The following is a 55,734-nucleotide window of genomic DNA, read 5'->3' on the forward strand; positions in this document are numbered from 1 at the left end:
TTGTCGCCCGCCGCGTCGGTGAACGGGGTTATAGTGACCTCACCCACGCCCTGTCTACAGGAATTTTGCAGTCACATGACGATTTTTACCGAACCTCAGGAGCCCCTATATATGCTCGCGCACACGCGTGGATAAGGCCCCAGACCCACTTTTTTGCCCTTCCATGACAGCCCTCCCCGAACAGCCTCCCCCACCACCCAGCCCCACACATCGGCTACTCCCCACAAGGCCCCAACAAACCCCTTGACCTCCCATCGCCGCTCGCGTACATCACCGCCCTCACACGGCCTCGTCCCCTTCGTCTAGAGGCCTAGGACACCGCCCTCTCACGGCGGTAACAGGGGTTCGAATCCCCTAGGGGACGCCATACTTCCGGCGCTTTAGCTGAACTTTGCGGGACAGTTACGGGACAGTTCACCTCGCGGAACACTGCGAGGACACCTCCCGCCATGGCCACCATCACCCCCAGAGAGAATCGCGAAGGCCAGGTCATCGGCCACCAGGCCAAGGTCCGTCGCGTCGGCCACAAGCCCGTCTCCAAGACCTTCGAGAAGAAGAAGGACGCCGAACGCTGGGCCAAGTCCGTCGAGACCGACATGGACCGCCGGGTCTTCCTCGACCACAGCCAAGCCGACAGCACCACCCTGGGCGCCCTCCTCCGCCGCTATCGCGAAGAGGTCACGCCGGCTAAGCGGGGTGCCGTGCAGGAGGCCGGCCACCTCATCGTCGTCGAGGATGACGAAATCTGTCTGCGACGGCTCAGCGCCCTTTCGCCCCAGGATATCGCTAGCTACCGCGATCGTATGCTGGCCTGCGACTACGCGCCCGCCACCGTGGTGCGGCGGATCAACCTGATCGCCACGGCCATCGCCCATGGCCGGCGGGAATGGGGCATGCACCTCCCATCCAATCCCGCCGAAGCGAAGCTGACCGCCCGCCCCAAGGGTGCTGACCGCAAGCGCGAACGCCGCCTGCAGCCCGCCAGGGTCGAGGTGACGCATCAGCGCGATCCGGATACCGGTGCCGAGGCTGAACTAAGCCACCACGTCCCCGCCGAAGAGGAACGCCTGATGGCGGGCCTGGTGGCCTGCAAACACGGGGTTTGGCTTGCCCCCATGGCCCGGCTGGCTTTGGAGAAGGCGGCACGCCAGGGTGAAATCTGCTCCCTGAATTGGAGCGATATCGATTTGGCCAAGCGCACCATGACCATCCGCGGCCTGTCAGGAGATGGCTCAAAGAATGGCGAGGTCAGGAAGGTCCCCCTCTACCGTCGCGATCGAGGCACTGCCGTCCTTCCCCACCTACTCGAAGCGCGACGGGCCCATGGTGGATGGGGACCAGACGTTGCTGAAGGTCACCTTCGGACGGGTGGTCGATCGTATCGGCATCCTGGACCTCACCTTTCATGACCTCAGGCACGAGGCGACGAGCCGCCTGGCAAAGGTACGGGAACCCGCTGGAACTGATGCGCGTCACTGGTCACAAAACGCTGTCGATGCTGGCCAGATACTACCACGCAGACGCCGAGGAACTTGCGCAACGCCTGGCTTAAGGCAGACGCGCATGGCGCCGCCGTGCCGCCTGGGAGGCAGTGAACCTGCGTTCGACAGCCGTGAACGGCTGTTCATGGGCTGCGAATCACCGTTCATCACCAGATTCGGAACCATTGGCGCACGCTGGTCCCGACATACCGGCCGTAGCCGGAAACGATATCCATCGGTCCGCCCCCCTCCCTCTCGCAAAGGTCCGCGATATTGCCCCCTCGCTTCGAAAGGGGCGGGCCATCCTATAATCGGCGCGATCAAGTGATCCCGCTGATTTCAATAGAATCAAACGGATACCGCACCGTCCGGCGTCCAATTTGCACGCCGAATAATACGTGACGAATGGTCCGGCGATCGCCGCCAGGAAAGCGTGCCAGCCAACAGCGCGCCCGCCTGGGACAGGGGACGTGCAGATCCTGTGCGACGAGGGGGAGGAGCCCGACAACAATGAACACCGCCCCGACGACAATCATCGTCGTCGGGGCCATCAGCCACAGAGCCTTGCTCAGCGCCTACGGGGCGGTGGCCGGCGGGGGTTACGCGTTCGCCCCACCATCAACGGTGAAGCCCGTGCCGTTCACCGAACGGGCTTCATCACTGGCGATGAAGGCGTAAAGCGCGGCGACATCCTCGGGCTTGCCATATTCCTTGATCGCCATCCGCTGGCGCTGGGCTTCGGCATGCGGGCCATCGGCGGGGTTCATGTCGGTGTTGGTCGACCCCGGATGCACGAGGTTGACGGTGATCCCACGCGGCCCCAGGTCACGCGCTGCGCCTTTGGTCCAGGCGATCAGCGCGGCCTTGCTGGCGGAATAGAGCGCCTTGCCGGCGTCGGGCACGCGGTCCGCGAGGTTGCTGCCGGTCGAGATGATGCGGCCGCCCTCGGACATGTACGGCAGGGCCGCCTGGGTCGCGAGGATCACGCCCCGGACGTTCACCGCCAGCATGGCGTCGATCTGTTCGAGCGTGACTTCCTCGACGGTGCCGTAGCTGATGATGCCGGCATTGTTGACGAGGATGTCCAGGCCGCCGAGTTCGGAGGCGGCGTGATCCACGGCCTGTTTGATCGACGCGGGCTCCGCCGCCTTCATTTGAACCGCGAAGGCGCGGCCGCCCGCCGCTTCGATCTCCCGCGCGATGGCGTTGGCGGCATCGGCCGACCGCTCGTACCCAATCGCGACTGCGGCCCCCTCGGCGGCGAAGCGGCGGGCGATGGCGGCGCCGATCCCACGGCTGGCACCCGTGATGAAAGCGCGTTTTCCTTGAAGGGATGACATTGGCGATCTCCATTGAATCCCGGGGGCGGGCCGCGCCTTCGGCGGCCCATGGACACCGGTTGGGTTTTGTGGGGGCGGTTTGCTGGAACGGTGCCGTCTTGTTGGGCGCCACTTATTTGGCGTAGGTCGCGACGATCTGGCCGACCAGCTTGGCCCAGGGCATATCCAGGGCGTCGTACACGGCGGCCGATTCCGGCGCGGCATTGTCTTTCAGAATCTCGACCATGAAGGTCGCGTAGTCGGAGAGGATCACGCCGGCCTGCTGCAGGCGGAACAGGTTCACGTCGTGCTTGGTGCGGTTGAAGGTGCCCGACGCGTCGACGGCGATGTAGGCGTCATAGCCCTTGGCCACGGCCGTCATCGCCGGGAAGCCCGCGCAGACCTCCAGCGAAATGCCCGCGAAGATCAGCTTCTTGCGGCCGGTCGCCTCGATTGCGGCGGCCACGCGGGGATCGTCATAGGCGTTCACCGTGGAGCGGTCGATGATCTCGATGCCGTCCAGCGCCTCCACAAGCTCGGGGAAAGTCGGGCCCCACAGGGTATCGCGCGCGGTGCTGGTGGCGACGATGGGCAGGCTGAGCGCCTTGGCCGCGCGGGCGAGCGCCACGACGTTGTGCTTAAGCTCGCCCGTCTCATAGTCACGCACGCCGGTCATCAGATTGACCTGGTGATCGACGAGGATCACGGCGGCATTGTCCTTGGTCAGCGGCTCATAGATACGGTTCGTCATTTCCACTCTCCAGCCAATGATTGGGTCCGACTCACGATCATCGTTCGTGATGGCTGGAAGGTAGGGGGTGGACGATCGGCCCAGAAGACGTCTAAATCGCAACTTAACGTCCATAGCAATGGACGATGGGGGTGGTGATGCTGGACCTGAACGACTTCTTCTACTTCGTCCAAATCGTTGATCGGGGCGGCTTCACGGCGGCCGGTCGGACGCTGCGCGTTCCGAAATCGACGCTGAGCCACCGCATTCAGCAGCTTGAGAACGAGCTGGGCGTGCGCCTGCTCAATCGCACATCGCGGCGCTTCGGCATGACCGATTCCGGCGAGGACTTTTATCGCCACGCCGTCGCCATGCTGCGGGAGGCGGAATTGGCCGAGACCACGATCCGTGGGCGCCTGACGGAGCCAAGGGGCACGGTCCGGTGCACGGCGGGCACGGCGACGATGCAGTTCGCGCTTGCGGACATCATCGCCGACTTCTTGGTCCAGCACCCGAAAGTCAATGTCGTCGCGCATGCCGCCGATCGCACCGTCGACATCGTGGGCGAGAATTACGACTTGGCCGTCCGGGCGCACTCCGACCCGTTGCCGGACTCCAACCTGGTTCAGCGGACCCTCGCGCCCGCGCCCTGGTTCCTGTTCGCGGGTTCCGACTATGTGAAGAAACACGGCGCGCCGAAGACTCCGCAGGATCTGCAGGAGCATCCCTCGCTGTTCATGATGCGGACGGGCGTGGAGCCTGTGTGGCGGCTGCGTCACGCACGCCAAAAGCGCGACGAGATCGTGGTGCCCCTTACCCCGCGCCTGCTCGGGGATGACATGGTTGGACTGAAGCAGGCCGCGATCAAGGGCTTGGGCGTGGTCGCGCTTCCCGGCTACATCTGCCGGGCGGAGGTCCATTCGGGCGCCATGGAGCGCATCCTGCCGGATTGGCTTGCCGGCGATTCCACGCTGACCGCGCTCATCCCATACCGTCAGGGTCTGCTACCCTCCGTACGGGCGTTTCTTGACCATCTGTCGGCGGAATTTCCCAAGCGCGTGCTCATGTAGGGCTGGCGGGTTGGATAAGGGCGACCTCTGTCCCCGCGCCCGCCATTACGCCTAGGTCCAGCGTTCAACCATTTGGACGTTAAGTTCCAAACTTGGCGACTTCCCGGCCGGTCTGCCCCATTCATAATCGCGGCATCAGACAGGTTGTTGGAGTGACCGCCATGGATGGCATCGCAAACATCGAAAAGACCGGGGGAACCGCCCAGCGGCTTGGACAAATCGTCTTGGGCGTCCCGCACAATATTGGCTCGGGCTTTTCGGCCCGGCACTTCTCTGAGGAAATGTTCGCCGGGGCGATGGATCCGCTGCTGATGGTGGATCACTTCGTCATGACGGCGCCGACCTTCGAGCCGCACCTTCACGCCGGAATTTCGGCGGTGACCGCCATGTTCGAGGACAGCGAAGGCGTGTTCCTCAACCGGGACACCCTGGGACACAATATCGAGTTGAAGGCCGGCGATCTTTACTGGCTGACGGCCGCGAGCGGTGCGGCCCACGAGGAAAAGCCCGCGAAAAATTCGCGCGTCCATGCCTTGCAGGTTTTCGTGAACCTGCCCGAGCGTCTTAAGAAATGCCCGGCCCGTTCACTGCGGGTGGACGCCGGCGACGTGCCCACGATCGAAGGCGGCGGTCACCGCGTCCGCGTCGTTCTGGGCGCGAGCGGCGGCGTCAAGGGCGAGACCGGGACGCCCGAGGAGATGACGATGCTCGACGGCTTCCTCGCCGCCGAGGGCCGGTTCAGCCACGCGCTGCCGGAAGGGCGGCAGGCATGGATTTACGCCGTGTCGGGCACGGTGACGGTCGCCACCGACGCGGAGGAGCGGGTCCTGCCGGCCGGCACGGCCACAACGGTCGAGGCGGGCTTGGCCATCGAGGTGGCCATGACGGCCAAGGCTCCCGCCCACTTCGTGCTGATGGCCGGCAAGCCGATCCACGAGACGTTCGTGAAGCACGGGCCGCTGGTCATGTCGACGGCCGACGATGTCCGCCGCACGCTCGCCGATTTCGCGCGAGGCAAGTTCGGCCGCGTTCCCACCTGATCCCATCCATCCATCCATCCATCCTGATCCACGCGCGGTGACGTTCCCCCGCGCGACGGCCTCCCCACGCCCGGAGTGATCGCGCATGACGACCCCATCCATAGGAGATCGAGAGATGACCGACCCCAGAACGGCCGACCGGCCCACCGAGACGAACGTGCCCTGGATATCGGCGGCGGAGCGCGGACGCGAAGCGGCGCTTCTGGCTCACTTCGCCCACTTCTGGGGCACCGCCACCGGCGCGCCGCGCGCGATCTACGACACCTTCATCGCGGCCAGCCCCTGGGCGGCCGGCGCCACTGTCGAGGAAGTCACCACCGCCGAGGTGCATGGCTGGTGGGTGCGCCCAGAGAGCGCCCGCGCCGGCGGGCAGGCGATCCTGTTCATCCACGGCGGCGGCTATGTCATGGGCACGGCCCAGGCCTATCGCGGCTTCGTCAGCCAGATCGTCAGCCGGAGCGGCATCCCCGCCCTGGCGATCGATTATCCCCTCGCGCCGGAGGCGACCCTGCCGGCCGCGCCGGACGCCGCCTTGGCCGCCTACGAATACCTGATCGGCCAAGGCTATTCCCGGATCGCGATCGTGGGGGACTCCGCCGGGGGCGGCCTGTCCTTGGTCACCATGGCGCAACTCGCCAAGCGGTCGGACATCGCCAAGCCGATCGCGGGGGTGGTCTTCTCGCCCTGGGCCGATCTCGCCTTCACCGGCGGGTCGATGACGGATCCAGGAGTGGTCGACCCGCTGATCGGCTACGACTACCTGCGGGACTGCGCGGACAAATATCTCGGCGCTTACGCCGCCACGGACCCGCTCGCCTCGCCGTTGCACGGCGACCTGGCCGGCCTGCCGCCGCTGTTGATCCAGGTCGGCACCGCCGAGCGTCTTCTCGACGACTCCCGCCAATTCGCGGCCAAGGCCGCCGCCGCCGGCGTCCCGGTTGAGCTCGAGGTCTGGGAGGGGATGCATCACGTCTTCCAGCTCGATGTCGCCCATCTCGAAAGCAGCCGCGACGCGCTTGACCGCGCCAGCCGCTTCCTCGTCCGCGCCTTCACCCCCTGAGCGACCCGCCGCCCGATGGCCGGTCGAGATCTGATGGAGAGATCCCATGGCAACCCAGCTTTCATCGGACACCCACCATGATGTCGTGATCGTTGGCGGCGGCTCGGCCGGCGCCGTCCTCGCGCGTCGCCTGAGCGCGGATGGAAGCCGCCGCGTGCTGCTTCTGGAGGCCGGCGCCGCTTATGCGCCCTCGGCCTATCCCGACGTGATCGCCAATGCGAACCGGGTCGGCGGCGACGCCGCGCACGGCTGGGGCTACCACACGCAGGATGGCGCCACGCTCGGGCATAACGTGAACGCGATCCGTGGGAAAGTGCTGGGCGGCAGTTCGGGCGTGAACGCCGCTGTCGCGATGCGCGGCCGCCGATCCGATTTCGCGCGCTGGACGGCGATGGGCGTCGAGGGATGGACCTGGGACGATGTCTTCCCGATCTTCAAGGCGCTGGAGAACACGCCGACGGGTGATGACGCCTGGCACGGGCGAACCGGGCCGTTTCCGATCCGGCAGCGGACCATGGAGGAGATCACGCCGTCCATGCGCGCCTTCGTGCTGGCGTCGGAGGCGGTCGGCCTCGCGCGCGTCCAGGACTTCAACGGCGCCCAGCAGAACGGGGTCTCACCCTATCCGCTGAACGTCGTCGGCGAGCATCGCGTCAACACCGGCATGGCCTATCTCACCGACGAGGTTCGCGCGCGGCCGAACCTCACCATCCGGGGCGGGGCGGAGATCGACACGGTCTTGTTCGACGGCAAGCGCGCCGTTGGCGTCCGCCTGGTCGGCGGTGAGGAGGTCCGTGCCGGACAGGTGATCCTTTCGGCCGGCACCTATGGCAGTCCCGCCATCCTGATGCGCTCCGGGATCGGCCCCGCCGGTCATCTTCGGGAACTGGGCATCCCGGTGCTGGTCGACGCACCGGTGGGTGAGCGGCTGAAGGAGCATCCTTTCTATTACAATGTCTATGCGCTGAAGCCGGAGGTCTCCTCCATGACGCCCGTCGCCGGCGCGATCATCTGGACCAACTCGTCCGAAGCGGGGCCGGACGAACTCGACCTGCATGTCTCGGGTACGCACATCTTCGATCCCGCGCTGAGCCCGACAGGCGGCGCAATCGTGCTGGCCTGCGCTGTGACGCTGCCCAAGTCGAACGGCTCCATCCGGCTCGCCAGCCGTGACCCGAGGGCGATGCCGCTCATCCGCTTCAATTTCTTCGATGACCCCAGCGATCTCAGGCGCATGAAGGAGGCCGTCCGGCTGTCGCGCAAGATCGGGCGCACCGCTCCTTTCAGCGACACGATCGGGTTCGAGATGGCGCCAGGGGACGATGTCCAGGACGACCTCGCCCTGGAGCGGGCGATCATCGCGCAGATCGACGGCTATTCGCACCCGACGTCGACGGTGCCGATGGGGCCTGAAGGCGATCCGGCGGCCGTGGTCGACAGCCAGGGCAGGGTGCGCGGGGTGGAGGGCCTGCATGTCGTCGACGCGTCGATCATGCCCGACATCGTATCGGCACCGACCAACGTCACCACGATCATGATGGCTGAGGCCATCAGCCGGAAGCTGCTGTCGTGATCGCCGGGGAAGGCGACCTCCGGGACAAGGGCGTCGAATGGGTACTGCGGCTTGTTGCCGGCGCCCTGCTGCCCTCGCTCGCGCCCGAGCCCCTTATTATCGGGTCGATGATGCTGTTCCACGCGGTCACAGAGCGGATAGGCCCCTGGCGCGATGCCGAGCTGCCCGCAATACTGACGCGTCACGCTGACCGGGACAGTCGACCTCGCGGAAAAACGCGAGGCCCCCGCCCGCTATGATCACCCTCACCCCCCGAGAGAATCGCGAAGGCCAAGTCCTAGGCTACCAGGCCAAGGTCCGTCGCGTCGGCCACAAGCCCGTCTCCAAGACCTTCGAGAAGAAGAAGGACGCCGAGCGCTGGGCATCAAGGTCGAGGTGTGCTGCCGCCACCCCCGACAACCTCCCCGCCGTTGGCTATAGGCATCCGCAACGCTGGGGTCGCGGGCCAGCGCCAGATTGGCGCCCCCTATTTCCGGTTCTTTTTGACGATGGCCGCCGTGGTCGTCTCGACGTTGCGAGGCTTGGGCGTCGGCATCTGCTGGATGCGGCGGACGTTGCGGCCGTGGCCCTTGGCCTCCGTCACCAAGGCGCCATCCCGCATGACGAAGCGACCGCGAACCAAGGTGTGCACCGGCGCCCCTTTGGCCGCGTGGCCGTGGAAGGGCGTGCTCGAGCCCTTGGACTTCAGCTTGGCTGAATCCACCTGGGTTTCCCGCTCCATGTCGATGATCACCAAGTCGGCATCCGATCCCGGCAGCAGGGCGCCCTTGCGCGGATAGAGGCCAAAGGCCTTGGCCGGGGCGAGCGAGGTCATGCGCACATAGTCGGTCAGCGACAGGCGGCCGGCGCCCACTTGCGTCAGCATCAGCGGCATCTGCGTCTGCACGCCGGTGAAACCACAATCCGTCGTCCAGATGTCGTCGCGGTGCTTTTCCTCGTGCGAGTGCGGGGCGTGGTCGGTGGCAATCATGTCGATGGTGCCGTCCTGCACCGCGCGCCACAGCTGGTCCTGATGCGTCTTCTCGCGCACCGGCGGGTTCACGCGGATCAGCGACTTCTTTTCGGTGTAGGCGCGCTCATCCAGCAGCAGGTAATGCGGGCAGGTCTCCGCCGTGATGTCCACGCCACGCGCCTTGGCCTCCCGCAGGGGGCGCAACTCGTCACCCGAGGAAACATGCAGGATGTGGATGCGGGCGCCGGTCCACTCCGCCAGGATGGCGGCGCGGGACACGGCCTCCGTCGCCACCACCGGCGGCCGGGCGTCCAGGTGGGCCAGCGGGTCGCAGCGGCCGGCCTCCCGCAGCTTCTTGGACCGGCGCGCCATGATGGAGGCGTTCTCGGCGTGCAGGGCGATGCGGTAGCCGTGCTTGGCCACGATCTCGAAGCCCTCCAGGATGGCGCCGGTGGGCGGCGACGGCAGGTTGCCGAAGGTGTTGCCCATGAAGCACTTGAACCCGGCCACGCCGCCCTCGATCAAGGCCTCAAGTTCCGTCAGGTTCTCCTCCCCCAGCAGGCCATAAATGCCAAAGTCGACATAGGCTTGCTCGGCGGACTTCAATTTCAGGTTCAATGCCTCCACCGTGCCGGTGGGCGGGTTGGTGTTGGGCATCTCGAACACCGTGGTGACGCCGCCCATGGCGGCGCTGGCCGTCCCCGTTTCCCACGTTTCCTTGTGGGTGTAGCCGGGGTCGCGGAAATGCACATGGGCGTCGATGGCACCGGGCAGGACGTACTTGCCCTGAGCGTCCACCACCTCCGCCGCCTCGGGCATGGATTCAGCGGCGCCGATGGACAGGATGGCGCCGTCCTTGATGGCGATGGAGGCCTGGAACTGGGCGCTGTCCGTGACCAGCGTGGCGCCGTTGATGACGATGTCTGCCTTCATGATGCTTTTCCCGCGAGGATGCCTAAATCGGATGCCGAAATCGTATGGAGGGGTCAGAGCGCGGCCCAGCCGCCATCGACCGGCAGGTCGATACCGGTGATCTGCTTGGAAACGTCGGACGCCAGGAACAGGCAGGCGGCGGCCACGTCGCGGGCGGTGCTGATGCGGCGCAGCGCGTACTCGGCCGCGTGTTCGGCGATCACCTCCTCCTCCGTCAGGCCGCGGGCCTTGGCCACGGCGGGCATCACCTTGGTGCGGAAGCGCGGGCCGTCCACCATGCCGGGGGCGACGATGTTGACGTTGATGTTGTGCGGCCCCGCCTCGATGGCGGTGGACTTGGTGATGCCGCGCAGTCCCCACTTGGAAGCCGAATACGCCATGCGGCCGGCGCGGCCGCGCAAGCCGAAGGTGCCGCCGACATTGACGATCTTGCCATAGCGGCGCGCGATCATGCCTGGCAGCACGGCGCGCATGGTGTTGAAGCAGCCGGTCATGTTCAGACGCACGATCTCGTCAAAGGCCTCCGGCGTGGTGTCCCACGCGGTGGTTCCCACCGGGCCGGTACCGCCCGCCACATTGACCAGCACGTCCACCTGGCCGAATGCTTCGACCGTTGCCGAAACGGCGGCATCGCACTGCGCGGCGTCCAGCACATCGCACGACAACACCAGCGCGCGCACGCCCAGCCCTTCTATTTTTGCCGCCAGATCATTCAGCGGCGCCATATCGCGCCCTAATATCGCAATATCCGCTCCTTCCTCCGCAAAAGAAAGACAGATTTCCGGCCCCATGCCCTTGCCAGCACCTGTGACAAGAATCTTCTTTCCTGCAAGGAACAGATCCATTTCATTCCTCTATATTGCTTCAGGCAACTATGGATATTTGGTCAGATTTAGATCAATCTGGAATGTAAGGTCGGATGGTCAGCACCCACCCCGTTGACATTAAAGATAAGCCGTTGCCACAGTTGTGCTAAAGCTGGGGTGGGGCGTAGCCAAAAACGAACAGGGATCCGTCATGGCTCTGCGTAATCAGCGAATTTGGATCTACATAAACGAGGTCGCCCGCATCGGATCGGTCCGCCAGGCGGCGGAACGGCTGAACGTCACCCCCTCCGCCTTGCTGCGGCGCATCCAGGATGTGGAGCACGACCTGGGCGCCCCCATCTTCGAACGCCATTCCTCCGGCGTCCGCCTGACGGCGGCCGGTGAGGTGCTGATCCGCTGGATCCGCTCGCAGTCGGCGGACCTGCGGCGCGTCTATTCGGAGATCGAGGAACTGTCCGGCCTGCAGCGCGGCGAGATCAGGCTGGCTTGCAGCCAGGCGGTGGCGCGCGGCTTCGTGCTGCGCCAGGTCGCCGCCTTCCGCAAGAAACACCCCAACGTGCGCTTCAAGATCACGGTCACCGACCATTCGACGGCCATGCGCCAGCTGACCGCATTCGATATCGACCTGGTGCTGATTTTCCGCCCGCTACGTCATCCCGAGCTGCACCCGATCATGTCGATCGGCCAGGGTCTGGTCGCCATCATGAGCGCCGACCATCCGCTGGCGGCCAAGGACATCCTGCGACTGCGCGAGTGCGCGGAGTATGAGACCGCCATGCCGGAGTCATCGTTCGGCGGGCGTGAGATCATCGAGAACCGCCTGGCGGCCAGTTCGGCCAAGCTGTCCATCGGCGTGGAGTCCAACAGCTTCGACCTGCTGGGCGACCTGGTGGCGGTGTCCAACCTGATCGCCTTCCAGATCGACATCGGCGCCGACCTGTGGCGCAACGACCCGCGCTATGCCGTGCGCCGCATCAGCGACCTGGACCGTACCTATGGGCCGCTGGTCCTGGGCCAGTTGAAGGGGCGCCCCCTGCCCCTGGCCGCCGCCAAGTTCGCCGAGCAGATGGCCCGGGAACTCAACGACTGCCGGTCGCTGCCCACGCTGGGCGACTATTACCCTGAGGAGGAGCAGATGCCCTTCGAGGGTCAGCCGACGCCGCTTCCGTAAAGGCGGGCGGCCGCTTCGGCGGAGACGAAGCCCTCCTCCACATCGCGCGCCACCAGGTCCGCGGCGCGCGATGTGGCCGCCCCCAGGCCGGCGCCGCCGGGAATGTCCAGAATCAGCCGATCACCTGCCGGAATTTGCTGAAGGCCCTTGGCCTGCATCGCCTTGCCTGACGCCAGACGCACCGACCCTTGCGAACCGTCACCGCCGCCGTCCCGGCCCTGGGCGGGATGGTCCACACGCTCGAACATGGCCAGCACCTCGAAGGCGCTGCCGTCGCGCATCGCCACCTCCACCCGCTGGCCCAGGCCGCCGCGCCGTTCGCCGATGCCGCCGCTGTCCGTCAGCAATTCCTTGCGCCAGATAACGATGGGGGCGCTGTTCTCGGTGATTTCCACCGGCATGGCGCGCACGCCGCTGGGAAAGGCGGTGCCGGAGAGGCCGTCCTGGTGGGGACGCGCGCCCGAACCGCCGCTGTTGAAGAAGATGGCGTCGAAGCTGTCACCGGCCTGGGGCTCCCCCACCGGCTGGCGGCCGCGTAGCTGCACGCTCCACAGGCAGGAGCTGCCCTCCGCCGGCACCCGGTCCGGGATGGCCTGAGACAGGCAGCCGAACACGAGGTCGGGCAGCATCTGGCCGATGACATGGCGGGCGGCCACCGGCCAGGGCCGCTGGACATTGACGATGCTACCCTCCGGCGCCACCACCTCGAACGGCAGCAGGGCGCCGTAATTGTTCGGCACCTCCGGCGAGATGACGCAGCGCAGGCCGAAGATGGTGTAGGCACGGCAGTAATTGAGCACCACGTTGATGCCGCGCGGCACGCAGGCGTCGGTGCCATCATAATCCACCAGGATGCGCTCACCCTCGATGGTCAGGCGGGCGCGCAGGGTGATGGGATGGTCATAGCCGTCGATGGTCAGGCTGCTGGTCCAACTGCCCTGGGGCAGCTTGGCGATCTCCGCCCGCGTGGCGGCCAGCGAGCGGTCGACGATATAGTCGGCGACACCGGCCAGATCCTCCAGCCGGAATTCCGCCAGCATGGCGCTGAGCCGCCGTGCCGCTGATTCGTTGCTGGAGATATAGGACAGCACGTCGCCCCGCACCTGCAGCGGCGTGCGCACGTTCAGGCACAGGATGTCCAGCAGGTCCTGGTTCAGCACGCCCCGGCTGGCCAGCTTCATCAGCGGGATCTGCAGGCCTTCCTCGAAGACCGACCGGCCGTCCGGACCCTGGCCCAGCCCCCCGATGTCCACCTGGTGGCAGCAGACGCCGAACAGCCCGACGATGCGACCCTGATGGAAGGCGGGCGACAGGACGGTGACGTCATGCAGGTGCCCGGCCGTCAGCCACGGGTCGTTGGTGATGAAGTGATCCCCCTCCGCCATCGTCGGCACGGGGAACTTGGCCAGGAAATGCCGCACGCCGGCCGCCATGGAGTTCACATGGCCGGGGGTGCCGGTCACGGCCTCCGCGATCAACCGGCCCTGCAGGTCGAACAGGGCGGCCGACAGGTCGCCGGCATCGCGCACCGTGGTGGAAAAGGCCGTGCGCATCAGGGTCTGGGCCTGTTCCTCCACGATGGAGATCAGGCGGGTCCAGATCACCTGGGTGCGCAGTTCATTCAACGCTGCCGTCATGGCGGTTAACCTTCCTCACGCCGGGTCAGGATGAGATAGCCATTGGCGTCCATCCAGGCATCGAAACGGGGCGAGACCACCGTGGTGGTCTCACGCTCGGTGATCAGGGCCGGCCCCTGGACCCGGTCGCCCGGCCGCATGGCCTCGCGCCGCACCAGGGCGAAGGACAGCGCGACGCCGCTGTCGGGGTCAATCACCGGCCGCCGCTCCGTGACCTCCACGTCGCGGGTGGCCGTCACCATCGCCATATCTTTAGGCTTCCAGGCCGGCGATCCTACGGTCACCCGCCAGGTCAGCGCCTCGATGGGCAGGTCCAGGGTCACGCCGCCGTACTGGGTGCGGTAGGCCGTCTCAAACGCCGAACGCAGCAGGTCCACATCCTCGGGCACCAGCGTGCGGGCCGGGATCTCGAACGGGATCTCATAGCCCTGGCCCTTGTAGCGAGCCAGGCAGGTGCGCCGTTCCACCTGGGCCGCACCCGGGGCACCCGCCTCGACCAGGGCCCGCGCCTCGGCCGTCATGCCGTCCAGCAGGCTGTTGAGCCGGTCGAGGTCCAGCTGGTCCAGCCGCAGGGTCAGGCTGCGCGCCATCTCATAGGACACCGGCGCCCGCAGGAAGCCGATGGCGGAGCCGACACCGGCACCCGACGGGATGATGACCTCACGGATGCCCAGCTTCTCGGCGAAGCGCGCGGCATGCACGGGAGCCGCACCCCCGAAGGCGATCAGGCTGCGGTCATCCAGGGTCATGCCCTGTTCCACGGCGTGGACACGGGCCGCACTGGCCATGGTTTCGTCCACGATCTCGCTGACGCCGATGGCCAGCGTCTCGGCCTTGCCGTCCCAGATGCCCAAGGCCGCCAGGGCGTCGTGGGAGGCGCCGGCGTTCAGCGTGACCTTGCCGCCGGCGAAGCGCGAGGGGTCGATGCGGCCCAGGGTGATGTCGGCGTCCGTCACGGTGGGGCGGGTGCCGCCCCGGCCATAGGCGGCCGGTCCGGGCTCGGAACCGGCGCTGTGCGGGCCCACCGCCAGGCGGCCGGCGTTGTCGACCGAGGCGATGGAGCCGCCGCCAGCGCCGATCTCCACCATCTCCACCACCGGGATGCGCAGCGGCAGGCCGCTGCCCTTGCGGAAACGGTGGGCGCGGCCGACCTCGAACACCTGCGAGGTTTGGGGCGTGCCGTCGTTGATCAGGCAGATCTTGGCGGTGGTGCCGCCGACGTCCAGGGCCACCACCTGCCCCACGCCCCGCTCCGCCGCCACCGACGCCGCGAAGATGGCGCCGCCCGCGGGGCCGCTTTCCACCAGCCGCACGGGATAGCGGGCGGCAGCGTCCACGGTGGTGAGGCCGCCGGATGACAGCATCAGGTACAGCGGGCAGCTGAAGCCCATGGCCTTCAGCTTGTCATCCAGGCGATGCAGGTAGGCGTCGACCAGCGGCTGGACGTAGGCGTTGGCGACGGTGGTGGAAAAGCGCTCATACTCCCGCATCTCGGGCGAGACCTCCGACGACAGCGACAGGCTGACGCCCGGCATCTCCGCCGCCAGGATCTCCGCCGCCCGACGCTCATGGCTATCGTTGGCGTAGCTGTGCAGGAAGGCGATGGCCACGCTGCGGATGCCCTGCTCCCGCCACTGGGCCGCCGCGGCGCGCACCGCATCGCCGTCCAGCGGCACCAGCACCTGGCCGCGCGCGTCCATACGCTCCGCCACGCCGACGCGCAGCCGGCGCGGCACCAGGGGCTGGGGCTTTTCCATGCCGATGTCGTACTGGTCGAAGCGGCTTTCGCTGCCCAGGGCCAGGACGTCGCGGAAACCCTCGGTGGTCAGCAGGGCGGTGGGCACGCCCCGCCGTTCGATCAGGGCGTTGGTCGCCAGCGTGGTGCCGTGCACCACCAGCGACACCTCGGCCGGCGCCACGCCCGCCTCGTCCAGCAGCAGGCGCACGCCGTCCAGCAAGGCCCGCTCCGGCGCGTCGTAGGTGGTCAGCAGCTTGGTGGAATGCCGGCGGTCGCCCACCTCCAGCACGATGTCGGTGAAGGTGCCGCCGATGTCGGCGCCGATACGCGCGCCCCTGGGCGTGGACGGGCCGCGGTCAGTTGTAGATGTCATGGGGATTCTTGGACAGCGTGGAATAGAAGCGGGCCAGATGGTCGGCGACGCGTACGGGCTTGTACTTCGGCTCGGCACCCGCCAGCAGCTCGGGCAGCGGGGCCACGACGACATCGCGGTCGGGGTTGGCGAAGTAGGGCACGGAGAAGCGGCGGGCGCCGTCGCGGTTGCGCACGCGGTGATAGTTGGACAGGAAGCGGCCGTTGGACCACCACATCATCATGTCGCCGACATTGATGGTGAAGGCGCCGCGCACGGGCGGCGCCTGGATCCACACGCCGTCGCGGCGCTTCACCTCAAGCCCACCGATGTCCTGCTGCGCCAGGACGGTGAACGGCCCTTCGTCCGTGTGGGCCACCATGTTGGACACTTCGTCCTGCGCATCCATGGGCAGCGGGGGGTAATAGTTCATGCTCAGCTGCGAGGCCGGCTGGTGGAAGCAATCGTCGAAACGGTCCTCCGCCACGCCCAGGCCCAGGGCGAAGGCGCGCAGCAGCTCGCGGGAAAAGGTCAGCATGGCGGCCAGGTAGTCCTCGCTGGCCTGCTTGAAGGCCGGCATGTCGTCGGGCCAGCGGTTGGGCTTGTCGAAGATATCGGCGTGCCGCATGTCGCGCGGGTTGGCCGGCCATTCGTGCTGCAGGCGATATTGCTCGAACATGCGGGTGTTGCGCGACAGCGGCTGGGCCTCCGGCGCGGGAATCCAGCCGCGATACCAGTCCGGCGTCGCCATGGCTGTCCGGCGGTCCGCCTTGTCGCGGGAGAAGAAGGCGTCAGCCTGGCCAAAGATGCCGTCCACCGTCGCCTGCGGCACCCCGTGACCCGCCAGGTAGAAGAAGCCGATCTCCTCACAGGCGTGCGCGATCTCGGCGGCCACCCGGCAGCGCGCGGCCGCATCACCCGACAGGAACGGCGCGAAATCGATTAAAGGTAATTCAGCCAGGGAAATGGCGCTCGCGGCGGCAATATCGTCCGCGCTGCGTTCGCTTCTGCTCATTTCAACCTCCGAGACTATTCTTTGAGCCCACCCCGTCAGGCGGCCCAGTGCTTAGGACGGACGGCCCGTTGCGATGATGATTACGGCAACGCGGCAAGGCAATGCGGTGCTTTTTCCTGACGGCGCCGTGGCCGAATGATCACTGTTGCAGTATCCCGCAGGCGCAATAGTTGGCTTGGCCCGCGAAATACCAGTCAATCCTCCGGTGGAATCTCTACCCGCAGACCGTCGTGGTCCGGCGTCAGCGTGATCTGGCAGGACAGCCGCGACGTGTCGCGGCGATGCGCGGACAGGGCCAGCAACTCGTCCTCCTCTTCCGTCGCCGTCGATGCCGGCTCGACATAGACGTGACAGGTGGCGCAGGAACAGCAGCCGCCGCACATGGCCAGCACCTCATCGAAGCCGTGGTCGCGCAAGCCCTCCATCAAGGTCGTGCCCGTGTCCATCTCGACGGCGCGGCCGGTGCCGTCCCGGCTGACAACGGTGATGATCGGCATGGGTGTCCCTATCCCCCAGGAAAAATGAAGCCAGGCAAGACCAGGCAAGAAACGAAACCGGTCACGCGGCGGCGGCCAGGTCCTTCAGCGGAACGCTAACGTCGGCCACGGCGGCCGGGTCACAGCGGGCACCACCCTCCACCAGAGCGCGGCCCTGGGTGTAGTCGCGGATGGCGTTGACGCAATCCAGCGCCACCACCCGGCCGGCGCGGAAATAGACGATGGAAAAGCTGCGCGCCGCCGGGTCGCCCCGCAGGACCGCTGCGTCATGGCCGGCCGACAGGCCCACGGTCTGCAGCTTCAGGTCATATTGGTTGGACCAGAACCACGGCACCGCGTGATAGGGCTCCGCCGCCCCGGTCAGGGCCTTGGCCACGGTGATCGCCATGTCGTTGGCGTTCTGCACCGATTCCAGGCGGGTGCGCCGGCCGGCGGCATAGGCGTTGGCGTGCAGGGCGCAATCGCCGATGGCGCGGATATCGGGCAGCGAGGTACGGCAGAACGCGTCGACCACGACACCGTCGCCGCCTTCGGCCCCCGCCGCCAGCAAAGGCTCCACCGCCGGCGTGATGCCGATGCCCACCACCACCATCTGCGCCGGGATCAGGGCGCCATCCGCCAGCCGCACGCCGGTTACCCGCCGCCCGTCCCCGACGACATCCTGCACCTGGGCGCCCAGGCGCAGGTCCACGCCCTGCGCGCGGTGTTCATCCTCATAGAAGCGGGACAGTGCTTCCCCTGCCACGCGGCCCAGCACGCGGTCCGCCTGTTCCAGCAGGACGACGGGCTTGCCAGCCGCGCGCAGCACCGCCGCCGCCTCCAGCCCGACATAGCCGCCGCCGATCACCACCACCCGCTCCACTGCCGGCAGTTCCGCCCGCAGGGCATCAGCGTCGGCGCGGGTACGCACGGTGTGCACGCCGGCCAGATCGCCACCCGAGCAAGCCAGGCGCCGGGCTCGGCCGCCGGCCGCCCAGACCAGCTGGCCATAGCCGAAGACCTCGCCCCCGGCCGTGGTCACGGTATGGGCCGCCGCGTCCACCGCCACCACCCGACGCCCCGGCAGCAGGGTGACGCCGCGCGCCTGCCAAAAGGCGGCGGGGCGGATCAGGATGCGCTCGAACGGCTTGGCGCCGGACAGGTAGTCCTTGGTCAAGGGCGGGCGTTCGTAGGGCAGCTCCGGCTCATCCCCGATCAGGGCGATGCCGCCGGTGTAACCCCGCTGGCGCAGCGTGACGGCCACCTGGGCACCGCCGTGCCCCGCGCCGACGATCAGAACGTCGTGCTGCATGTTACCCTACCCGCCAAACGGCCTTGTGACGCCGCCGGCCGGGTCTGGCGGGCGGTCCTGTTGATGATTACGGCAACGCAACAGGCCGGGGCGGTGCTTTTTTCTACAGACGCCGTGGCCAAATGATCACTTTTTCCCGACCCGGCCGGCGCATTAGTGATTCTATGGAACAAAGGGATGTTGGGTCGAACCATGGAACGGGCACTGACGGGCGCACTGGCGGGCAAAGCGGCACTGGTGACGGGGGGAACGCGAGGGCTGGGCCTGATGTTGGCGCGCACCCTGGCGGATGCCGGCTGCGCCGTCGCCGTAATCGGCCGGGACCCGCAAGCGGGAGCCAGCGCCTTCGATCACCTGCAGGCCCGCGGCGGCCCGGTGTGCGCGCTCAGCGCCGACGTCACCGACGAACAGGCGATGAAGGCCGCCGCCGCCGAGGCCGAAGCGCGCTTGGGCCCGCTGGACATCACCGTCTGTGCCGCGGGGGTCAGTTCCCCCCGCGCACCCATCTGGACCAATTCCGCCGACACCTACCGTCACTGCTTCGACACCAATGTGCTGGGCGTGTTGAACAGCCTGACGGCCACCCTGCCCGGCATGGTGGCGCGCGGCGGCGGCAAGGTCATCGTCATCGGCGGCACTTATGGCCACAAGGGGGTGGCCGGCTTCTCCGTCTACGCCGCCTCGAAATGGGCGCTGCGCGGGCTGGTGAGGTCCGCCGCGCTGGACGCGGCACCGCATGGCGTCACGATCAACATGATCTCGCCCGGCGGCGTGGACGGCGAACGGTTGCGCCGCCTGTTCCGCCAGTCGGCGGCAGCCAATGGCGAGCCCGAGAACGCGCCGTTGAAGCGCTTCACCGCCGGCACGGCGCTGGGGCGGCTGGTGGGCGAGGATGACGTCGCCGCCGCCATGCTGCATCTGCTGGGCCCGGGCGGGCGGATGATGACGGGCCAGGACATCGTGGTCGATGCCGGTATGGTCGTTTAAGTCATGGTCGTGTAGGGCATGGTGATTTAAGGAGAGCTTGAGACATGAGCGATTTGAGCGGCTTTCGGCGCGAAACACAGATCCTGCACGCGGGCCGTGACCCGAAGGCCAATCACGGCGTCGTGAATCCACCTGTCTACCATTGCTCCACCGTCCTGTTCGACAGCGTGGAAGCGCTGCTGGAAACCCGCAAGGACCGGGCGTCGGGCGCCTATGTCGGCTTCACCTACGGCCGTGAGGGGACGGAGACGACCCGCGCTTTCGAGGACGCCGTAACCCTGCTGGAGGGCGGCTACCGCGCCGTCACCACTTCCTGCGGGCTGGGGGCCATCTGCGCGTCGCTCACCGCCTTCCTGTCGGCGGGCGACCACCTGCTGATCGTGGACAGCCTGTACGGCCCCGCGCGCGCCTTTTGTGAGGATTTCCTGCGCAAATTCGGCGTGGAGATCACCTATTACCGCCCCACCATCGGCGCCGGGATCGAGGCGCTGTTCCAGCCCAACACCAAGGTCGTCTATCTGGAGTCCCCCGGCTCGCTAACCTTCGAGATGACGGACGTGCCGGCCATCACCAAGCTGTGCCGGGCGCGGGGCATCAAGACCATCATGGACAACACCTGGGCCTCGCCCGTGTGCTTCCGGCCGCTGGAACATGGCGTCGACGTCTCGGTCAACGCCGCCACCAAGTACATCTCTGGCCATTCCGACCTGATGCTGGGCATCGCCGTCTGTACGGAGGAAGCCTTCATCCCGGTGAAGAAGACGGCCTCGGGCTCGGGCTACTGCGGCGGGCCGGACGACGTCTACATGGCCCTGCGCGGCCTGCGCACCCTGGCGCTGCGCATGAAGCGGCACCAGGAATCGGCCCTGCGCGTGGCCCTGTGGCTGCAGCAGCGCCCGGAGGTGGCGCGGGTGATGTACCCGGCCCTGCCCGACGACCCCGGCCATGCCATCTGGAAGCGCGACTACGACGGCGCGTCGGGCCTGTTCGGCGTGGTGCTGAATGCCTGCACCGACGCGCAGTTCGCCGCCATGCTGGACCATATGGACCTGTTCAAGCTGGGCTACAGCTGGGGCGGGTATGAAAGCCTGGTGGTGCCGACCTACCCGTCCGACCTGCGCTCCGCCGTAACGTGGGAGGCGCCGGGCCCCTCGCTGCGCCTGCATGTCGGCCTGGAGGACCCGGAGGATCTGATCGCCGACCTGGAGCGGGGCTTTGCCCGCCTGGCCGCCGCCCGCTGACCCCAAGCCCTAGGAAAGTTCCCATGACCCTGATCGACATCACCGCCGGCGGCTTTCGCTTCGCCGCCCGGTTGGAGGAAGAGCTGGCGCCCGTCACCTGCGCCCGCTTCCTGGCCATGCAGCCCTATGACGAGAAACTGATCCACGTGCGGTGGAGCGGCGAGGGCTGCTGGATCCCCATGGGCGACACGCCCTATGACCTGCCGTGGGAGAACGCCACCCGCCATCCCGCCCCCGGGCAGTTCATCTTCTATCCCGGCGGCTATAGCGAAACCGAGATCCTGCTGGCCTACGGCGGCGTCGCCTTCGCCAGCAAGCTGGGCCCGCTGGCCGGCAACCACTTCCTGACCATCGTCGAGGGCCAGCAGCAGCTGCCGGCCCTGGGCCGCAAGGTCCTGTGGGAAGGGGCGCAAGCCATCAGCTTCCGGCCCTGCGCATGAGCGCCCCCTCCCCCGCGCACCCTTTCCTGGACGGCCAGCCCAAGGCCCTGTTCATCGGCGGCCGCTGGCAGGCGACGGACGCGGTCTTCGAGACGCGCAACCCCGCCAATGGCCAGGTGCTGGCCACCGTCGCGCGCGGCACGGCGCGGGAAATCGACGCCGCCATCACCGCCGCCCGCACGGCGTTCGAGGATGGGGCCTGGCCCCGCTTTTCCCCGGCCGACCGGCAGCGCCTGCTGTTGCACCTGGCGGACCTGCTGGAACGGGACGCGGAAGATTTCGCCCGCATCGACACCCTGGAAATGGGATCGCCCATCCGGCACACGCGCGGTAGCGTGGCCCTGCTGGTCGACCTGCTGCGCTATTACGCCGGCATGGCGCGGGGCGTCGAAGGGCTGACGGCCCAGCCGTCCGACCCGGACATGTTCGCCTGCACCCTGCGGGAGCCCGTGGGCGTCTGCGGCGCCATCATCCCATGGAACGGGCCGCTGTGGGCCTCCGTCCTCAAGCTCGGCCCTGTGCTGGCCACCGGCTGCACCCTGGTGTTGAAGCCGGCGGAGGACGCCTCGCTGGCACCGCTGATGCTGGCGCGCCTGGTGGAGGAGGCCGGCGTGCCGCCCGGCGTCTTCAACGTCGTCACCGGCTTTGGAGCTGAGGCGGGCGCCGCCCTGGCGGCCCATCCGGGCATCGACAAACTGGCCTTCACCGGATCGGACACCACCGGGCGCGCCATCGCCGCCGCCGCGGGTGCCAACCTGACGAAGCTGTCGCTGGAGCTGGGCGGCAAGTCGCCCAACATCGTCTTCGCCGACGCCGACCTGGACGCGGCCGCCCGCACCGCCGTCATCGCCGCCTTCGCCAATTCCGGGCAGGTGTGCAGCGCCGGCACCCGCCTGTTCGTGGAGCAGTCCGTGCATCGGGAGTTCGCCGAGCGGGTGGCGCGGATCGCCCAGACCTTGCGCATCGGCGACGGCATGAATCCGGACACCGATCTGGGCCCCCTGGTCAGCGCCCGCCAGCTGGCCCGCGTCTGCGGGCATATGGACGACGCCCGGACCGCCGGCGCCACGGCCATCAGCGGCGGGGCCCGACTGGGCGGCGCCGGCTATGACCAGGGCTTCTTCTTCCCGCCCACCGTGCTGGTGGACGCGCGCGACGACATGCGCGCGGTGCGGGAAGAGATTTTCGGCCCCATCCTGGCCACCCTGCCCTTCACCACCGAGGATGAGGTCGTCACCCGGGCCAACGCCACCCTCTTCGGCCTGGGTGCGGGGGTATGGACGCGCGACGTGGGCCGGGCCCATCGCCTGGGCCGGCGCCTGCGCGCCGGATCGGTCTGGGTCAACTGCTACAACGCCATCGATCCAGCCATGCCCTCGGGCGGCATGAAGGCCAGCGGCTACGGCCGCGAATACGGCCGCGCCCACCTGGATGAGCATCTGGAGACGAAAAGCCTGTGGATCAGCTCTCGCTGATCCCGTCAGGCGCCGGGGTCCCGGTCGAGGCCTACAGCCACTTGGCCACGGTGGGCTTTTGGAACACCTGCAGCTGGTCGATCAGGCCATCGGCATCCGGGTCCAGGGCGATGCCGGCGCGATGCTCGGGCGGCAGGAAGCGCTGGGCGATCATGGTGTCGACAAAGGCCATGAAGGCGTCGAAGTAGCCGCCGACGTTCAGCAGACCCACCGGCTTGTCGATGTCGCCCAGCTGGTTCAGGGTCCAGGCCTCCATGAACTCCTCGGTGGTGCCGATGCCGCCCGGCAGGGCGATGCAGGCGTCGGCCAGGGTCAGCATCCGTTCTTTGCGCGCCCGCATGCCGTCCACGATCTCATGCAGGCTGAGCGTGGGATGCAGATGATCCTTTTCGAACAGGCGGCGGGTGATGACGCCGTGGACGCGCCCGCCCTCCGCCAGGGCGGCATTGGCCAGGATGCCCATCAGGCCCTTGTGCGTGCCACCATAGACGATGCCGATGCCCCGGCGCGCCAGCGTGGCACCCAGCTGCGCGGCGGCGTCTTTGAACGCATCGCCCAACCCGGTGTTAGACCCGCAGAAAATCGCAATATTCTTCAGCGTGCGCGTGGCGGCGGCAGGCGTTTCTACACTCATGTCGTGAGGCATCCCTAGTGGAGCGAGCAGTCAAAGCATAGGTCATGGCGGAAGCCTGTACAACGCGACGGCTGGTTTGTTTCGGCACCGCCCTGCCGCCATTTAGGCAACGGGGCCGGTACGAACCCGGGTGCATACTATGGAAAACCACGCGGGCGCAGGAAGCTGTCCGCGAATTACTGGCACGGGTCCCGCTTCAAACCATACACGCCACCAGCCACGCGCGGGCACGAACCTGCACGTGGCGACGCATAGGGCCGCCTGGCACCAAGGAAGAACAGGAGCAACCGCATGACTCCCGAACAGAACGCGCTGATCACCCGGTCGGGCCCCGATACGTCACTGGGCAAGCTGCTGCGGCGCTATTGGCAGCCCATCGCCCTGGTGGAGGAGCTGGAGGGCGCGCGTCCCGCCAAGGCGGTGCGCGTCCTGGGCCAGGACATGGTGCTGTTCCGCGATGAGGCCGGGCGCCTGGGCCTGCTGGACCGCGACTGCCCCCACCGCAACGCCGACCTGGCCTTCGGCCGGCTGGAGGGCGGCGGCCTGCGCTGCCTGTTTCACGGCTGGCTGTTCGACGTGAACGGCAACTGCATCGAAACCCCGGGTGAACCGGCGGGCAGCAAGCTGTGCACCCGCATCCATCAGCGCGCCTATCCGGTGGTGCAGAAGAGCGGCATGGTCTTCGGCTATCTGGGCGACGGTGAGGCGCCGGCCTTCCCGGACCTGGACTGCTTCATCGCGCCGGACAGCCACGTCTTCGCCTTCAAGGGCTATCTGGACTGCAACTGGCTGCAGGCGCTGGAGGTCGGCATCGACCCCGCGCACGCCAGCTTCCTGCACCGCTTCTTCGAGGATGAGGACGCGGCCGGCAGCTATGGCCGCCAGTTCCGCGCCCAGTCCGCCGACAGCGACATGACCATGACCCAGGTGCTGCGGGAGTATGAGAATCCCGACATCAGCGTGGAGAAGACGGACATCGGCCTGCGCCTGACCTCGCTGCGCGCGCTGAACACCGGCGACACCCATGTGCGCGTCACCAACCTGCTGTTCCCCCAGGCCTTCGTCATCCCCCTGTCGGAGACGATGACCATTACCCAGTGGCATGTGCCCATCGACGATGTCAGCTGCTATTGGTACGCCGCCTTCACCGGCTTCGCCGAGCCCGTGAACAAGGAAGAGATGCGCCGCCAGCGCCTGCAACTCTACACCCTGCCCGACTACAAGCCACGCCTGGGCCGCCACAACGACTATGGCTATGACGTGGTGGAACAGCGCAGCCGCACCTACACCGGCATGGGCGAGGACATCAACGTCCACGACCAGTGGGCCGTGGAAAGCCAGGGCCGCGTCCAGGACCGCACGCGCGAGCACCTGGGCACGACGGACAAGGCGATCGTCGCCTACCGCATGATGCTGATGAGCCAGATGCGCAAGTCCGACCAGGGTGAGGCGCCTCTGCTGGTGCTGGACGCGACCGCCGCGGCCGGCGTCACCGGCCCCGCCACCGTGGACGGTGTCGCCAAGGCGGGTGAGGACATCCAGGCCTATTGGCAGCGCACCGACGCCCGCCGCCGGGCGCAGGCGCCGTGGACCGCACCCGTCAAGGCCAGCGCCTGATGCCGGCCTTCATCGAACGCCACGGCCTGTGGACGGACGACCAGCGGCGCCAGGCGGATGAAGTGCTGGCCCGGCTCAAGGGCGAGGACGTACGCCAGGTGCGCCTGTCCTTCCCCGACATGCACGGCCTGCTGCGCGGCAAGACCCTGCTTCCCGGCGCCGTGCCGGGGGCCTTACGCGACGGCTGTGCCATCACCTCCACCCTGTTGCTGAAGGACACCGCCCACCGCACGGTGGTGCCGGTGTTCACCGCCGGGGCCGGCATCGGCAACGCCGACCTGCAGGGCGGCGGCGACGTGGTCATGGTGCCTGACCCCGCCACCTTCCGGCACCTGCCCTGGGCGCCGGGCACCGCCTGGATGATGTGCGACCTCTACCACGCCGATGGAAGGCCGGTGGCCCTGTCCACCCGGCGGATCGCACAAGCGGCGACGGCGCGGCTGGCCGATCTCGGCTTCGACTATGTCAGCGGGCTGGAGGTGGAATTCCATCTGACCCGGCTGGTCGATCCCAAGCTGGCGCCCGCGGATTCCGGGCAGCCGGGCATGCCGCCGGAGGTCACCCTGCTGCACCAGGGCTACGCCTACCTGACCGAGCAGCGCTTCGACCAGATCGAGCCGGTGCTGGACATCCTGCGGCGCGACTGCCTGGCCCTGGGCCTGCCGCTGCATTCGCTGGAACTGGAGTTCGGGCCCAGCCAGTGTGAGTTCGTGTTCAGCCCCGGCAGCGGCATCCAGCCGGCCGACGACATGATTCTGTTCCGCAACGCGGTGAAACAGATCGCCCGGCGCCACGGCTACCATGCCAGCTTCATGTGCCGGCCGCAGTTGCCCAACGCCATGTCCAGCGGCTGGCACCTGCACCAGTCCCTGCGCGACCGCAGGACCGGCGCCAACGCGTTCGCGGCGGCGGATGGCGCGCCCAGGCTGTCCCGCATCGGCCGGCTGTTCCTGGCCGGCCTGCTGCGGGGCGCCGCAGCGGCCACGCCCTTCAGCACCCCCACCATCAACGGGTACAAGCGCTACCGCGCCAACAGCCTGGCGCCCGACCGGGTGGCCTGGGGGGAGGACAACCGGGGCGCCCTGCTGCGTGTGCTGGCGCGGGGGGAGCCGGGGGCCACCCGCATCGAGAACCGCATCGGCGAGCCCGCGGCCAACCCCTACCTCTACCTGTCCTCCCAGATGCTGACCGGCCTGGCCGGTATCGAGGCCGGGGAGGAACCGCCCCCCGCCGTCGACAGCCCCTATATGGCCGAGGCCGAGGCCCTGCCCACCAGCCTGGAATCGGCCCTGGTGTTGCTGGACCGCAGCGACATGCTGCGCCGCGGCTTTGGCGACGGCTTCGTCGATCACTTCCTCATGATCAAGCGCGCCGAAGTCGCCCGTTACAACAGCACGGTGACCGATTGGGAACACCGCGAATATTTTGATTTGTACTGAAGGCGCGCCAAAGTGAAACGCCCCGGTCAGCCGATCGGGGCGTTTTCTCTGCTGGCGCCTCACTTTTCCTAGGATGCGACTGCGTCCGCCGGGGCGAGAACCGAAGGGCGGAGCGAGGAAGCCAAGGCGGCGGATGCCGCCGCCCGGCGCCTGAGGGCGAAACTAAAGCGTCGCCCCGCCGTCGATGACCATTTCCTGGCCGGTGATGTTCCGACCACCGGGGCCCACCAGGTACAGGACCATGGCGACAATGTCCGTCGGTTCGCTTGGACGGCCAAGGGGGATGCCCATGTTGGCGACGTAGCGGGTCAGCGCCTCATCCTCGCTGACGCCGTCCTGTTCCGCCCGGGCGCGCCAGGCGGCCTTCATGCGGGGCACAGCCACGGGGCCGGGGGCGATGTAGTTCACGGTGACGCCATCGGGCCCCGCCTCCAGCGCGGCGCTGCGCGACAGGCCGCGCAGGCCCCATTTGGAGGCGCTGTAGCTGGACCGGCCGGCACGGCCGCGCATGCCGTGGTTGCCGCCGATGTTGACGACGCGCCCGCCCTTGGCCGCCCGCATGACGGGCAGCAGGCGCGACAGCACGATGAAGGGCGCGCGCAGGTTGGTGGCGATGACGTTGTCGAAATCCGCCACGCTGAATTCCCCGATGGGCGGGGACAGCGGCCCGGTGGTGCCGGCGGCGTTGACCACCACGTCCACCCGGCCAGCCGTCCATTCCAGGAAGCGGGTCAGCGCCTGGTCCAGGGCCTCGGCGTCGCGCACGTCCACCGTCAGGACCAGGGCGTCGCCCCCCTGCCCGCGCAGCCGGCCGGCCAGTTCCTCCAGCGCCGCCGTCCGGCGGCCCGTGATGGCGACGTCATAGCCGGCGGCGCCCAGCGCCAGGGCGATCTCGCTGCCGGTGCCGGCGCTGGCGCCCGTGACCAGGGCCACAGGCCGTTCACGCGTCGTCCCCTGGGGGGCCACTTACATCGCCTCCGCGAAATAGCGGCGGTTGGATTCCGCCTGGATCTTGTAGATGGAGCTGCCGGCACGCGACGGGAACGGCAGCTTCACGTAGTTCTGCTCAAACCGCACTTCGCTGGTCGGCGGGCCGGCCACGATGCGGCTGTCGTACTCCTCCCAATCCACCTTGTAGAACAGGGGGAAGGCGTCGGTGGCGGCGTATTCATAGAACAGGATGCGGCGCGACCTGCCGGAACGGTTGACGCTGGAGCCATGCAGGGTCATGGGGTGGTGAAAGCTGACGGTGCCCGGCGGGCCGGCCAGCAGCGCGGCCTTGTCCAGCGCGATCTGGCTGACGTCCACGGCGCCGGCGAAATAGCCTTCCTCGTCATGGTGGTCCAGCAGTGGCCCCTTGTGGCTGCCGGGGATGACCTGCATGGCGCCGTTCTCGGCCGAGGCGCCATCCAGCATGATGGAGGCGACACAGGTGGACATGTTGGTGTGGGGGGCGAAGGCCCAGTCCTGATGCCATTCCAGTGCTGCGCCGCCGTTGGCCGCCTTCATGTTCATCTTGGTGTGGTTCAGGCGGATGTTGGGCCCGATCAGCCGGTTCAGCACGTCGACGATCTTGGGATGGCCGGCCAGGCGGGCATAGAAGGGATCGATGCGGTTGGGCTTCTTGATGCGCTGGATGGTGCGCTTGCCGTTGGCGTCCTGGTCGAAATCGAACCAGGCGTCGTCGGCGATGCTGTCGGCCGCGCGCGCCTCGATCCGGGCGGTCAGCTCCAGCAGTTCATCCAGCACGGGACCGGCCAGCAGGCCCGGCACGACGGCGTAGCCGTGGGCGCCGTAATGAGAGACGATTTCGTCGACGTTCATCCTCAATCTTCCTTCGGCAAAGGCAGGTCGGTGACGACCATGTGCGCCTTGTAATGCGTGATGCAGAGCGGCAGGCGGGCGGCGCGGGCGGCGATCTGGCCGGTGGCGCCGCAGGCCCAGAAAACGGGGACCTCGTCGGGGTTGAGCCGGGTCAGGCCATGGCCGCCATAGCTCCGTTCCAGATCCCGAATGCCCAGATCGCCGGGTAGCCCCAAGGACACCGGCGCGCCGTGGAAGGCGGGGTAGCGGGCCGACAGGATGGTGGCCTTGATGGCGTCGGCCGGGCGCAGGGCCCGCATGGACACCACCAGCTTGCCGGCGAAGGGTCCGACGGGTGTGGTGTCGCGGTCGGTCACATACATGGCCGAGACATTGCCCTCATCCAGGTGGCGCAGGCGCACGCCGTGACGCTGCAGCAGCGCCTCGAAGGAAAAGGAGCAGCCCAGGACGAAAGCCACCAGGTCATCGCGCCAGAAGGCACTGGCGTCGACCGGCGTGTCCACCAGTTCCCCATCGCGGAAGATCATATAGCCGCCGGTGTCACGGGCGATGTCCATGTCCTGGGCCAGGGACGGGATGACCCGTTCCCCCGGCGCGCTGCGGCCCAGCAGGGGCAGCGCCTGGGCATTGGCGCGGCAGTAGGCCTCGAACGCGTCGGCATATTCCGCCGGCACGGCCACCAGGTTGCCCTGCACCACGGTGCGCGCCACCAGGTTGGTGAAGCCGGTGAAACGGCGTTCCCGTATGGCCCGGCGTACCGCCACCGGGTCGGCGGGATCGAACGCACCGGCCACGCCGGACCTCGCGTCAGGATGTGACATCAAGCTCATGGCGCCGATCATATCCAGCAAGGGTGTTGCCGGGAGTTGCTATTTTTTGCCCCGGCCGTTGCCGAAGCGGCCCTGGGCTTATGCGGTGGCCAGAGTATGGGTGGTGGATACCATCACCAATGGGACAAGACATGGCGCGCATCCTGATCATCGGCAGTTCGGCCGGCCTGGGGCGGACGGTGGCGCAAGGATGCCGGGCCGACGGCGGCTGGGTCGCCATGGCGGATGGCGCCACCGACGCCACCGGCCCCTGGGACCTGTACATTCCCGTAAATCCGGCGGATCCGGAAGCCCCCGCCCGCACCATGGATGCCATCCGGGCCGACCAGGGGGCGCTGGACGCCGTGGTGGTCGCCGCCTCGCTGGTGCAGGCGGCCCCGATGGGCCAGTGGACGGCGGCGATGTGGGATGAGGCGGCGGCCGTCAACCTGCGCCTGCCCTTCCTGGCGGCGCAGGCGGCCCTGGACCTGCTGGGCGCCTCCCCCAATGCCAGCATCATCTTCATCTCCTCCACCGCCACGCTGCGCGGGCAGCCGCTCACCCATGCCTATCAGGCGACCAAGGCGGGGCTGGCCGGGCTGGTCCGCAGCCTGGCGGCAGAGCTGGGCCCCAGGGGCATCCGGGTCAATGGAACCTTGGTCGGCTGGGTGGACACGCCGCAGACCCGGGCCTTCTGGTCGAAACAGGAAGACGCCGACGCGGCGCGCCAGGCGGTGGACAGCCGCATCCCCCTGCGCCGCCATGGCGGGGCCGAGGAAGCGGCGGCCCTGGTCCGCTATCTCATCTCCCCCGCCGCGTCCTACGTCACCGGCACCATGATCCCGGTGGACGGCGGCGACACGGCGGTTTGAGTTTAAGAGGCTGAAACAGCCGGCGCCGATCGGCGCTGCGCGCCCACCACACCCGGCAACGCCACCAGGGCCACCACAAGGCCGGCCAGGGCGATGGCGACATAAACACCCCAGGCCGATGACGCGAAGTAGAGGGTGGGCGTCAGGAACGACGCCAGGGAAACGAATTGGTTGACGGTGCCGGCCATCGTGCCGCCCCCCAGCGCCTGGCCGGCGACCAGCGGCATGGCCGCCATACAAACACCCGACAGGGCGCCGAAGGTGAACAGCCAGCCCATCAGCCCCGCCACCGCCAGCACCAGCGGACTGCCCGGGAAGAACAGCAGGAACTGTGCCACCATGCCCACGCCCACCATGATGGTGAACAAGGTGCGGGGCGGGAAATCGCGGGCCAGCAGGGTGCCGGTCACAGTGCCGCCCAGCAGGACGGCCGCGATCTTCGCCACCGCGACGATGCTGGCGGACGCCGCCAGGGACACGCCGTGCACCTTGGCCAGGTAGGTGGCGGCCACCAGGCTGGTGCCATAGGAGATCATGCTGGGCAGGGCGGCGCTGACCGCCAGTTGCAGCACGTCCCGGCGTCGCAAGGCGGCGAACAGGCGGCCGACCTGTTCCCGGACGGGCACCCCATCGGCCTTGCGCGGCGGCACCTGGGGCAGGAACACGGTGCCAAGCCAACACAGCAGCATGAACGCGCCGTGCAGCGCCGGCGCCACCCGCCAGTCAGCCGCGGTGGTGAACGGCGCCGCGACCAGCAAGCCCAGGGAGAATCCGACGGGGGCGTAGGTGGACCACAGCGCCATGGCCCTGGTGCGGGTGGCACCGTCGAGCCCGCCCATCAGCATGGCGGCGCCGCCGTTCAGCACCCCGACATAGCCGACACCGGCCAGCAACACACCGACGTCCAGCAGCCAGACATCCCGCGCCAGGAAAACCACGGCGTCGGCCAGGGCCAGCACCGGAGCGGCCAGCGCCAGGGTCCGACGCGGTCCGATGCGGTCGACGACGCCGCCGCCCACCATGGCCATGATGGCCGCCGGCAGGGAGAACAGGGCGATGGTCAGGCCGATGGCGGCGGCCGGGGCCTGCAGATCGGCGGTGATGCGGACCGTCAGCGGTGACAGGATGCCGACCAGCGACATGGCGCCCAGCCCGATGCCGTACACCACCAGGATGGCCAGCCATCCGCCCCGCTTTACCGCCGTCGCCATCATCGTGCCGCTTTCCCACATGGGTCCCCAGACGCCAACTGTGAGGCGCCGGCGCGTCCCAAGCAAGCCGGGTACGGGATTAGCACCGGGCCGTTCACAAAAACCGCACCACGGCCGCGTTGTCGCCCGGGCAACGGCCCATGGTAGAAACGGACACGGGGGAAATGAAGGCGCGGCCCTAGGCTGTGGACCATCCATCACCACGACAAAAAGATCGGACAGCGTATGGTCAGGATTTCCAAGCGCGCGCTTCTGTACTTTTCCCTGGCGCTGCTGTCGGGAACGGCCCTGGCGCGGGCCGCGACGCATAGCGCGCCCGACATCGAGGGCGACGGCGGCGTTTCGGCCTTTTACCGCTGGGACGCGGCGATCACGCAGCCGGGCCTGCCCTTGCGGGAGGAGACGTTCCCGGCCACCCTGTCGCGGCCCAAGATGGCCGGGACGGCGCTGCGCATCCTTTACACCGCCACCAGCGGCGTCGGGCGCGGCCTGGTGCCCGTGTCCGGCATCGTCTACCTTCCCGCCGGCGCGCCGCCCCCGGGCGGCTGGCCCATCCTGGCCTGGGCCCACGGCACCACCGGTTTCGCCGATGTTTGCGCCCCCTCCTGGCGGGGCCAGCCGGCGCGGGACGTGGCCTATCTGCAGCGCTGGATGGAGGCCGGCTTCGCCGTCGTCGCCACCGACTATGAGGGGTTGGGGACCAAGGGCGTCCACCCCTACCTGCTGTGGAAGTCCGAGGGCCGGTCCATCCTGGACGCCGTGCGCGCGGCCCTGAAGGCCAAGCCGGGCGTGCTGCGTAATCAGGTGGTCATCGCCGGACAGTCCCAGGGGTCCGGCGCCGCCCTGGGGGCCACCTACCTGGCGCCCGACTACGCACCGGACCTGCACGTCCTGGGCACCGTCGCCACCGGCCTAGTGGTCACCTTCGCTGGCCCCCAGGGCGATGGCTATGTGAAGAAGCCGGAGCAGTACACCGACCCGCGCCAGATGGATCCGGGCTTCGCCATGCTGCGCATCGCCGGCATCGACCGCGCCCTGCATCCGGAACTGGACCCGGCGGACTTCGTCACGGCCAAGGGCCGCCCCCTGCTGGACGCCGCGCGCACCTCCTGCCTGCACGACCTGTTCGCCTTGTCCAAGGAAAAGGGCCTGACGGGGGAAGAGGTCTTCGTCCCCGACCTGAAGCCGCTGGACGCGGACATGGAGCCCAACTTCGTTCTGCCGGTCGCGAAGATGACCGTGCCCATCTTCGCCGGCACCGGCCTGGCCGACGGCATGGCCGGCACCGCCGGGCAGTACAACGCCGTCAAGGCCATGTGCGACGCCGGCACCAGGGTGCAATGGCACGTCTATCCCGGTCTCAGCCACAACGGCGCCGTCAACGGTTCCCTGGCTGACAGCCTGCCCTTTGTCCAGGCCCTGCTGAAGGGTGAAACACCCAAGGGCAACTGCGCGGGCATCACCCCGCCGGGGCCCGTGCAGGCGCCGACGCCAGGCATCCCCTTCAACGATTGAAGAGTTCCCCGGCAACAAGAAGGGCGGCGGCACCATCACGATGCCGCCGCCCCAGTTTCAAGCCTACGGGAAACCTCAGGGGAACACGGGATCAAACCGGCGACGTGAGGACTTCCCCGCGCCGCCGCAAGATGACGCCGCTGATCGACCATGATCAGCGGCGTCACACATCAGTAGCGGTACTGCGCTGTCAGACCGATGGTGCGGGGGCGATAGCCCTGATCGTAGTACAGCGTGCCGCCGACGCCATCGTGGTTGCGCGCCAGCACATCGGTGGAATTGGTGACGTTGTCGACGAACAGCGACAGGTCCAGGCCCGAGAACCGGGCACCAGCCCGCAGGGACAGATAGTTGGTGGCCCCCAGGGCATAGAGGCCGGCGTCATAGCCGTAGGTGCCCTGGATATTCTGCTGGATGTTCTTGCTGGCGAAGCTGTAGTCGGCACGCAGATAGCCGACGACGTTCTCGTTGACCGGGAGTTCCCCTTCGCCATAGACGTGGCCAGACCACAGCGGCCCACCGATGCGCTGGCCGGCCGCCTTCAGCAGCAGGTTGTTGCCGCCATAGATGTTCTCATCGTAGGTGATGTGGGTATAGCCCAGCTCCGTGCCGAAGGTCAGGCCGTGCATGGGCCGGATGGCGGCGGACAGCTCCGCGCCCTTGCCGGTGGCCTCACCCAGGTTGGAAATGTAGGAGAAGCTGCAGGTCGGCAGGCGGATGGACTGCTGGATGTTCTTCCACTTCAGCAGGTAGCCGCTGGCGTCCAGGCTCACCATGCCGCCGAACAGCTTGTTCTTACTGCCACCCTCATAGGACCAGAGGTTGTCGGATTCATACCCGGTGGGGCTGGAGGTCAGGCCCAGAGTCTTCAGATCGCTGGCGCAGAATTCGCTGGCGACCGCCGCTTGGGCACCGCCGGGACGGAAGCCTTCGGTGGCGGAGGCGTACAGCATGTGGTCCGTATCCAGCTGGTAGGACACGCCGACCTTGGGTGTCCAAGCGCCCTCGTTCTGACCCACCGTCTTGACGGTGCGGACACCGGCATTGGTGGGACCGTCCTTGGTGTCGGTGAAGTCAAACTCATCCAAGGTGTAGCGCACCGCCAGGGTGACCTTCAGGTCCTCCATCGGCTTGATGTCGATGGCGCCATAGCCTGCGTACTGGTGGTCATTGGCGGAAACCAGGTTCACGTAGCTGTAGCGGTTGTCGTACTGTTTGTAGCCGTTGACCAGCACCCCGGGAAAACGGCCCGAGCCTGTGTAGTTGGTGAAGTACTGCCGGGTGCGGGAATAATAGGCACCCACCGTCCAGTCCACATACTTGTTGTCATAAGACTGCGCCCGCAGTTCCTGAGTCAGGTTGCGTTGGTTCAGCGTCAGGTAATCGGCCGTGTTGGATAGGGTCTTGTTGGAATAGCTGCCGAAGGGGTTGCCTGACCGCAGGAAGGAGAAATAGGTGCCATAGTCCAGCGTCTGGTCCTGCTGACGCTCGAAATATGAGGTGTTGGAGATGATGTCGATGTTGTCCCACCGGTACTTCACCGCCAGGGCCGGCATGGTGAAGCGGTCCCGGGTCGGTTCCAGGTTAGCGACACCGGTCTTGTAGTCGGCATCCCCGGTGTTGCCGTAGCCTTCCCAGTAATCATTGCGGGCGTTGGACTTTTCCAACTGATAATAGATGCTGGGCGTGATCGTCAGGTCCTCGATCGGTCGCCAGGAAGCGGCCAAGCGGGCTTCCCGCGTGTCGCTGAAGTTGACGTCCTTGCCGATGACCGTGTTGGTGCCCTGCTTCACCTGGTCGATATAGCCGCCGCTATGCTGGTACCAGGCGCTGGCACGCACCGCCAGGGTGTCGGAAATCGGCCCGCCGACGGCAGAGCCAGCCTCATAGCTGGCGGCGCCGTTGTAGGTGGAGGCCACCTCCGCCCGGGAGTAGATCTCCAGCTTGTCGAAGCTGGGCTGGGGCGTGATGAAGCGCACAGCGCCGCCTTCCGCACTGGCGCCGAACAAGGTGCCCTGCGGCCCGCGCAGCACCTCCACCCGCTCCAGGTCGAACACCTTGGGATAGGGGTTGCCGCCGTAGTAGCCGACGTTGCGGATCTGGATGGGCGTGTCGTCAATATAGATGGCGGTGGTGGCGGAGCCCACGTCCGACGACAAGCCGCGGATGTAGATGTTGGTGCCGTTGTTCGCGGTGACGCCCGCCGACGGTGCGAAGCGAAGGGCGGGTGTCACCCGGGCGATATCGTCGATCTTGCGGATGCCCTCCTGGTCCATCTGGTCCTGGCTCAGGGACGCGACGGACAGCGGAACCTTGCTGATGCTTTCACCGCGACGCTGCGCGGTCACGATGATCTCGGTGAGCCCGTCCGCATCCGACGCCGGCAGAGCCTGGGCCCAGGCCGCCGTGGCGCCAACGACAAGGCCGGCCGGGGCAGCTGACAGAACAAGAAAGGCCAGGCCGGCGCGACGGGCCGGCAAGCGGCGGGTACGTGGATGACGTTCAGACATAAAGAGTCCCCCTTACCTGAAACATTAGTGCCCCCTGCTATTTGTTATGTCGCTTGTGATCCGCGTACCTTGCGGCATGGGACCCTGGACGCGACTGCGGTTATTTCAGCATCCGGCCACCAGGACCGTGATTTTCGCCAGTTCCACTATCGCCCGTTGGCTGTTGGCTGGCGCCGCATGTTCCGACAGCCCTCATCGTCCGGGGAAAACGCGGCCAAGGCCATTGCAAGAACGGAACAGTCCCGTTGCTAAATCCGTGCGACGGCATGCCGTTGTCGGGGGCGCACACCGGCGCTGCGGAACCGGCAACTGAAGGGAGGCCTGTTTCCGATACCCTCTTTTCCCCGTCGCCCTATCATGGTGGGCTGCAGCCGAAAACCGTCGGAGCGAGCATGTCGGATCAGACCACGCTGGTCGTGCGGGCCGGGCACCTTATTCCCTCAGCCGACCAAGCCCCCGCCGGCCCGCATGAGGTGGTCATCGCGGACGGCAAGGTCGTCAGCGTCCGCCCCGTGGACCGTGACCAGCTGACGCCCGATGAGACCCGCCTGTTGCTGATGCCGGCCCTGGCCAACGCCCATGACCATGGCCGTGGCCTCGGTCCCCTGGCCTTTGGCGCGACGGACCAGCCCCTGGAGACCTGGCTGCCCGACCTCGCCCGCCAGCCGCCGCTGGACTTCTACCAGTGCGCCGCCATCGCCCTTTCCCGCATGGCGGAATCCGGTATCGGCGCCGTCAATCACTGCCACAACACGCAAAGCAGCCAGACCTTGCTGGCCGAAGCCGAGGCGGTGTCGCGGGCGGCGCGGAACGTGGGCATCCGGGTGGCCTTCTGCTGGCCCTTCTTCGATGCCAATCCTTTCGTTTACGGGGACCTGGAGCCCCTGGCGGCGCACATGGACGCGGCGGAATTCCAGGCGTTGAAGGACCGGGAGGCCAGCATGCGCGACTGCGCCACCAACCTGGCCCTGATGGATCAGGCACGCGCCTTCGAGCATGCGCTGTTCACCCTGCAGTATCATCCCGTCGGGCCGCAATGGGTCCAGCCCGCAACGCTGACGGCGATCGCCCGCGCGTCGATGGAGGATGGCCGGCGGGTGCATATGCACTTGCTGGAAACACGCCACCAGCGGGCTTGGGCGGACCAGCGCTACCCGGACGGCATCCTCCGCCATTTCGATGCCATCGGCTTGCTCTCCCCGCGCCTGACGGTGGCGCACGGCGTCTGGCTGCGCCCGGATGAGTGCGCCCTGCTGGCTGACCGGGGGGTCACGGTGGTCGTCAACACCTCGTCCAACCTGCGCCTGCGGTCGGGCGTGCCGCCCATGGGCCTGCTGGCGCAAGCCGGTACGCCCCTCGCCTTCGGGCTTGACGGAATGAGCCTCGATGATGACGACGACATGCTGCGGGAGATGCGCCTCGCTTATCATCTGGCGGGCGCGGCGGCGGGCGACGGTGAAGCGCTATCGCCGGCGGATGTGTTGAAAGGCGCCTGGGAAACAGGGCGTCATACCATCCTCGGCAACGATGGTGGCGGCCGCCTGGCGGTGGGGGCCCCCGCGGATATCATGGGCGTCGACTATGCCACCATTGCCCACGACGCCATGACATCCAGGTCAAACGTCCTTTCCCTGTTGATAGGCCGCGCGCAAAAACGCCACGTTCGGCTACTTGTTGTCGGCGGCCGTGCTGTTTTCAGCCGGATGAACGTTTCGACGTCTGGCCAAGACCCATCTATTCTTTACCACAACAGACTATTTCCGACTGATCAGGCCCTCACCGAATCAGAGGAGAGTAAAATAAGAAAATATCAGTCGCTATTGAGGCTATATTACGACATTAAACAAACCCCAAGATGAAAGTGATATTGCGAACCACACCGGAATCTTCCCTGAAGGAACTTAGTGTCAGGTAGATGATCTGGCGCTGATTGGAATTCGTTCTCCCGTCAAATTCTTCAGTGTGACATGCCTTATATGGATGCGGCCTGATCGCGCCGATCCACACTTTGATGTCGCTTATCTAAAGGGATCAAGGCGATCACCTGCTCCAGGCTCGTGTCCTCGGTGCCGGATCATCTGATCATCACCAAGCTTGCATCAGAGCCAATTGATCATTCCAATTAATTGGGCCGCTGCCGGATTGTATGATAGCGGGATAAGATATCGATCCAATCGGAAGCCCTGACTTACAATCACATCATCTGGCGCCGCGCCAAATCGCCGAAAACGCCGCCTTGGGCGATAAGGTCGGCATAGCTGCCGTTTTCCACCAGGCGTCCCTGGTCCATGACGAAGATGCGGTCGGCCTCGATGATGGTGGACAGGCGGTGGGCGATGACCACGCGGGTGGCCCGCAATTCGCGCACGCTTCGCGTCACGATGGCTTGGGTAGCGTTATCCAGGGCGCTGGTGGCCTCATCGAACAGCAGGATGCGCGGCCGGCCGGCAAGGGCCCGCGCGATCATCAGCCGCTGCTTCTGCCCGCCGGAGATCACTCCCGCCCCTTCCGCGATCACCGTGTGCATGCCCATGGGCATGGCGCGGATGTCCTGGTCCAGGCCGGCCAGGCGCGCCGCCTCCCACGCGTCGTCCACCGTCAGGCGGGTGGAGGCGCCGATGATGTTGGAGGAGAGGGGACCCGGGATCAGCTTGCCGTTCTGCAGCACCACGCCCAGTTGCCGGCGCACCGCCCCCAGATCCAGGCCCGCCAAATCCTGGCCGTCGTAATAGATGGCGCCCCCCTGAGGCCGCTCGAACCCCAGCAGAAGGCGGAACAGGGTGGATTTGCCGGACCCGGACGCGCCGACGATGGCCACGAATTCCCCCGGCCGGATGCTGATCGACACGTCGTCTAGGATCAGGGGACCGTCGGCGCTGTAGCGGAAGCTGACATGGCTGATGTCGATGGCGCCCGTGAAGGGCCGCGGGGCGGCCTGCACCCGGTTGGGTTCGGGCATCGCCTGCAGCAGGGGGCGCAGGCGTTCGTACAGGGGGGCCGCGCTCAGCGCATTGGTCAGCGCCATGGTCATGGCCAGGGTGGCGGCGAAGAACTGGCTGAAGGCGGCGTTGAAGGCGGCGAAGGCCCCGGTGCTGAGTGGCGCCGCAGCCTCCACCGCCGCGAACAGGCAGAGCGAGGCCAGGACGACGTAGCCGGCGTTGAACACCTCCAGCCTGTCGCCCAGGCGCTGCACACCGAAGCTGAGCGTCTTCTGCTGGGCGAAGCGCGTCGCCCACAGGGCGAAGGCGCGCTTCTCCGCGCCGTTGGCGCGCAGCTTGGCCATGCCGGTCAGCAATTGGAAAACGCGGGAGGCCAGGTCGCCCTGCACGGCGATCATGCGCCGCTCCAGCCGCAGGCGCAGCAGGTTGATGCCCACCGCCGCCGCCATGGCGATACCGGCCAGCAGGGCCACCAACAGGCCCAGGCGCCAATCGATGGTGAAGAGGAAGGCGAAGCTGGCCAGGCTGAAGATCCAGCTTATCAGGGCCGACTGGGCGCTTTCGCTGATGCTGTGCAGGATCTGCGTGGCGCCGAAGATGCGCTGCGTCAGATCGCCCGCGGCGTAAGTCCGGAAGAAGGGGGCCGGCAGGCGCAGCACGCGCTGCATCACCGCCGCCTGGACACCGATGGCCGCCCGCGCGTCGACCCGCAAAAGCGCGATGGCCCGTGTCAGCTCAAAGGCGCTGACGCCCAGGGTGGCGGTCAGCAACAGCAGGATGAACTGTCCCAGGCGTCCCGGCCCCCCCGCCGGGATGACGGTGTTGATCAGGGCGCCGGTGGCCACGGGCACGCCCAGGCCCAGCACGCCGCCCAACGCGCCCAGCAGCAGCAGGCGGGCGATGTCGCGGCCGCTGCCGCGTAAGGCGAAACGCGCAAGGCTCCACAGCGTGATCCGCTCATCCGGCAGGGGCCGGTAGAAGACGAAGGCCTGGGTCTCCAGCCCGGCCGCCTGCCGGGCATCCAGCCGTACCCGCGTCCCGGCGGCGGGGTCCCAAAGCCACAGCCCGTCGCCGCGCGCGGCCGGCAGCAGCGCCACGGGCGCGCCGTCCTTGCGGAAGGCCAGCAGGGGCATGGCGCCGTCCCGCCACCAGTCGCGGCCGGTCAGGGCAACGACACGCCAGGCGGCACCGGCCTGGCGGGCCAGGCTTTCCAGGCGCTGGATGGGGGCATCGGCGGCGGAGGCCGACACGGCCGGGGTGATGCCGGCGGCGCGGAAGACCTGCCGGCAGGCATCGACCAGGGCGTCGCCCGTGCCCAGCAGTACGGCGGAATCCGCCGCCTGCCCGGCCAGCACCTGGGCCAGATCACCGATGGACGAGGCGAACATGCGGCCGTCGGCTCGGGCCTTGTCCTGTAGCCGTTGATCGAGGGAGTTATCGGTCATTGGTCGGTCGCGATCAGGGTGCTGTAACGGCCGCCCAGGGCCATGAGCGCGTCATGGCTGCCCCGTTCGGCGATGCGCCCGCGATCCATGACGATGATCTCGTCACAGTCGCGGATGGTGGACAGGCGGTGGGCTACGATGAGACAGGCGCAGCCACGGCGGCGCAGATTGCCGTCGATGGCCTTCTCGGTCAGTGCATCCAGGGCGGACGTCGCCTCATCCAGTACCAGCACGCGCGGCCGCCCGGCCAGGGCGCGCGCAATCTCCAGCCGCTGGCGCTCTCCGCCGCTGAAGTTGGCCCCCGCCTCCTCCACCGGCGCGTCATAGCCGCCGGTCCGGGCCACGATGACATCGTGGATGGCCGCATCACGGGCGGCGCTGACCATTTCCTCCGGCGGCAGGGTGCCGTCCCACAGGCTGAGGTTGTCGCGGATGGTGCCGGCGAACAGGTAGACGTCCTGGTCGACGCTGCCCAAGGTGGCGTGCAGCCGGTCGCGGGCGATCTGGTCGCGTGGAATGCCGTCCAGCAGCACCTGCCCCTCCCATGGTTTCAACACGCCGGTGACCAGGCGGGCCACGGTGGACTTGCCGCTGCCCGAGCCGCCCACCAGGGCGACGCGGCGGCCGGGTTCCAGCGTCAGGCTGAAATCCTCGATCAAAGGCGCCTCCAGCCGGCTGTAGCCGAAGCGCAGGTTGCGCAGCTCCAGCCGCCCGGCCAACGCCCCCCCCTCGGACGCCCCGCCCTCCGGCACGCCGTCCCCAGACCCGTCAACGGCGGCGGGGAAGTTGAGGACATCGTCCAGGCGGGCCATATCTCCTTGCGCCTCCTGCAGCTTGCCGGCCAGGCCCATCAGGTTGGTCACCGGCTGGGTGAAGCTGGCCATCAGGCCCTGGAAGGCGACCAGCATGCCGATGGACATGCGCCCGTCGATCACCCGCAGGCCCCCCAGGCCCAGGATGGCGACGGAAACCAGCGCGTTCAGCAGGTTGGGCAGCACGGCCAGCAGGCGGGTGTTCAGCTCCAGCCGCTGCTCGCCATTGATGACCTTGGCCAGATGGCCGGACCAGCGCGCGAAGAAATCCCCCTCGCCGCCCGTGGCCTTCAGGGTCTCGATGGTCTCGACGCCCCCCATGGTGACGGCCATCAGCTTGCCCCGGTCCTGCAGCAGCCGCAGATTGTCATCCCGCCGCTTGCGCGCGATGGCCCTGAGGACCACCAGGTTCAGCGCCGTGATGGCGATGCCGGCCAGGGTCAGGCCCACGTCGTAGGTGGCCATGATGGCGGCGTAGAACAGGACGGACAGGACGTTGACGGCGTTGGTGGCGAGGTCGCCCGCCAGCAGATGGGCCACGCGGTCGTTGGCGGTCACGCGTACGCTGATGTCGCCGACATAGCGCTGGTTGAAGAATTCGATGGGCAGGCGCAGCACATGCCAGAAAAAGCTGGCGGAGGATTGCAGCGACAGCCGCATCTCCAGGCGCAATAGTTGCGACTGCTGCAGGGCGGTCAGCCCCATGCGCAGCAGCGCCGTGACCAGCATGCCCAGCAACAGCGGCGGCAACCAGCCATCCAGGCGCTTGATCAGGATCTCATCGATGAACACCTGGGTGAACACCGGCAGCGCCAGGCCCGGCAGCACCAGGGCCAGGGTGGCGATGACGACGAAGGCGAAGGCGGCACGCACGCCGTGCAAACGGCTGGCCAGCGCCCTGGCCAGGCTGGGCTCGTTGCCGCCCTTCTGGAAATCGGGCCCCGGCGCCATGGACAGGGTGACGCCGGTGTAGCCGTCGCTGAATTCCGCGTCCGTCACCGTGCGGGGGCCGGTGGCCGGGTCGTTGATGTGGACCACGCCCTTGCCGAACCCCTCCACCACCAGGAAGTGGTTGAAGTTCCAGAAGACGATGGCGGGCATGGGCGCCTGGCGCAACTGCCCGATGTCATAGCGCTTGCCGCCGGCGGTCAGGCCGTAGGCGCGGGCGGCCTTGACCACGTTGCTGGCCTTGCTGCCGTCGCGGGAGACGCCGCAGGCGGCACGCAACTCCTCCAGCGACACGTGGCGGCCGTAATGGGCCAGCAGGATGGCCAGGCTGGCGGCGCCGCACTCCACCGCCTCCATCTGCAGGATGGTGGGGGTGCGCAGCCGGCGCTTGAAGGGAAGACCGGCCATCAGTCGCGCACCCGGCTGGGCGAGGACTTGTCCAGGAAGGGGAATAGCAGGGCGATGGGTCGGCGGCTTTCCAGCACGAAGCTGCCACTGCACAGCGTGCCGCTGCTGATCTCCAGCTCGTCGCCGGCGGGGGAGGACCAGCGGTAGCCGCTTTGCGACCGCGTATCGGGCACCAGATCGACCTCCACGGCGATGGGGGGCCCCTCCGGCGCCAGTTCGTCCACCAGGGCGGGGTTGGGCAGCAGGGCCAGCATGCCGGCCTGCGTCGCCGGATATTTCGATACCGAGCGCACCCGGCCGATGAGATAGCCGTCGCGCTCCCTCAGGCTGGTGACGGGGGAGATTTCCGTGGTCATGCCCGGCCGCAGCAGCTTGGCGTTGCTGGAGGGCGGCAGGTACAGCACGGCGCGCAGCGGGGACTCCCCGTATTCCATGCTGACGATGGGGTCGCCGGGCTTCACGGCGTGGCCGTTGGTGGCCATGACCTCCACCACCTCGCCGTCATGGTCGCTGATCACCCGGTGGTCCAGCGCCGCCTCGAAGCGCAAGCGGTCCAGTTCCTGCTGCGCCTGGGCGCGGGTCTCACCAGCACCCGGCCCGGTGGCGGTGGCCAGGGTGCGCACATAGGCCTCGGCGGAGGCGATCTGCTGCGCCAACGCCGGGTCGATGATACGGCCCAGAACCTGGCCCTTGGCGATGTGCTGGCCGGGGCTGAGATGCTCCATGTCGGCCACCACACCGTCGACCACCGCCACGACGTTGAAGGTGCCGCCGTCATGGATCAGCACACCGCGCCCCATCATACGCGATGGCAGGGTGCCAAAAACGGCCCAGGCCAGGATCGCCGCCAGCAGGACGGCGGACGCCCACAGCGCGATCCAGGCGCGCGCCGGCGTCACCTGGACCAACTGGTTCAGCTGTTCCGGGGAGGACAGGCCGTCCAGGGCCGCCTTGCGGAAAATCGGATTACTCATGCCCCCAATGCCCCCATCAGCGCCCCATCACATGAAAATCGGGATGGGATTCAAGTCACTCTCGGCCAACGGCCGCTCCAGCCAGCCCAGGCGCACCGGCACGTCGTAAAGCCGCCCCGGCGCGAAACGCGCCCAGTAATGGCGCAGGCCCGGCACCACCACCTTCACCACCGGCAGGCCCACGTCGGCCCGCGTCTGGTCCAGCACCAGCATCTCGAGCCCGGCACGGTCGAGGATGGACAGGCAATGGTCGATGTCGGCCAGGAAACCACCGGTGTGCTGCACCGGAAAATCCGCCAGCCGTACGGGCGCTCGGGTCCCGTCGGCGGCCAGATAGGGCTGGTTCGCCACCGTGGCGCCGGTCAGCCAAGCCACCGTGTCCGGCTCCTCCAGCTCGGCATCCTGGCCATCATCGGCCAGGCCCAGCAATTGGTTCATTTCGGCGAAGGCGCGCTGCAGGGCGATGCGGGCGTCCAGGTGGCAGCCCATGCCCATCAGGATGCGCTCGGCCGGTGTTCCCACTTGCCGGGACAGGGCCACGAACACGGGGATGCCCAGGTCGGTGGTCAGGTCCAGGGCCCACACTTCCCGCCCGTAGCGGTCGCGGTAATGGTCGCGCAGCTGGGTCAGGTAGGGATCACCGAAGCCGTCGACCGCCACCGCCGGGCGCGCCAGGCGGTTGTACCACCAGATGGCGACGGCATCGCGCTCCACCAACTCGAAAAAGCCTTGCAGGATGGCCTCTTCCCGCGTGTTGCCGGCGGCACTGCCGTTGGAACAGCCGACGGCGTAAAAGTCCGGCGCGTCGCGGCCCCGGACGTTGTAGTACAGCAGCTGCGTGGGCAAGTGGCGGTGCCGCTGCCGGGTCAGCGACCAGACGGGCGTCCAGTCGATCACCGCGTCGTCCGGCAGCGGATGAGGCGTAACGTTGAAGGCCGATCCCTTGGCGTTTTGCGCCACGCGGTCGGCGAACTGGGCGTCGCTGTAGTGCATCACGGCGTTGGGGTGGATGGCCTGGCCCACATCCCAATCCCGCCAGGCCCGGGGGATGCGCACCTCCCCGCCCGACAGCTCGCCGCTGTACCGCTCAATGGCCTCGCACAGGGCACTGGCCTTGGCCTGGGCTTCCGACACCCCTTTGCCGGAGGCGTTGCTGCGCAAATTGCGCTTCAGGTCGTTCAGGCTTTCCATGGGGCGGGCGGCGTTGGTGCCCGCGGTGTAGACATGGGTCAGGCCCTCGCCCGCCGGCCCGGCCCGCTCCAACGCGCGCACCACGCCGGTGATGGGACTGACCAGGTGCGCGTAGGTGGCCAGGGTCGTCTCAGGCGCGACGCTGCGGTGCCCGCCGTCGGCGCGGAAGGCGGCCGTGCCCATGCGCAATTCCAGGGGACGGGCCACCGGCACCGGGGCCTTGCCGCAGGCGGGGCAGGCCGGATTGCGCGCCAGGACGTGGGCCTGCTGCGCGAGGGTGGTCAGGTCCAGGCTCAGCACCCGTCCCGTCAGGCCGCAGGGCGCGCCGGCCAGGATCAGGGCGGCCGCCGCCACCGCGTTCTGGCAGGTCGCGGCATGGACGGCGGGCAGCAACGCCCGAACCGGCCGTGGGGCCTCCCGCCCCTGCTGGTCGGCGGCCAGGCGGAACAGGGCGCGGTTGCGGGCCAGGCGCCGCTGCAGACAGCACCAGCATCCCGTCTGATGTGGGACGAAATGCGGGCCCAGCCATTGCTCCCGCCCGCCCGTACGCAGCAGCAGCCAGGGCCGGCCGCTGGCCAGGGCGGCGGCGTTGATGGTCGCCAATTCCGGATGCAGGTAGTCGTCGGCCGCGACGATCCACAGATCTGCCCCATCGGCCGTCCCCTCCTGCAGGCCGGCCGCCACCAGGGCGGCGCGCAGGGGGTCGGCATCCACCGGTCCCACCGCGATCACCGCCACGCGCCGGGCCGCCAGGGCATGGCGCGCGGCCGGCGCGTCCACGCCGACCGCGTGCCAATAGGCCGCCTCCGCCCCCGTCTGATCCGGGGCCGCCTCCACCAGATGCCCTGCCCGCTCCAGCAATCCCAGCACGTAGTAGACGCGGGCCGCGTCCACCCGTCCGGCCAGCGCGTCGACGATGGCGTCGGTAGTGTGCCGGCCGTCCAGCAAGGGCACGATCCCCTCGTATACGGCGCCGTGCAGCGCCCTGCCGCCGTCTTCCGACAGCAGCAGGACGCCTTCGCCCGGGAAAACCGTCGCCTGGAGATGCGCCTTGAGGAGGGGAATTCTCAACATCGGATCCGCAACGCCGCGCTGTTGGATACGCTCAGATGCACCGCCGGGTGGGATTGCCGGGGGGCTTGGGCTTCACCACGGCGGGACCGCCGCAGGAGAAGGCGAAGCGCCCGCCGGCGACGGCGTCCAGATCGGTGTCGCTGATATCCGTGGGCTTGGCCGGCAGAACCAGGGTGTAGGCAGTGTCGGTGTTTTCCACCACGCGGAATGTCACCCCGGCGGGCATCGCCACCCCCTCCGCCGCCAGCACGGCCGCCGGGTCGGCCAGCAGCCGCGCCTTATAGGTGTCGTCGCTCCAGGCCTTGGCAACGATCTTGCCGTAGGCCTTGGCATTGTCATCGGTCTGCATGCTCTTCTTCCCTTCTCTTATGTCGTGATGGTCAGGCGCAGGCCAGCGCCGGTGTCGGCTGCATAAGCTCGGCCAACAGGTCGCGCATGGCGTCATCGCCGGGATAATCGTCGCCCCCGCCCATGACGCGCGCGGTGTTGAACGCCTCCCGCGCGATGATGGCCCGGTCCCACGCATCCAGGCTGGCAATGAACTCCAGGCTTTCGTCGACATGGCCGATGTCGCTGCCCACGGCGCTGTGCACCCGCAGGCACCGGGTGGCGAAGACGCCGGCCGGCAAGGCGGCCTCCACCTCGGCGATGACCTCGGCGGTCACGTTCAGGCTAGTGCGTTCCAGGACATAGGCGTAGCCCAGCACGGCGATGGGTTCCGGGGATTCCGCCAATTCCCGGTGCCGTTCGGCCAGGGCCATCGCCGTGCGGGGGCGCAGGCGTTCCACGAAGGTCGCCGCTGGCAGGCCCAGGGCCTCCATGTCCAGCCAGGCCAGGGTGTCGTGCCCCGTCTCCTCCTCCGCCACGTGGCGACAGTGGGCGGCAACGGCGAGCTGGCCCCGCTCCTCCAGCCGGTCGGCCGCGCGGCGCATGGCGCCCGGCGTGACGCCCGTGGTGCGCCAGCCGGCGGCCAGGCCGTGGACGTAGCGCAGGAACACGTCGCGCTGGGCGGAGGACGGACGCGGCCCGGCGGCGGCTGCCACAGCGGCGGAGAAGCCGGCATACATGGCACCGGACATCAATTGCCGCGTCGACCGTGCCGAGCCCTGCGCCGACAGGGCGTCGGCCGGGCCGGCCTGCCATGGCGGCAGACGGTGCAAGCGGAACCGCTCGTCGGAGGCTTCCAGATACAGGCCGCCGGGCAACGACAGGCTTTCGGAAAAGTCACTCATGGTCGGGTCCCCTCACACGAAGATGGGAATGGGGTTGAGTTCGGCCTCGGTCAGCGGCCGGTCCAGCCAGCCCATGCGCACGGGCACGTCGTACAGCCGGCCCGGGGCGTAGCGCGCCCAGAAGTGGCGCAGGCCGGGGACGACCACCTTGACCACCGGCAGGCCCAGTTCCGCCCGCGTCTGGTCCAAAACCAGCATCTCCAGGCCGGCGCGATCCAGGATGGACAGGCAGTGGTTGATGTCGGCCAGGAAGTCGCCGCTGTGCTGCACGGGGAATTCCTCATACCGCACCGGCGCCTGGGCCGGGTCGGGCGCCAGATAGGGCTGGTTCGCCACCGTGGCCGTCTGCAGCCAGTGCAGCGTCTCCGGATCCTCGATCTTGCCCTCCACCTCGGCGGTGGCCAGGCCCAGCATCTGGTTCATCTCGGCATAGGCGCGCTGCAGGGCGATGCGGGCGTCCAGGTGGCAGCCCAGGCCGAACAGGATGCGTTCCTGCGGGGCGTCGACCTCACGGGACAGGGCCACGAACACCGGGATGCCCAGGTCCGACGTCAGGTCCAGCGCCCAGGTCTCCCGCCCATGCTTTTCCCGGTAATGCCGGGCGATGCGCGGCAGGTAGGGATCATTGAAGGTGTCGGTCGCGACACCCCGGCGGCGCAGGCGGTTGTACCACCACAGCGCGGTGGCATCGCGCTCCACCAGTTCGAAGAAGCCTTGCAGCAGCGCCTCCTCCCGGGTGTTGCCGGCGGCGTTGCCGTTGGAACAGCCCATGGCGTAGAAGTCCGGACCGCTGCGCCCACCGTCGACCCCGTAATAGACCAGCTGCGTCGGCAGGTGCTTGAACCGCTTCTCGGTCAGCGACCACAGGGGCGTCCAGTCCACGGCGTGATCATCGGGCAGCGGAAGGGGCGTGACGTTGAAGACCGATTGCTTGGCGTTTTGCGCCTCACGGTCGGCGAACTGGGCCTCGCTGTAGCCCATGATCGCGTTGGGGTGGATGGCCTCCCCCTCGGGCCAGTCGCGCCAGGCCCGGCGCACCCGCACCTCATCGCCCGCGATCTCGCCGCTGCTGCGCTCCAGCGCCTCGCATAGGGCGCTGACCTTGGCCTGCGCCTCTGACACGCCCTTGCCGGCGCTGCTGCTGCGCAGGCTGCGCTTCAAGTCGCGCAAGCTGCCGATGGGCCGGGCGGCGTTGGAACCCGCGACATAGACATGGGCCAGCGTCTCATCCGGCGGCGTCGCCGGCTGCAACATATTGACCACCCCAGTGATGGGGCTGACCAGGTGCTGGTAGGCCGCCAGCGTCGCTTGTGGCGGCACGCTGCGGTGCCCGCCGTCGGACTGGAAGGCCGCCCGCGCGGTGCCCAATTCCAGTGGCCGCGCCACCGGTTCCGCCGGCGTGCCGCAGGCGGGGCAGAGCGGGTTGGGCGTCAGGACGTGGATTTGCTGGGTATGAGTCACCCAGTCACGGCCGACCACCTGGCCCTTCAGGGTGCTGGGCAGGCCCGCCAGGATCAATGCCGCCTCCAGCGCCACGGCGTGGCAGGTGGCGGCCAGGGTGACGGGCAGGCCGACGGGCGGCACCAGCGGACCCTGCACGTCCAGCTTGGCGGCGGCGAAGCGGTGGGTGGCGCGGTTGCGCGTCAGCCGCCGCTGCAGGCATTCCCAGCAGGCCGTGGCGCCGGGTTCGAAATAGGGGCCCAGCCACTGCTCCCGCCCACCGGCGCGCGCCAGCACCCAGGGCCGTTCCGCCGTCAGCGCCCGGCTATTGATGTCCCGCAACTCCGGCCGCAGATAGTCGTCGGCCAGCACGATCCACAGGTCGGCCATCTCGGGTGTTTCTTCCGCCAAGCCCGCCGTCGCCAGCGCCGCCCGCAGGGGGGCCGCGTCCACGCCGCCGACCGTCATGAGCGCCACGCGGCGAGTGGCGTGCGCATCCTGAACCGCCCGGGCGTCGGCGCTCGCGGCCTGCCAGAAGCCGGCCACGGACGGGGCGAGATCGGGTGCCGGCGCCGCCAGATGACCCTGTTCCTCCATCCGGGCCAGGGCGAAGTAGGCGCGCGCGGCGTCCACCTGCCCCGCCAGGGCGTCGGCGATGTCGTCGGCCGTGCGATGTCCATCGATCAGGGGCACGATCTTTTCATACGCGGCGCCGTGCAGCACCTTGGCGCCGTCCTCGGTCAGCATCAAGACGCCTTCGCCGGGGATGACGGCCGCGCGCAGGTGCGCCTTCAGGGCGGGAGTTTTCAACATGGATAGGGTGCCGCGTTCGTCTGGGTGGGGATGGGTCAGAACATCGGCGCGCAGGCCGAGTGGGCCGCCAGGTCGAAGCCGCCGGACACCACGTCCAGTTCCTCATCGCTGAGGTCGGCCGGCCGGGCCGGCAGCACCAGCGTGCAGACGGTGGCGGTGTTCTCCGCCACGGTGACGGCCATGCCCGCCGGGATGTCCACCCCCTCGCCCCGCAGGACGGCCACGGGGTCGGCCTTAAGACGGGCCTTGAAGGCGTCGTCAGCCCAGGCCCTGGCGACGACACGGCCATAGGCTTTGGCTTTTTCCTCATGCGTCATGGCGCAATTCCTCTCGCGGTCAGGGGTTGAATGGCTATGCAGCCCGGTCAGATGGCGCAGTTGGCGCAACACAGGCACCAGTTGGCGCAGTAGGAGGGGTCGCCCCCGCCCACGACGCGGCCCAATTCCTCTTCGGTCAGGTCCACGGGCTTGGCCGGCAGCACCAGGGTCCGGACGGCGTCCGTATCCACCGCCACCCGGACGGTGACGCTGGCGGGCAGATCGCCCCCCTCCTCCCGCAGCACCGCCTCCGGATCGGCCAGCAGGCGCGCCTTGAAGGCGTCGTCAGCCCAGGCCTTTGCGACGATCCGGCCGGTGACGGCGGCGTTCCCCTGGTTCATCCCTTCCCTCATGGCCATTGCATGAAGCTGTCGTAACAGACGGCGGACAGGGCGCCGGCCGTGCCCTCCAGCACGTCCTCGGCCAAATCCCAGGGCCGCATCGGCAACACCAGGGTCTGAACGGTGGCAGTGTCCTGCAGCACCTGGACGAGGGCGCCGACCGACAGGTCGATGCCCTCCTGCCTCAAGACCGCCGCAGGATCGGCCAGCAGCCGCGCCCGATAGGCCTCGTCCCCCCAAGCCTTGGTGATGATGTCGTCGATCGCCGCGTCGCTTTCCGCCTCCGTCATGGCGGCATCAAAAGGTCGAGCCGCAAGGGATGACGCACAGGATGGCGCCGGCGGCGGTGCTGTCCAAATCCTCGTCCGACAGGTCGGTGGGCCGGGCCGGCAGCACCAGGGTGTAGGCGGTGCCGCTGTTCTCCACCACGTTCAGGGTGACGCCGGCCGGCACCTCCACCCCCTCGGCCTTCAGCACCGCCGCCGGGTCGGCCAGCAGGCGCGCCTTGAAACCCTCGTCGGTCCAGGCCTTGGCGATGATGCGGCCGCCGACCTTGGCGTTCTCTTCGTTCAGCATTTCCTCTTCCTTTTCGGAATGTCACAGCATGGGGGGGCCCCCGTGGCGGCATGCACCGCCACCGGACGTCTCTATCGGGGCCTTAAAACATGCTCAGGCACGCAACGCAGAAAGCGCCGCCCCCCGAGGCACCGTTCAGGTCATCATCCGACATGTCCGCCGGCCGCGCCGGCAGCACCAGGGTCTGGACGGCGGCGGTATCCTCCACCACCTTGAAGGTGATGCCCGCCGGCAAGTCGGCGCCCTCGGCGGTCAACACGGCGGCGGGGTCGGCCAGCAGGCGGGCCTTGTAGCCCTCATCGGCCCACGCCTTAGCGATGATCTTGCCGGTGATTTTCAGGTTTTCTTCGTTCGTCATGTCACTGTTCCTTTCATGATCCGGCATCGGCCGGACTTTAGAGGGTGAAGCACCAGCCGAAGCCGCCGCCGACGCCGTCCAGTTGATCGTCGGACAGGTCGGTGGGCGGAGCCGGCAGGATGAGGTTGAGATGCGTGGCGGTGTTCTCCACCACGCTGATGGTCACGCCCGCCGGGAAGTCGACGCCTTCGGCCGTCAGCACGGCGGCGGGATCGGCCAGCAGCCGGGCCCTGAAACGATCGTCGGACCAGGCTTTGGCGATGATCTGGTTTAGAGTGTTCGCGCTCAGCATCGCGCCCTTTCCCCCATGCTTCTTGGGCCGGCATTCTTTCAAAGAGTGATCGGACGAAGGGCGCCCCGGGACATTTAGGAGATGCCCGAACCAAAGGGGTCAGAAGGTGTACAGCTTGGGCGGAACCCCCGGCCCGGGGACCGGCCGGCCGCCGGCCAGGTCGCCGAGATCCTCGTCCGACAATTCCGACGGCCGGGCCGGTAGCACCAGGGTCTGGACGCCGGCGCCATCCTCCACGATCTGGAAGGTGACGCCTTCCGGGAGGTCCAGGCCCTCGGCCTTCAGCACTGCGGCCGGATCGGCCAGCAGGCGGGCCTTGAAGCCGTCATCGACCCAAGCCTTCGCGATGATCTTGCCGGTGATCTTCGCCGTCTCTTCGTTCATCATGTCTTGGTTTCCTTATATCTCAAGGACCGCACCGGCACATGCAGCGGGGCCAAGGCGTTCCGCCGGCGATGCCCGCCAGGTCGTCGTCGGACAAATCCGCCGGCCGGGGCGGCAGCACCAGGGTTTGGACGGTGTCCGTATCCTCGACCAAGGTCAGGCGGACGCCGGGCGGCACCGCCACCCCTTCGGCCGCCAGCGTGCCGGCCGGGTCGGCCAGCAGGCGCGCCTTGAAGGCGGCATCGGCCCATGCCTTGGCGATGACCTTGCCGTATGCCTTATCAGTGTTCCCCGACATCTCCCCGCCCTCCCCGCCGGATGCCTTAGAGGCAAAAGTCGCTGGACATGACGCAGCTGCACCAGCCGCCCGCGACCTCGTCCAGGTCGTCGTCGGACAAGTCCGTCGGCCGCGCCGGCAGCACCAGCGTGTACCGGGTCGGCGTGTTCTCCAGCACCGTCACGGTCAGGCCCGCCGGCACGGCCAGGCCCTCGGCCTGCAGGACCGTCACCGGATCGGCCATCAGCCGTGCCTTGAACCCATCGTCGGACCAAGCCTTGGCCACCACCCGGCCATAGGCCCGGGCGCTGTCTTCCCCCACCATCTCGTCTCTCCTCGATGTCAAACGCCTTGATGCCAAAAGGAAAGTTCGGTCCCCGTCAGAGCTGGGCCCCGAACCTCAGAGACTGAGTTCACAGATAACGCTCCAGCGGCAGGCGCCCCCGGCGGCCCGGTCCAGGTCTTCGTCGGACAGGTCCGTCGGCCGCGCCGGCAAGACCAAGGTCTGGACCGTGGCGCTGTCCTCCACCACCTTGAAGGTGACGCCGGCCGGTAGCGCCAGGCCTTCGGCCTTCAGGATCGCGGCCGGATCGGCCAACAACTTGGCCTTGAAGCCCTCATCGGCCCAGGCCTTGGCGATGACACGACCGGTGATCTTCAGGTTCTCTTCCGCGTTCATGCTCATACTCCCCCATCTTGAGTGGCGCAGCCGACTGCTTGCCCAATACCGGTCGCCTTCGTACCGTTATTGACGTGGCCATGTACTGGCTGCCGATCTCGAGTGAGAGTATTTACGGGGCCGGATCTTGTCTGTAGAACAAACGCGCGACACTGGCTGTCGCACACCCCTGTATGGCAGTGTCCCTCATGCAGCCCATGCCCACCACAGCCCAGGCACCGTCCCGTGTGGCCGTCGCGATCGTCGAGGACGACGCCGGCTTCCTGGACGCGCTGCGCCAGGCGGTCCGGACCGCGGACGATCTGCGGCTGTCGGGCGTCGCCGCCACCCGCGCCGACGGGCTGGCGTTGCTGGACGGGCCGCCGGCAGACGTGCTGCTGGTCGACCTGGGCCTGCCCGATGGCAGCGGCATCGACATCATCCGCGCCGCCGCCCAGCGCTGGCCGGAATGCGCCATCATGGTCAGTTCCAGTTTCGGTGATGAGACGCACGTCATGCGCTCGATCGAGGCCGGGGCGGCGGGCTATCTGCTGAAAGACAGCGCGCCGGTCCGCATTGTCGATGAAATCCGCAGCCTGGCCGCCGGCGGCAGCCCCATCAGCCCCATCATCGCCCGGCAGATCCTGCTGCGCTTCCGCGACCGTGGGACGGACCTGACGCCCCCGCCGATGGCCGAGACCGGCCCGGCCGGGACGGAAGCCCCGGAGGAGACCCCATCCCTGCTGTCGCCGCGCGAGAAGGAAGTGCTGTCCCTCATCACCAAGGGCTTCACCACGGTGGAGGTGGCGCGGATGCTGGACCTGTCACACTTCACCGTCCGCACCTTCGTGCGGCGCATTTATAGCAAGCTGGAGGTCACCTCCAAGGCGGAGGCCATTTATGAGGCCAGGACGCTGGGCCTGCTGAACGGTTGATCCCTTGGCCCCGCGACCGCCGCTGATGACCTTCCGTCCCGCGTCCCTGCTGGCCGCCGCCGTCCTGCTGTTCTCCGCGATGTCGCTGCTGATCGCCGGCGTCCATGACATGGTGGGTGAACCGGGGAAGGCCGTGCACCTGACGCGGGCCGAGATTCTGCTGGCCGACGGTGGCACGCCGTCCCGGCCGCCCACAACGTTGGATGGCGGGTCGCCGACCGGCGCCTGGCAGGCTATCGGCCTGCCTTATGCCGAACCCATGGTTCCGGTCGATCGCACCGTGCCGGCCATGGCACCCGGCTATCCCGCCAACACCTGGATCCGGCTGTCGGCACCCGACCTGACGGCGGGGCCCGGTCCGATGGCCCTGTATGGCGCCCGCATCGACACCGACGGCCCCTACGCCATTTACGTGAACGGCAGGCTGGTGGACTGGCAGCAGCGGCAGGGCCGCCCGTGGAACGGCCTGTTCACACCCCTATGGGTGGTGCTGGACCAGGACGCCAATGGCGGGCCGCCGACCGACATCCTGATCCGCCTGGACCACGCCCCGACCACGCCGGTGGCCCTGTCCACCCTGTGGCTGGGGCCGGAACCGGCCTTGAACCTTCGCCACCGCGTGCGTCAGCTGCTGCAGCGTGAGCTGCCCATGGCGTTGAACTCCGCCTTCCTGGCGGTCGGTGTGTTCGCGCTGGTCGTCTGGTTCCGGCGCCGGCACGACACCGGCTATCTGCTGTTCTTCGGCCTGGCCGCGATTTCGTTCGCGGCCCATCTGCATTTCTACCTGGATGTGCCCATCACCAGCGACTGGTTCGCCTGGCTGACCATCAACGCCCTGTTTTGGCTGATCGTCATCCTTCACCTTTTCCTGCGCATGTTGCATGGCCGGCCGCTGACGCTGCTGACCGGCGCCGTGGTGGGCGTGACCAGTATCCTGACCTTTCTGACCCTGCCCATGGTCGGCGTCCTTCCGGTGCTGCCCAGCACGCCTGTCATCGTGCCCCGCATCTACGCCGTGGCCCTGGTGATGGCGGCCACGGTCAGCGTGGTGGGCGTGGCCTGCGCCTGGCGCCGCTTCCCCGAGGCCAGGTTGCTGGCCGCCGCCCTGGCCATCTGCACCGTGCTGGGCCAGACCGATTGGATGATGCACAACCATGTGCTGAGCCCCGAGGGATGGTTCCTGGGCGCCTACACCAATGCCGTGACCTTCGCCATGTGCGGCACCGTGCTGTACCGGCGCTATATCGCCGCCATCGCGGAGGTGGAACGGGTGAACGCCAGCCTGGCGGAACGCCTGCGCGCCCGGGAAGCCGAACTGGAGGTGAGCCACCAGCGCCTGCGCGAGGCCGAACGGCGGCGGACCATAAGCGAGGAGCGCCAGCGCCTGATGCAGGACATGCACGATGGCGTGGGCGCCTCGCTGATCAGCGCCATCCGCTCCGTCGAAAAGGGAGCGGTGGACGACACCAAGGTCTCGCAAATCCTCAAGGGTTGCCTGGACGACCTGAAGTTGGCCATCGATTCCATGGAACCGGTGGATGCCGACCTGCTGCTGCTGCTGGCCTCGCTGCGCTACCGGTTGGAACCGCGGCTGGAAGGCTCCGGCATTACCCTGGTGTGGAACGTACAGGACTTGCCGACCCTGGAATGGCTGGACCCGTCCAGTGCCTTGCACATCCTGCGCATCCTGCAAGAGGGCATCGCCAACATCCTGCACCACGCCCAGGCCAGCCGCATCCGCCTGGACACCATCCCCGACACCCAGGGTGATGCGCCCGGTGTCCGCGTCACCATCGAGGACGACGGCCGGGGCTTCGACGCTGAAGCGACCGTGGCCTCCCCTTCCGGGCGCGGCCTGCGCAACCAGCAGCGCCGCGCCCAAGCCCTGGGTGGCATGGTCGCCTGGAATTCCAGCCCCTCGGGCACCCGTTTCAGCCTGTGGCTGCCACTCAACCGCGACATGCCCGTGGCTGCCGGCTGACGCCTTCGCGAGCGACGGAACTTAAGCTCCCATAGCGGCCGCGATTGATACGGCCGGCGCTCGGACACCCCAAGGGCGGCGCCAATGGGAAGTGAATCCGTCCGCTGATTCCGGACGGGGACCAACCCGTATCTGGATAATACGGCTGGACCTTAGAAAAAGATGTCTTCCAGATCGTCCGCCGTGGCGGCCGGTCCGGGCACCGCCGCTGGCGCCTGGTTCTTTCCGGGCGCGAACCGGTCCAGCACCTGGCGTTCGCGGGCCATGGTGTAGCTGCGGGCCATCTGGGCGATCAGCGGCTCGGCCCGCGCTGGGACGTTACCCAGGTGCGGGCCCGGAGCGAGGAGGGCCAGGTCGGCTGCGGCCTGCCGCAGCACCTGGCCCATTTCACCATGTGCGGCGGCCCGATCCACCGTTTCCTGCAGAAGGTCCACCACCGTCTCGCCATCCCGTTCCAGGGTCTGCAGGGCGGCAGCGAGGTTCTGGCCGGCGGTTCCCAAGCGGGCGATGGAACGCGCCATGATGTCGGCCATGGCCGCGGTATCCGCAGCACTGGTGTCGCGCGCCTGCCCCGACAGGCTGGCGGCGATGGCGGCGATTTGGTCCAGTTCGCCCATCACGCCGTTGGCCTCCACCGCGATCTCATTGGCGTAGAGGCGCAATTCCTGCGCGATGATCGACAGCGGCCGACCAACGGTGCCCAGCCGGCCACAGCGTAGGCTGGTGTTCAGGCCCATGATGCGGATGTCCGCCTCCAGGGCGCGCATGGTGCCGATCTGGCTGGCCAGCCGCGTGGTCGCTTCCGACACCGACGCTGCCACCTCGTCAGCCTGGCGCCGCGCCGCGCCATAGCCCTGCAATAGGGCATCGACCTCTGCGACCTCCCCTTCCAGTTCACCCACAAAGGTGCCCTGCTGGCTGCCGGAGGCACCGAAGGCGTCATGCCCCAGGTTCAGGATGTCGCGGGCGTCGCGTGCCAGGTCGCGCAGCGAGGTCAGTATCTGCCCGATCTCCTGCGCCAGTTCGTCCGCCGTGTCGTCCAATTGCGCCGCCTGCAGGCGGCAGCAAAACCCCGTGGT

At 68.0% G+C, this 55,734-nt stretch carries 50 protein-coding genes and 1 tRNA gene (1 of these 51 only partly in view); 18 read left to right on the plus strand and 33 right to left on the minus strand.

The window, feature by feature from the left end:
• The first annotated feature begins 291 nt into the window (after positions 1 to 291).
• Positions 292 to 367, plus strand: a tRNA-Glu gene (locus FBZ87_RS18985).
• Positions 368 to 449: 82 nt separating this feature from the next.
• Positions 450 to 1,409 (plus strand): tyrosine-type recombinase/integrase, encoded by a 960-nt coding sequence (locus FBZ87_RS18990; RefSeq protein WP_145612175.1) that lies wholly within the window; start codon positions 450 to 452, stop codon positions 1,407 to 1,409.
• A gap of 671 nt (positions 1,410 to 2,080) precedes the next feature.
• Here FBZ87_RS18990 and FBZ87_RS18995 read toward each other — a convergent pair.
• Together FBZ87_RS18995 and FBZ87_RS19000 are read right to left on the minus strand one after the other, a co-directional pair.
• Positions 2,081 to 2,821, minus strand: a complete 741-nt coding sequence (locus tag FBZ87_RS18995) for an SDR family NAD(P)-dependent oxidoreductase (protein WP_145612176.1) — start codon at positions 2,819 to 2,821, stop codon at positions 2,081 to 2,083.
• 112 nt (positions 2,822 to 2,933) lie between these two features.
• Complete coding sequence (locus tag FBZ87_RS19000) at positions 2,934 to 3,551, minus strand: isochorismatase family protein (protein WP_145612177.1); 618 nt, start codon at positions 3,549 to 3,551, stop codon at positions 2,934 to 2,936.
• A gap of 137 nt (positions 3,552 to 3,688) precedes the next feature.
• Between FBZ87_RS19000 and FBZ87_RS19005 the strand changes: the two genes are divergently transcribed.
• The 4 genes from FBZ87_RS19005 to FBZ87_RS19020 all read left to right on the plus strand — a co-directional run bounded on the left by FBZ87_RS19005 (position 3,689) and on the right by FBZ87_RS19020 (position 8,273).
• Entirely contained in the window at positions 3,689 to 4,600 is a 912-nt protein-coding gene (locus tag FBZ87_RS19005; protein WP_145612178.1) for a LysR substrate-binding domain-containing protein, read from the plus strand.
• Positions 4,601 to 4,761: 161 nt separating this feature from the next.
• On the plus strand, positions 4,762 to 5,640 hold the full coding sequence (locus FBZ87_RS19010; RefSeq protein ID WP_145612179.1) for a pirin family protein: 879 nt from the start codon (positions 4,762 to 4,764) through the stop codon (positions 5,638 to 5,640).
• Positions 5,641 to 5,755: 115 nt separating this feature from the next.
• Positions 5,756 to 6,700, plus strand: a complete 945-nt coding sequence (locus FBZ87_RS19015; RefSeq protein WP_145612180.1) for an alpha/beta hydrolase — start codon at positions 5,756 to 5,758, stop codon at positions 6,698 to 6,700.
• A gap of 46 nt (positions 6,701 to 6,746) precedes the next feature.
• On the plus strand, positions 6,747 to 8,273 hold the full coding sequence (locus tag FBZ87_RS19020) for a GMC family oxidoreductase (RefSeq protein WP_145612181.1): 1,527 nt from the start codon (positions 6,747 to 6,749) through the stop codon (positions 8,271 to 8,273).
• A 466-nt stretch (positions 8,274 to 8,739) separates the two neighbouring features.
• Here the strand turns inward: FBZ87_RS19020 and allB are convergent, their stop codons facing one another.
• Positions 8,740 to 10,158 carry an allantoinase AllB gene (allB, locus tag FBZ87_RS19025; protein WP_145612182.1) on the minus strand — a complete coding sequence of 473 codons (1,419 nt, stop codon included), beginning with the start codon at positions 10,156 to 10,158 and terminating at the stop codon, positions 8,740 to 8,742.
• A gap of 53 nt (positions 10,159 to 10,211) precedes the next feature.
• Positions 10,212 to 11,003: an SDR family NAD(P)-dependent oxidoreductase gene (locus FBZ87_RS19030; protein WP_145612183.1), complete on the minus strand. Its 792-nt coding sequence runs from the start codon at positions 11,001 to 11,003 to the stop codon at positions 10,212 to 10,214.
• A 172-nt stretch (positions 11,004 to 11,175) separates the two neighbouring features.
• On the opposite strand from FBZ87_RS19030, the gene FBZ87_RS19035 reads away from it, so the two are divergent.
• The gene (locus FBZ87_RS19035) at positions 11,176 to 12,156 is read left to right on the plus strand and encodes a LysR family transcriptional regulator (RefSeq protein WP_145612184.1); all 981 of its coding nucleotides are present in this window, start codon (positions 11,176 to 11,178) and stop codon (positions 12,154 to 12,156) included.
• Here FBZ87_RS19035 and FBZ87_RS19040 read toward each other — a convergent pair.
• From FBZ87_RS19040 to FBZ87_RS19060, 5 genes are all read right to left on the minus strand, one after another.
• The gene (locus tag FBZ87_RS19040; RefSeq protein ID WP_145612185.1) at positions 12,135 to 13,793 is read right to left on the minus strand and encodes a hydantoinase B/oxoprolinase family protein; all 1,659 of its coding nucleotides are present in this window, start codon (positions 13,791 to 13,793) and stop codon (positions 12,135 to 12,137) included. The two genes, FBZ87_RS19035 and FBZ87_RS19040, sit on opposite strands and share 22 nt — an antisense overlap.
• Before the next feature lie 5 nt (positions 13,794 to 13,798).
• Positions 13,799 to 15,904 (minus strand): hydantoinase/oxoprolinase family protein, encoded by a 2,106-nt coding sequence (locus tag FBZ87_RS19045; RefSeq protein ID WP_145612186.1) that lies wholly within the window; start codon positions 15,902 to 15,904, stop codon positions 13,799 to 13,801.
• The gene (locus tag FBZ87_RS19050) at positions 15,888 to 16,898 is read right to left on the minus strand and encodes an isopenicillin N synthase family dioxygenase (protein WP_145612187.1); all 1,011 of its coding nucleotides are present in this window, start codon (positions 16,896 to 16,898) and stop codon (positions 15,888 to 15,890) included. Before FBZ87_RS19050 ends, FBZ87_RS19045 begins: the two co-directional genes overlap by 17 nt.
• 194 nt (positions 16,899 to 17,092) lie before the next feature.
• Positions 17,093 to 17,395, minus strand: a complete 303-nt coding sequence (locus tag FBZ87_RS19055) for a 2Fe-2S iron-sulfur cluster-binding protein (RefSeq protein ID WP_145612188.1) — start codon at positions 17,393 to 17,395, stop codon at positions 17,093 to 17,095.
• 61 nt (positions 17,396 to 17,456) lie between these two features.
• The gene (locus tag FBZ87_RS19060) at positions 17,457 to 18,686 is read right to left on the minus strand and encodes an NAD(P)/FAD-dependent oxidoreductase (RefSeq protein ID WP_145612189.1); all 1,230 of its coding nucleotides are present in this window, start codon (positions 18,684 to 18,686) and stop codon (positions 17,457 to 17,459) included.
• Positions 18,687 to 18,863: 177 nt separating this feature from the next.
• Here FBZ87_RS19060 and FBZ87_RS19065 point away from each other — a divergent pair, with 177 nt between their 5' ends.
• From FBZ87_RS19065 to FBZ87_RS19080, 4 genes are read left to right on the plus strand one after another with little or no spacing between them, the layout of a single operon-like run.
• Entirely contained in the window at positions 18,864 to 19,673 is an 810-nt protein-coding gene (locus FBZ87_RS19065) for an SDR family NAD(P)-dependent oxidoreductase (RefSeq protein ID WP_145612190.1), read from the plus strand.
• 44 nt (positions 19,674 to 19,717) lie between these two features.
• Entirely contained in the window at positions 19,718 to 20,914 is a 1,197-nt protein-coding gene (gene metC, locus FBZ87_RS19070) for a cystathionine beta-lyase (protein WP_145612191.1), read from the plus strand.
• Between the two features lie 23 nt (positions 20,915 to 20,937).
• Positions 20,938 to 21,354: a DUF3830 family protein gene (locus tag FBZ87_RS19075; RefSeq protein WP_145612192.1), complete on the plus strand. Its 417-nt coding sequence runs from the start codon at positions 20,938 to 20,940 to the stop codon at positions 21,352 to 21,354.
• Positions 21,351 to 22,829, plus strand: coding sequence for an aldehyde dehydrogenase family protein (locus FBZ87_RS19080; RefSeq protein ID WP_186454843.1), 1,479 nt, complete (start codon positions 21,351 to 21,353; stop codon positions 22,827 to 22,829). Before FBZ87_RS19075 ends, FBZ87_RS19080 begins: the two co-directional genes overlap by 4 nt.
• 31 nt (positions 22,830 to 22,860) lie before the next feature.
• On the opposite strand, the gene FBZ87_RS19085 is transcribed toward FBZ87_RS19080, so the two are convergent.
• Entirely contained in the window at positions 22,861 to 23,463 is a 603-nt protein-coding gene (locus FBZ87_RS19085) for an LOG family protein (protein ID WP_211107008.1), read from the minus strand.
• Positions 23,464 to 23,754: 291 nt separating this feature from the next.
• On the opposite strand from FBZ87_RS19085, the gene FBZ87_RS19090 reads away from it, so the two are divergent.
• Complete coding sequence (locus FBZ87_RS19090) at positions 23,755 to 25,080, plus strand: aromatic ring-hydroxylating dioxygenase subunit alpha (protein ID WP_145612194.1); 1,326 nt, start codon at positions 23,755 to 23,757, stop codon at positions 25,078 to 25,080.
• Positions 25,050 to 26,519: a glutamine synthetase family protein gene (locus tag FBZ87_RS19095; RefSeq protein WP_211107009.1), complete on the plus strand. Its 1,470-nt coding sequence runs from the start codon at positions 25,050 to 25,052 to the stop codon at positions 26,517 to 26,519. The genes FBZ87_RS19090 and FBZ87_RS19095 overlap by 31 nt, the downstream gene beginning before the upstream one ends.
• A 162-nt stretch (positions 26,520 to 26,681) precedes the next feature.
• Here FBZ87_RS19095 and FBZ87_RS19100 read toward each other — a convergent pair whose 3' ends face one another.
• From FBZ87_RS19100 to FBZ87_RS19110, 3 genes are read right to left on the minus strand one after another with little or no spacing between them, the layout of a single operon-like run.
• A complete protein-coding gene (locus FBZ87_RS19100) occupies positions 26,682 to 27,485 on the minus strand; it encodes an SDR family NAD(P)-dependent oxidoreductase (protein ID WP_145612195.1) in 804 nt (267 codons plus the stop codon).
• Entirely contained in the window at positions 27,486 to 28,343 is an 858-nt protein-coding gene (locus FBZ87_RS19105) for a phytanoyl-CoA dioxygenase family protein (protein WP_145612196.1), read from the minus strand.
• 2 nt (positions 28,344 to 28,345) lie between these two features.
• Positions 28,346 to 29,173: a D-glutamate cyclase family protein gene (locus tag FBZ87_RS19110; protein ID WP_211107010.1), complete on the minus strand. Its 828-nt coding sequence runs from the start codon at positions 29,171 to 29,173 to the stop codon at positions 28,346 to 28,348.
• A 119-nt stretch (positions 29,174 to 29,292) separates the two neighbouring features.
• Here FBZ87_RS19110 and FBZ87_RS19115 point away from each other — a divergent pair, with 119 nt between their 5' ends.
• The gene (locus tag FBZ87_RS19115) at positions 29,293 to 30,024 is read left to right on the plus strand and encodes an SDR family NAD(P)-dependent oxidoreductase (RefSeq protein WP_186454844.1); all 732 of its coding nucleotides are present in this window, start codon (positions 29,293 to 29,295) and stop codon (positions 30,022 to 30,024) included.
• A gap of 2 nt (positions 30,025 to 30,026) precedes the next feature.
• Here the strand turns inward: FBZ87_RS19115 and FBZ87_RS19120 are convergent, their stop codons facing one another.
• Complete coding sequence (locus FBZ87_RS19120; RefSeq protein ID WP_186454845.1) at positions 30,027 to 31,238, minus strand: MFS transporter; 1,212 nt, start codon at positions 31,236 to 31,238, stop codon at positions 30,027 to 30,029.
• 222 nt (positions 31,239 to 31,460) lie between these two features.
• Here FBZ87_RS19120 and FBZ87_RS19125 point away from each other — a divergent pair, with 222 nt between their 5' ends.
• Positions 31,461 to 32,750, plus strand: a complete 1,290-nt coding sequence (locus FBZ87_RS19125) for a lipase family protein (protein ID WP_145612199.1) — start codon at positions 31,461 to 31,463, stop codon at positions 32,748 to 32,750.
• 170 nt (positions 32,751 to 32,920) lie between these two features.
• Here the strand turns inward: FBZ87_RS19125 and FBZ87_RS19130 are convergent, their stop codons facing one another.
• On the minus strand, positions 32,921 to 35,260 hold the full coding sequence (locus tag FBZ87_RS19130) for a TonB-dependent receptor (RefSeq protein ID WP_145612200.1): 2,340 nt from the start codon (positions 35,258 to 35,260) through the stop codon (positions 32,921 to 32,923).
• Positions 35,261 to 35,526: 266 nt separating this feature from the next.
• On the opposite strand from FBZ87_RS19130, the gene FBZ87_RS19135 reads away from it, so the two are divergent.
• Positions 35,527 to 37,119 (plus strand): amidohydrolase family protein, encoded by a 1,593-nt coding sequence (locus FBZ87_RS19135; RefSeq protein ID WP_145612201.1) that lies wholly within the window; start codon positions 35,527 to 35,529, stop codon positions 37,117 to 37,119.
• A 335-nt stretch (positions 37,120 to 37,454) separates the two neighbouring features.
• Here the strand turns inward: FBZ87_RS19135 and FBZ87_RS19140 are convergent, their stop codons facing one another.
• From FBZ87_RS19140 to FBZ87_RS19220, 17 genes are all read right to left on the minus strand, one after another.
• On the minus strand, positions 37,455 to 39,644 hold the full coding sequence (locus tag FBZ87_RS19140) for an NHLP bacteriocin export ABC transporter permease/ATPase subunit (protein WP_145612202.1): 2,190 nt from the start codon (positions 39,642 to 39,644) through the stop codon (positions 37,455 to 37,457).
• Complete coding sequence (locus tag FBZ87_RS19145; protein WP_145612203.1) at positions 39,641 to 41,812, minus strand: NHLP family bacteriocin export ABC transporter peptidase/permease/ATPase subunit; 2,172 nt, start codon at positions 41,810 to 41,812, stop codon at positions 39,641 to 39,643. Before FBZ87_RS19145 ends, FBZ87_RS19140 begins: the two co-directional genes overlap by 4 nt.
• Complete coding sequence (locus FBZ87_RS19150; RefSeq protein WP_145612204.1) at positions 41,812 to 42,786, minus strand: NHLP bacteriocin system secretion protein; 975 nt, start codon at positions 42,784 to 42,786, stop codon at positions 41,812 to 41,814. Before FBZ87_RS19150 ends, FBZ87_RS19145 begins: the two co-directional genes overlap by 1 nt.
• Before the next feature lie 27 nt (positions 42,787 to 42,813).
• The gene (locus FBZ87_RS19155) at positions 42,814 to 45,051 is read right to left on the minus strand and encodes a TOMM precursor leader peptide-binding protein (RefSeq protein ID WP_145612205.1); all 2,238 of its coding nucleotides are present in this window, start codon (positions 45,049 to 45,051) and stop codon (positions 42,814 to 42,816) included.
• A 31-nt stretch (positions 45,052 to 45,082) separates the two neighbouring features.
• Complete coding sequence (locus FBZ87_RS19160; RefSeq protein ID WP_145612206.1) at positions 45,083 to 45,400, minus strand: NHLP leader peptide family RiPP precursor; 318 nt, start codon at positions 45,398 to 45,400, stop codon at positions 45,083 to 45,085.
• A 31-nt stretch (positions 45,401 to 45,431) separates the two neighbouring features.
• Positions 45,432 to 46,283: a hypothetical protein gene (locus FBZ87_RS19165; RefSeq protein ID WP_145612207.1), complete on the minus strand. Its 852-nt coding sequence runs from the start codon at positions 46,281 to 46,283 to the stop codon at positions 45,432 to 45,434.
• A 12-nt stretch (positions 46,284 to 46,295) separates the two neighbouring features.
• Complete coding sequence (locus FBZ87_RS19170; RefSeq protein ID WP_145612208.1) at positions 46,296 to 48,536, minus strand: TOMM precursor leader peptide-binding protein; 2,241 nt, start codon at positions 48,534 to 48,536, stop codon at positions 46,296 to 46,298.
• A gap of 35 nt (positions 48,537 to 48,571) precedes the next feature.
• Positions 48,572 to 48,853, minus strand: a complete 282-nt coding sequence (locus FBZ87_RS19175) for an NHLP leader peptide family RiPP precursor (RefSeq protein ID WP_145612209.1) — start codon at positions 48,851 to 48,853, stop codon at positions 48,572 to 48,574.
• A gap of 47 nt (positions 48,854 to 48,900) precedes the next feature.
• Positions 48,901 to 49,194 (minus strand): NHLP leader peptide family RiPP precursor, encoded by a 294-nt coding sequence (locus FBZ87_RS19180; RefSeq protein WP_145612210.1) that lies wholly within the window; start codon positions 49,192 to 49,194, stop codon positions 48,901 to 48,903.
• Positions 49,195 to 49,202: 8 nt separating this feature from the next.
• Positions 49,203 to 49,484, minus strand: a complete 282-nt coding sequence (locus FBZ87_RS19185; protein WP_145612211.1) for an NHLP leader peptide family RiPP precursor — start codon at positions 49,482 to 49,484, stop codon at positions 49,203 to 49,205.
• A 7-nt stretch (positions 49,485 to 49,491) separates the two neighbouring features.
• Entirely contained in the window at positions 49,492 to 49,770 is a 279-nt protein-coding gene (locus tag FBZ87_RS19190; RefSeq protein ID WP_145612212.1) for an NHLP leader peptide family RiPP precursor, read from the minus strand.
• Positions 49,771 to 49,852: 82 nt separating this feature from the next.
• Positions 49,853 to 50,128, minus strand: a complete 276-nt coding sequence (locus FBZ87_RS19195; RefSeq protein ID WP_145612213.1) for an NHLP leader peptide family RiPP precursor — start codon at positions 50,126 to 50,128, stop codon at positions 49,853 to 49,855.
• 37 nt (positions 50,129 to 50,165) lie between these two features.
• On the minus strand, positions 50,166 to 50,420 hold the full coding sequence (locus tag FBZ87_RS19200) for an NHLP leader peptide family RiPP precursor (protein ID WP_145612214.1): 255 nt from the start codon (positions 50,418 to 50,420) through the stop codon (positions 50,166 to 50,168).
• 99 nt (positions 50,421 to 50,519) lie between these two features.
• Complete coding sequence (locus tag FBZ87_RS19205; RefSeq protein ID WP_145612215.1) at positions 50,520 to 50,807, minus strand: NHLP leader peptide family RiPP precursor; 288 nt, start codon at positions 50,805 to 50,807, stop codon at positions 50,520 to 50,522.
• A gap of 19 nt (positions 50,808 to 50,826) precedes the next feature.
• Positions 50,827 to 51,102: an NHLP leader peptide family RiPP precursor gene (locus FBZ87_RS19210; RefSeq protein WP_145612216.1), complete on the minus strand. Its 276-nt coding sequence runs from the start codon at positions 51,100 to 51,102 to the stop codon at positions 50,827 to 50,829.
• Positions 51,103 to 51,127: 25 nt separating this feature from the next.
• Positions 51,128 to 51,406 (minus strand): NHLP leader peptide family RiPP precursor, encoded by a 279-nt coding sequence (locus FBZ87_RS19215; protein ID WP_145612217.1) that lies wholly within the window; start codon positions 51,404 to 51,406, stop codon positions 51,128 to 51,130.
• Between the two features lie 75 nt (positions 51,407 to 51,481).
• Positions 51,482 to 51,760 (minus strand): NHLP leader peptide family RiPP precursor, encoded by a 279-nt coding sequence (locus tag FBZ87_RS19220; protein WP_145612218.1) that lies wholly within the window; start codon positions 51,758 to 51,760, stop codon positions 51,482 to 51,484.
• Positions 51,761 to 51,948: 188 nt separating this feature from the next.
• Here FBZ87_RS19220 and FBZ87_RS19225 point away from each other — a divergent pair, with 188 nt between their 5' ends.
• Both FBZ87_RS19225 and FBZ87_RS19230 read left to right on the plus strand, forming a co-directional pair.
• Positions 51,949 to 52,674, plus strand: a complete 726-nt coding sequence (locus FBZ87_RS19225) for a response regulator (protein ID WP_145612219.1) — start codon at positions 51,949 to 51,951, stop codon at positions 52,672 to 52,674.
• A gap of 25 nt (positions 52,675 to 52,699) precedes the next feature.
• Positions 52,700 to 54,655, plus strand: a complete 1,956-nt coding sequence (locus FBZ87_RS19230; RefSeq protein WP_145612220.1) for a sensor histidine kinase — start codon at positions 52,700 to 52,702, stop codon at positions 54,653 to 54,655.
• Positions 54,656 to 54,807: 152 nt separating this feature from the next.
• Here the strand turns inward: FBZ87_RS19230 and FBZ87_RS19235 are convergent, their stop codons facing one another.
• On the minus strand, positions 54,808 to 55,734 hold the 3' portion of the coding sequence (locus FBZ87_RS19235) for a chemotaxis protein (RefSeq protein ID WP_246134486.1). The gene runs 798 nt beyond the window's last position; only the last 927 of its 1,725 coding nucleotides appear in the window; its start codon lies off the right edge, out of view; it ends in the stop codon at positions 54,808 to 54,810.

The organism is Nitrospirillum amazonense, from assembly GCF_007828035.1.
Classification (GTDB): Bacteria; Pseudomonadota; Alphaproteobacteria; order Azospirillales; family Azospirillaceae; genus Nitrospirillum; species Nitrospirillum amazonense.

What these genes read in the sequence shown, in the direction of transcription:
- FBZ87_RS18990 (WP_145612175.1), top strand. Translation starts at nt 450, where the DNA reads ATGGCCACCATCACCCCCAGAGAGAATCGCGAAGGCCAGGTCATCGGC.
- FBZ87_RS18995 (WP_145612176.1), bottom strand. Translation starts at nt 2,821, where the DNA reads ATGTCATCCCTTCAAGGAAAACGCGCTTTCATCACGGGTGCCAGCCGT.
- FBZ87_RS19000 (WP_145612177.1), bottom strand. Translation starts at nt 3,551, where the DNA reads ATGACGAACCGTATCTATGAGCCGCTGACCAAGGACAATGCCGCCGTG.
- FBZ87_RS19005 (WP_145612178.1), top strand. Translation starts at nt 3,689, where the DNA reads ATGCTGGACCTGAACGACTTCTTCTACTTCGTCCAAATCGTTGATCGG.
- FBZ87_RS19010 (WP_145612179.1), top strand. Translation starts at nt 4,762, where the DNA reads ATGGATGGCATCGCAAACATCGAAAAGACCGGGGGAACCGCCCAGCGG.
- FBZ87_RS19015 (WP_145612180.1), top strand. Translation starts at nt 5,756, where the DNA reads ATGACCGACCCCAGAACGGCCGACCGGCCCACCGAGACGAACGTGCCC.
- FBZ87_RS19020 (WP_145612181.1), top strand. Translation starts at nt 6,747, where the DNA reads ATGGCAACCCAGCTTTCATCGGACACCCACCATGATGTCGTGATCGTT.
- allB (WP_145612182.1), bottom strand. Translation starts at nt 10,158, where the DNA reads ATGAAGGCAGACATCGTCATCAACGGCGCCACGCTGGTCACGGACAGC.
- FBZ87_RS19030 (WP_145612183.1), bottom strand. Translation starts at nt 11,003, where the DNA reads ATGGATCTGTTCCTTGCAGGAAAGAAGATTCTTGTCACAGGTGCTGGC.
- FBZ87_RS19035 (WP_145612184.1), top strand. Translation starts at nt 11,176, where the DNA reads ATGGCTCTGCGTAATCAGCGAATTTGGATCTACATAAACGAGGTCGCC.
- FBZ87_RS19040 (WP_145612185.1), bottom strand. Translation starts at nt 13,793, where the DNA reads ATGACGGCAGCGTTGAATGAACTGCGCACCCAGGTGATCTGGACCCGC.
- FBZ87_RS19045 (WP_145612186.1), bottom strand. Translation starts at nt 15,904, where the DNA reads ATGACATCTACAACTGACCGCGGCCCGTCCACGCCCAGGGGCGCGCGT.
- FBZ87_RS19050 (WP_145612187.1), bottom strand. Translation starts at nt 16,898, where the DNA reads ATGAGCAGAAGCGAACGCAGCGCGGACGATATTGCCGCCGCGAGCGCC.
- FBZ87_RS19055 (WP_145612188.1), bottom strand. Translation starts at nt 17,395, where the DNA reads ATGCCGATCATCACCGTTGTCAGCCGGGACGGCACCGGCCGCGCCGTC.
- FBZ87_RS19060 (WP_145612189.1), bottom strand. Translation starts at nt 18,686, where the DNA reads ATGCAGCACGACGTTCTGATCGTCGGCGCGGGGCACGGCGGTGCCCAG.
- FBZ87_RS19065 (WP_145612190.1), top strand. Translation starts at nt 18,864, where the DNA reads ATGTTGGGTCGAACCATGGAACGGGCACTGACGGGCGCACTGGCGGGC.
- metC (WP_145612191.1), top strand. Translation starts at nt 19,718, where the DNA reads ATGAGCGATTTGAGCGGCTTTCGGCGCGAAACACAGATCCTGCACGCG.
- FBZ87_RS19075 (WP_145612192.1), top strand. Translation starts at nt 20,938, where the DNA reads ATGACCCTGATCGACATCACCGCCGGCGGCTTTCGCTTCGCCGCCCGG.
- FBZ87_RS19080 (WP_186454843.1), top strand. Translation starts at nt 21,351, where the DNA reads ATGAGCGCCCCCTCCCCCGCGCACCCTTTCCTGGACGGCCAGCCCAAG.
- FBZ87_RS19085 (WP_211107008.1), bottom strand. Translation starts at nt 23,463, where the DNA reads ATGAGTGTAGAAACGCCTGCCGCCGCCACGCGCACGCTGAAGAATATT.
- FBZ87_RS19090 (WP_145612194.1), top strand. Translation starts at nt 23,755, where the DNA reads ATGACTCCCGAACAGAACGCGCTGATCACCCGGTCGGGCCCCGATACG.
- FBZ87_RS19105 (WP_145612196.1), bottom strand. Translation starts at nt 28,343, where the DNA reads ATGAACGTCGACGAAATCGTCTCTCATTACGGCGCCCACGGCTACGCC.
- FBZ87_RS19110 (WP_211107010.1), bottom strand. Translation starts at nt 29,173, where the DNA reads ATGAGCTTGATGTCACATCCTGACGCGAGGTCCGGCGTGGCCGGTGCG.
- FBZ87_RS19115 (WP_186454844.1), top strand. Translation starts at nt 29,293, where the DNA reads ATGGGACAAGACATGGCGCGCATCCTGATCATCGGCAGTTCGGCCGGC.
- FBZ87_RS19120 (WP_186454845.1), bottom strand. Translation starts at nt 31,238, where the DNA reads ATGATGGCGACGGCGGTAAAGCGGGGCGGATGGCTGGCCATCCTGGTG.
- FBZ87_RS19125 (WP_145612199.1), top strand. Translation starts at nt 31,461, where the DNA reads ATGGTCAGGATTTCCAAGCGCGCGCTTCTGTACTTTTCCCTGGCGCTG.
- FBZ87_RS19130 (WP_145612200.1), bottom strand. Translation starts at nt 35,260, where the DNA reads ATGTCTGAACGTCATCCACGTACCCGCCGCTTGCCGGCCCGTCGCGCC.
- FBZ87_RS19135 (WP_145612201.1), top strand. Translation starts at nt 35,527, where the DNA reads ATGCCGTTGTCGGGGGCGCACACCGGCGCTGCGGAACCGGCAACTGAA.
- FBZ87_RS19140 (WP_145612202.1), bottom strand. Translation starts at nt 39,644, where the DNA reads ATGACCGATAACTCCCTCGATCAACGGCTACAGGACAAGGCCCGAGCC.
- FBZ87_RS19145 (WP_145612203.1), bottom strand. Translation starts at nt 41,812, where the DNA reads ATGGCCGGTCTTCCCTTCAAGCGCCGGCTGCGCACCCCCACCATCCTG.
- FBZ87_RS19150 (WP_145612204.1), bottom strand. Translation starts at nt 42,786, where the DNA reads ATGAGTAATCCGATTTTCCGCAAGGCGGCCCTGGACGGCCTGTCCTCC.
- FBZ87_RS19155 (WP_145612205.1), bottom strand. Translation starts at nt 45,051, where the DNA reads ATGTTGAGAATTCCCCTCCTCAAGGCGCATCTCCAGGCGACGGTTTTC.
- FBZ87_RS19160 (WP_145612206.1), bottom strand. Translation starts at nt 45,400, where the DNA reads ATGCAGACCGATGACAATGCCAAGGCCTACGGCAAGATCGTTGCCAAG.
- FBZ87_RS19165 (WP_145612207.1), bottom strand. Translation starts at nt 46,283, where the DNA reads ATGAGTGACTTTTCCGAAAGCCTGTCGTTGCCCGGCGGCCTGTATCTG.
- FBZ87_RS19170 (WP_145612208.1), bottom strand. Translation starts at nt 48,536, where the DNA reads ATGTTGAAAACTCCCGCCCTGAAGGCGCACCTGCGCGCGGCCGTCATC.
- FBZ87_RS19175 (WP_145612209.1), bottom strand. Translation starts at nt 48,853, where the DNA reads ATGACGCATGAGGAAAAAGCCAAAGCCTATGGCCGTGTCGTCGCCAGG.
- FBZ87_RS19180 (WP_145612210.1), bottom strand. Translation starts at nt 49,194, where the DNA reads ATGAACCAGGGGAACGCCGCCGTCACCGGCCGGATCGTCGCAAAGGCC.
- FBZ87_RS19185 (WP_145612211.1), bottom strand. Translation starts at nt 49,484, where the DNA reads ATGACGGAGGCGGAAAGCGACGCGGCGATCGACGACATCATCACCAAG.
- FBZ87_RS19190 (WP_145612212.1), bottom strand. Translation starts at nt 49,770, where the DNA reads ATGCTGAACGAAGAGAACGCCAAGGTCGGCGGCCGCATCATCGCCAAG.
- FBZ87_RS19195 (WP_145612213.1), bottom strand. Translation starts at nt 50,128, where the DNA reads ATGACGAACGAAGAAAACCTGAAAATCACCGGCAAGATCATCGCTAAG.
- FBZ87_RS19200 (WP_145612214.1), bottom strand. Translation starts at nt 50,420, where the DNA reads ATGCTGAGCGCGAACACTCTAAACCAGATCATCGCCAAAGCCTGGTCC.
- FBZ87_RS19205 (WP_145612215.1), bottom strand. Translation starts at nt 50,807, where the DNA reads ATGATGAACGAAGAGACGGCGAAGATCACCGGCAAGATCATCGCGAAG.
- FBZ87_RS19210 (WP_145612216.1), bottom strand. Translation starts at nt 51,102, where the DNA reads ATGTCGGGGAACACTGATAAGGCATACGGCAAGGTCATCGCCAAGGCA.
- FBZ87_RS19215 (WP_145612217.1), bottom strand. Translation starts at nt 51,406, where the DNA reads ATGGTGGGGGAAGACAGCGCCCGGGCCTATGGCCGGGTGGTGGCCAAG.
- FBZ87_RS19220 (WP_145612218.1), bottom strand. Translation starts at nt 51,760, where the DNA reads ATGAACGCGGAAGAGAACCTGAAGATCACCGGTCGTGTCATCGCCAAG.
- FBZ87_RS19225 (WP_145612219.1), top strand. Translation starts at nt 51,949, where the DNA reads ATGCAGCCCATGCCCACCACAGCCCAGGCACCGTCCCGTGTGGCCGTC.
- FBZ87_RS19230 (WP_145612220.1), top strand. Translation starts at nt 52,700, where the DNA reads ATGACCTTCCGTCCCGCGTCCCTGCTGGCCGCCGCCGTCCTGCTGTTC.